General features: G+C 70.7%; 48 protein-coding genes (2 of these 48 cut by a window edge). 24 read left to right on the plus strand and 24 right to left on the minus strand.

Translation table 11 applies throughout. From position 1 onward, the window contains the following. Positions 1 to 308, minus strand: the 5' portion of a protein-coding gene (locus tag QMG73_RS12275) for a hypothetical protein (protein WP_281894781.1). The gene continues 148 nt to the left of window position 1, outside the view; only the first 308 of its 456 coding nucleotides appear in the window; the start codon lies at positions 306 to 308; its stop codon lies beyond the left edge, outside the window. Between the two features lie 119 nt (positions 309 to 427). Here QMG73_RS12275 and QMG73_RS12280 point away from each other — a divergent pair, with 119 nt between their 5' ends. Next, complete coding sequence (locus tag QMG73_RS12280) at positions 428 to 1,558, plus strand: SigB/SigF/SigG family RNA polymerase sigma factor (protein ID WP_281894784.1); 1,131 nt, start codon at positions 428 to 430, stop codon at positions 1,556 to 1,558. 18 nt (positions 1,559 to 1,576) lie between these two features. Here QMG73_RS12280 and QMG73_RS12285 read toward each other — a convergent pair whose 3' ends face one another. Further along, a complete protein-coding gene (locus QMG73_RS12285; RefSeq protein WP_281894787.1) occupies positions 1,577 to 2,353 on the minus strand; it encodes an ATP-binding protein in 777 nt (258 codons plus the stop codon). Between the two features lie 39 nt (positions 2,354 to 2,392). Next, on the minus strand, positions 2,393 to 3,376 hold the full coding sequence (locus tag QMG73_RS12290) for an SDR family oxidoreductase (RefSeq protein ID WP_281894789.1): 984 nt from the start codon (positions 3,374 to 3,376) through the stop codon (positions 2,393 to 2,395). Between the two features lie 88 nt (positions 3,377 to 3,464). Here QMG73_RS12290 and QMG73_RS12295 point away from each other — a divergent pair, with 88 nt between their 5' ends. After that, positions 3,465 to 4,643, plus strand: coding sequence for a glycosyltransferase (locus QMG73_RS12295; protein ID WP_281894792.1), 1,179 nt, complete (start codon positions 3,465 to 3,467; stop codon positions 4,641 to 4,643). A gap of 59 nt (positions 4,644 to 4,702) precedes the next feature. On the opposite strand, the gene QMG73_RS12300 is transcribed toward QMG73_RS12295, so the two are convergent. The 4 genes from QMG73_RS12300 to aroA are packed head-to-tail and all read right to left on the minus strand — an operon-like array spanning position 4,703 to position 8,784. Then, complete coding sequence (locus tag QMG73_RS12300) at positions 4,703 to 5,566, minus strand: hypothetical protein (RefSeq protein ID WP_281895052.1); 864 nt, start codon at positions 5,564 to 5,566, stop codon at positions 4,703 to 4,705. 60 nt (positions 5,567 to 5,626) lie between these two features. Then, entirely contained in the window at positions 5,627 to 6,439 is an 813-nt protein-coding gene (gene hisN / locus QMG73_RS12305; protein WP_281894794.1) for a histidinol-phosphatase, read from the minus strand. A 22-nt stretch (positions 6,440 to 6,461) separates the two neighbouring features. After that, positions 6,462 to 7,469 carry a ribosome small subunit-dependent GTPase A gene (rsgA, locus tag QMG73_RS12310; RefSeq protein WP_281895054.1) on the minus strand — a complete coding sequence of 336 codons (1,008 nt, stop codon included), beginning with the start codon at positions 7,467 to 7,469 and terminating at the stop codon, positions 6,462 to 6,464. Positions 7,470 to 7,485: 16 nt separating this feature from the next. Next, positions 7,486 to 8,784 (minus strand): 3-phosphoshikimate 1-carboxyvinyltransferase, encoded by a 1,299-nt coding sequence (gene aroA, locus QMG73_RS12315; protein WP_281894796.1) that lies wholly within the window; start codon positions 8,782 to 8,784, stop codon positions 7,486 to 7,488. An 89-nt stretch (positions 8,785 to 8,873) separates the two neighbouring features. On the opposite strand from aroA, the gene QMG73_RS12320 reads away from it, so the two are divergent. From QMG73_RS12320 to rsrA, 5 genes are all read left to right on the plus strand, one after another. Continuing rightward, a complete protein-coding gene (locus QMG73_RS12320) occupies positions 8,874 to 9,590 on the plus strand; it encodes an SOS response-associated peptidase (protein ID WP_281894798.1) in 717 nt (238 codons plus the stop codon). Positions 9,591 to 9,801: 211 nt separating this feature from the next. Beyond that, on the plus strand, positions 9,802 to 10,200 hold the full coding sequence (locus QMG73_RS12325; RefSeq protein WP_281894801.1) for a WhiB family transcriptional regulator: 399 nt from the start codon (positions 9,802 to 9,804) through the stop codon (positions 10,198 to 10,200). Positions 10,201 to 10,227: 27 nt separating this feature from the next. Further along, positions 10,228 to 10,842, plus strand: a complete 615-nt coding sequence (locus QMG73_RS12330; protein WP_407676783.1) for an alpha/beta hydrolase family protein — start codon at positions 10,228 to 10,230, stop codon at positions 10,840 to 10,842. A gap of 49 nt (positions 10,843 to 10,891) precedes the next feature. Continuing rightward, positions 10,892 to 11,665, plus strand: a complete 774-nt coding sequence (locus QMG73_RS12335) for a sigma-70 family RNA polymerase sigma factor (RefSeq protein WP_281894805.1) — start codon at positions 10,892 to 10,894, stop codon at positions 11,663 to 11,665. A 6-nt stretch (positions 11,666 to 11,671) separates the two neighbouring features. Beyond that, positions 11,672 to 11,956: a mycothiol system anti-sigma-R factor gene (gene rsrA, locus QMG73_RS12340; RefSeq protein WP_281894810.1), complete on the plus strand. Its 285-nt coding sequence runs from the start codon at positions 11,672 to 11,674 to the stop codon at positions 11,954 to 11,956. A gap of 1,400 nt (positions 11,957 to 13,356) precedes the next feature. Here the strand turns inward: rsrA and QMG73_RS46370 are convergent. After that, positions 13,357 to 13,431 carry a 50S ribosomal protein bL37 gene (locus QMG73_RS46370; protein ID WP_369814844.1) on the minus strand — a complete coding sequence of 25 codons (75 nt, stop codon included), beginning with the start codon at positions 13,429 to 13,431 and terminating at the stop codon, positions 13,357 to 13,359. A 103-nt stretch (positions 13,432 to 13,534) separates the two neighbouring features. Between QMG73_RS46370 and QMG73_RS12350 the strand changes: the two genes are divergently transcribed. Together QMG73_RS12350 and QMG73_RS12355 are read left to right on the plus strand one after the other, a co-directional pair. Continuing rightward, on the plus strand, positions 13,535 to 13,750 hold the full coding sequence (locus tag QMG73_RS12350) for a biotin/lipoyl-binding carrier protein (protein WP_281894813.1): 216 nt from the start codon (positions 13,535 to 13,537) through the stop codon (positions 13,748 to 13,750). Further along, positions 13,747 to 14,256 (plus strand): GNAT family N-acetyltransferase, encoded by a 510-nt coding sequence (locus tag QMG73_RS12355; RefSeq protein WP_281894816.1) that lies wholly within the window; start codon positions 13,747 to 13,749, stop codon positions 14,254 to 14,256. Before QMG73_RS12350 ends, QMG73_RS12355 begins: the two co-directional genes overlap by 4 nt. Here the strand turns inward: QMG73_RS12355 and QMG73_RS12360 are convergent. Then, on the minus strand, positions 14,194 to 14,793 hold the full coding sequence (locus tag QMG73_RS12360) for a TetR/AcrR family transcriptional regulator (RefSeq protein WP_407676784.1): 600 nt from the start codon (positions 14,791 to 14,793) through the stop codon (positions 14,194 to 14,196). The two genes, QMG73_RS12355 and QMG73_RS12360, sit on opposite strands and share 63 nt — an antisense overlap. 70 nt (positions 14,794 to 14,863) lie before the next feature. On the opposite strand from QMG73_RS12360, the gene QMG73_RS12365 reads away from it, so the two are divergent. Beyond that, positions 14,864 to 16,450: an MDR family MFS transporter gene (locus QMG73_RS12365; protein WP_281894819.1), complete on the plus strand. Its 1,587-nt coding sequence runs from the start codon at positions 14,864 to 14,866 to the stop codon at positions 16,448 to 16,450. Between the two features lie 46 nt (positions 16,451 to 16,496). Here the strand turns inward: QMG73_RS12365 and QMG73_RS12370 are convergent, their stop codons facing one another. Further along, positions 16,497 to 18,317 (minus strand): tetratricopeptide repeat protein, encoded by a 1,821-nt coding sequence (locus QMG73_RS12370; RefSeq protein WP_281895056.1) that lies wholly within the window; start codon positions 18,315 to 18,317, stop codon positions 16,497 to 16,499. A 132-nt stretch (positions 18,318 to 18,449) separates the two neighbouring features. On the opposite strand from QMG73_RS12370, the gene QMG73_RS12375 reads away from it, so the two are divergent. Further along, a complete protein-coding gene (locus QMG73_RS12375) occupies positions 18,450 to 19,451 on the plus strand; it encodes an SIS domain-containing protein (RefSeq protein ID WP_281895058.1) in 1,002 nt (333 codons plus the stop codon). Positions 19,452 to 19,512: 61 nt separating this feature from the next. Continuing rightward, positions 19,513 to 21,018 (plus strand): PAS domain-containing sensor histidine kinase, encoded by a 1,506-nt coding sequence (locus tag QMG73_RS12380; protein ID WP_281894822.1) that lies wholly within the window; start codon positions 19,513 to 19,515, stop codon positions 21,016 to 21,018. Here QMG73_RS12380 and QMG73_RS12385 read toward each other — a convergent pair. Beyond that, positions 21,005 to 22,414, minus strand: a complete 1,410-nt coding sequence (locus QMG73_RS12385) for a glycosyltransferase family 39 protein (RefSeq protein WP_281894825.1) — start codon at positions 22,412 to 22,414, stop codon at positions 21,005 to 21,007. The two genes, QMG73_RS12380 and QMG73_RS12385, sit on opposite strands and share 14 nt — an antisense overlap. A 313-nt stretch (positions 22,415 to 22,727) precedes the next feature. Here QMG73_RS12385 and QMG73_RS12390 point away from each other — a divergent pair, with 313 nt between their 5' ends. The 3 genes from QMG73_RS12390 (at position 22,728) to QMG73_RS12400 (ending at position 26,057) form a co-directional block, all read left to right on the plus strand. Next, complete coding sequence (locus QMG73_RS12390; RefSeq protein ID WP_281894828.1) at positions 22,728 to 24,419, plus strand: nitrite/sulfite reductase; 1,692 nt, start codon at positions 22,728 to 22,730, stop codon at positions 24,417 to 24,419. Positions 24,420 to 24,567: 148 nt separating this feature from the next. After that, positions 24,568 to 25,311: a phosphoadenylyl-sulfate reductase gene (locus tag QMG73_RS12395; protein WP_281894831.1), complete on the plus strand. Its 744-nt coding sequence runs from the start codon at positions 24,568 to 24,570 to the stop codon at positions 25,309 to 25,311. Continuing rightward, the gene (locus QMG73_RS12400) at positions 25,293 to 26,057 is read left to right on the plus strand and encodes a sirohydrochlorin chelatase (RefSeq protein ID WP_407676785.1); all 765 of its coding nucleotides are present in this window, start codon (positions 25,293 to 25,295) and stop codon (positions 26,055 to 26,057) included. Before QMG73_RS12395 ends, QMG73_RS12400 begins: the two co-directional genes overlap by 19 nt. Positions 26,058 to 26,127: 70 nt before the next feature. On the opposite strand, the gene QMG73_RS12405 is transcribed toward QMG73_RS12400, so the two are convergent. Both QMG73_RS12405 and QMG73_RS12410 read right to left on the minus strand, forming a co-directional pair. Further along, positions 26,128 to 26,382, minus strand: a complete 255-nt coding sequence (locus QMG73_RS12405) for a WhiB family transcriptional regulator (protein WP_265250665.1) — start codon at positions 26,380 to 26,382, stop codon at positions 26,128 to 26,130. A 418-nt stretch (positions 26,383 to 26,800) separates the two neighbouring features. Continuing rightward, positions 26,801 to 27,724, minus strand: coding sequence for a diacylglycerol/lipid kinase family protein (locus QMG73_RS12410; RefSeq protein ID WP_281894834.1), 924 nt, complete (start codon positions 27,722 to 27,724; stop codon positions 26,801 to 26,803). Between the two features lie 53 nt (positions 27,725 to 27,777). On the opposite strand from QMG73_RS12410, the gene QMG73_RS12415 reads away from it, so the two are divergent. Together QMG73_RS12415 and QMG73_RS12420 are read left to right on the plus strand one after the other, a co-directional pair. Next, positions 27,778 to 28,164 (plus strand): hypothetical protein, encoded by a 387-nt coding sequence (locus QMG73_RS12415; protein ID WP_407676786.1) that lies wholly within the window; start codon positions 27,778 to 27,780, stop codon positions 28,162 to 28,164. Positions 28,165 to 28,224: 60 nt separating this feature from the next. Next, a complete protein-coding gene (locus QMG73_RS12420) occupies positions 28,225 to 28,923 on the plus strand; it encodes a FadR/GntR family transcriptional regulator (RefSeq protein WP_281894838.1) in 699 nt (232 codons plus the stop codon). 10 nt (positions 28,924 to 28,933) lie between these two features. Here the strand turns inward: QMG73_RS12420 and QMG73_RS12425 are convergent, their stop codons facing one another. From QMG73_RS12425 to sodN, 3 genes are read right to left on the minus strand one after another with little or no spacing between them, the layout of a single operon-like run. Further along, on the minus strand, positions 28,934 to 29,344 hold the full coding sequence (locus tag QMG73_RS12425) for an ATP-binding protein (protein ID WP_281894840.1): 411 nt from the start codon (positions 29,342 to 29,344) through the stop codon (positions 28,934 to 28,936). A gap of 34 nt (positions 29,345 to 29,378) precedes the next feature. Continuing rightward, positions 29,379 to 29,867, minus strand: coding sequence for a GNAT family N-acetyltransferase (locus QMG73_RS12430; RefSeq protein WP_281895063.1), 489 nt, complete (start codon positions 29,865 to 29,867; stop codon positions 29,379 to 29,381). A 5-nt stretch (positions 29,868 to 29,872) separates the two neighbouring features. After that, positions 29,873 to 30,277 carry a superoxide dismutase, Ni gene (gene sodN / locus QMG73_RS12435; RefSeq protein ID WP_281894843.1) on the minus strand — a complete coding sequence of 135 codons (405 nt, stop codon included), beginning with the start codon at positions 30,275 to 30,277 and terminating at the stop codon, positions 29,873 to 29,875. A gap of 75 nt (positions 30,278 to 30,352) precedes the next feature. Here sodN and QMG73_RS12440 point away from each other — a divergent pair, with 75 nt between their 5' ends. The 3 genes from QMG73_RS12440 to QMG73_RS12450 all read left to right on the plus strand — a co-directional run bounded on the left by QMG73_RS12440 (position 30,353) and on the right by QMG73_RS12450 (position 32,927). Then, positions 30,353 to 30,673 carry a S26 family signal peptidase gene (locus QMG73_RS12440; protein WP_281894846.1) on the plus strand — a complete coding sequence of 107 codons (321 nt, stop codon included), beginning with the start codon at positions 30,353 to 30,355 and terminating at the stop codon, positions 30,671 to 30,673. A gap of 109 nt (positions 30,674 to 30,782) precedes the next feature. Next, positions 30,783 to 31,946: an NAD(P)-dependent malic enzyme gene (locus tag QMG73_RS12445; RefSeq protein WP_281894848.1), complete on the plus strand. Its 1,164-nt coding sequence runs from the start codon at positions 30,783 to 30,785 to the stop codon at positions 31,944 to 31,946. 27 nt (positions 31,947 to 31,973) lie between these two features. Then, entirely contained in the window at positions 31,974 to 32,927 is a 954-nt protein-coding gene (locus QMG73_RS12450; protein ID WP_281894850.1) for a zinc-binding dehydrogenase, read from the plus strand. Positions 32,928 to 32,970: 43 nt separating this feature from the next. Here QMG73_RS12450 and QMG73_RS12455 read toward each other — a convergent pair whose 3' ends face one another. After that, entirely contained in the window at positions 32,971 to 35,133 is a 2,163-nt protein-coding gene (locus tag QMG73_RS12455; RefSeq protein WP_281894852.1) for a choice-of-anchor J domain-containing protein, read from the minus strand. Between the two features lie 173 nt (positions 35,134 to 35,306). Next, positions 35,307 to 35,576 carry a LuxR C-terminal-related transcriptional regulator gene (locus QMG73_RS12460; RefSeq protein WP_281894854.1) on the minus strand — a complete coding sequence of 90 codons (270 nt, stop codon included), beginning with the start codon at positions 35,574 to 35,576 and terminating at the stop codon, positions 35,307 to 35,309. Between the two features lie 239 nt (positions 35,577 to 35,815). Between QMG73_RS12460 and QMG73_RS12465 the strand changes: the two genes are divergently transcribed. The 3 genes from QMG73_RS12465 to QMG73_RS12475 are packed head-to-tail and all read left to right on the plus strand — an operon-like array spanning position 35,816 to position 49,282. Further along, positions 35,816 to 42,217 (plus strand): carboxypeptidase regulatory-like domain-containing protein, encoded by a 6,402-nt coding sequence (locus QMG73_RS12465; protein WP_281894856.1) that lies wholly within the window; start codon positions 35,816 to 35,818, stop codon positions 42,215 to 42,217. A gap of 31 nt (positions 42,218 to 42,248) precedes the next feature. Continuing rightward, a complete protein-coding gene (locus tag QMG73_RS12470) occupies positions 42,249 to 48,719 on the plus strand; it encodes an RHS repeat-associated core domain-containing protein (RefSeq protein ID WP_281894860.1) in 6,471 nt (2,156 codons plus the stop codon). A 29-nt stretch (positions 48,720 to 48,748) separates the two neighbouring features. Next, on the plus strand, positions 48,749 to 49,282 hold the full coding sequence (locus tag QMG73_RS12475; RefSeq protein WP_281894862.1) for a DUF3592 domain-containing protein: 534 nt from the start codon (positions 48,749 to 48,751) through the stop codon (positions 49,280 to 49,282). A gap of 36 nt (positions 49,283 to 49,318) precedes the next feature. Here the strand turns inward: QMG73_RS12475 and QMG73_RS12480 are convergent, their stop codons facing one another. After that, the gene (locus tag QMG73_RS12480; protein WP_281894864.1) at positions 49,319 to 51,517 is read right to left on the minus strand and encodes an MMPL family transporter; all 2,199 of its coding nucleotides are present in this window, start codon (positions 51,515 to 51,517) and stop codon (positions 49,319 to 49,321) included. Between the two features lie 116 nt (positions 51,518 to 51,633). On the opposite strand from QMG73_RS12480, the gene QMG73_RS12485 reads away from it, so the two are divergent. Beyond that, positions 51,634 to 51,801: a hypothetical protein gene (locus tag QMG73_RS12485; RefSeq protein ID WP_281894866.1), complete on the plus strand. Its 168-nt coding sequence runs from the start codon at positions 51,634 to 51,636 to the stop codon at positions 51,799 to 51,801. Here the strand turns inward: QMG73_RS12485 and QMG73_RS12490 are convergent. The 5 genes in view from QMG73_RS12490 to QMG73_RS12510 are tightly spaced (at most 30 nt apart) and all read right to left on the minus strand, a layout consistent with a single transcriptional unit that may run on beyond the window. Beyond that, entirely contained in the window at positions 51,787 to 52,887 is a 1,101-nt protein-coding gene (locus QMG73_RS12490) for an acetate/propionate family kinase (protein ID WP_281894868.1), read from the minus strand. The two genes, QMG73_RS12485 and QMG73_RS12490, sit on opposite strands and share 15 nt — an antisense overlap. After that, positions 52,884 to 54,932, minus strand: coding sequence for a phosphate acetyltransferase (pta, locus tag QMG73_RS12495; RefSeq protein ID WP_281894871.1), 2,049 nt, complete (start codon positions 54,930 to 54,932; stop codon positions 52,884 to 52,886). Before pta ends, QMG73_RS12490 begins: the two co-directional genes overlap by 4 nt. Positions 54,933 to 54,941: 9 nt before the next feature. Next, positions 54,942 to 57,170 carry a fibronectin type III domain-containing protein gene (locus QMG73_RS12500; protein WP_281894874.1) on the minus strand — a complete coding sequence of 743 codons (2,229 nt, stop codon included), beginning with the start codon at positions 57,168 to 57,170 and terminating at the stop codon, positions 54,942 to 54,944. Positions 57,171 to 57,200: 30 nt separating this feature from the next. Further along, positions 57,201 to 57,377 carry a DUF6104 family protein gene (locus QMG73_RS12505; protein ID WP_265254307.1) on the minus strand — a complete coding sequence of 59 codons (177 nt, stop codon included), beginning with the start codon at positions 57,375 to 57,377 and terminating at the stop codon, positions 57,201 to 57,203. 10 nt (positions 57,378 to 57,387) lie between these two features. Next, a protein-coding gene (locus QMG73_RS12510) for a multifunctional oxoglutarate decarboxylase/oxoglutarate dehydrogenase thiamine pyrophosphate-binding subunit/dihydrolipoyllysine-residue succinyltransferase subunit (RefSeq protein WP_281894877.1) crosses the window boundary here: on the minus strand, positions 57,388 to 57,671 show its end. Its footprint extends 3,391 nt past the window's final position; only the last 284 of its 3,675 coding nucleotides appear in the window; the start codon falls outside the window, past its right edge; its stop codon occupies positions 57,388 to 57,390.

A 57,671-nucleotide genomic window follows, 5' to 3' on the forward strand; every position in this document is an offset into this window, starting at 1 on the left:
GTGGGTTCGATCGGCGCCTCGGCGAAGACGTCGGCGTCCCGCGTGGCCTGCGGCTCGTCGATCGCCGGCTCCAGCGACTCGCGCGCGATCTTGGCATCGAGTGACTCGCCCTGCCGCTGCTCCTCCGCCGTCGTGCCGAAACGCTCGATCGCCTGCGGTTCGTCGCCGGGCAGGGCTGCCGGGTCGGGGCCATCCGCCACGCGTACCGACTCCAGGTCGTCGCGCGCCGAGGAGTCGTCGTCAGCCGTCTCCGGGAGCCCATCGCTCTCCGGATCGGACACCGGGGTCGGGAAGTCGTCGTCGCGCATGCCCCGCGATGTACCCCGCGCGCGGAGCACCAATCCGGTTTCCACGAATCAAGTACCGCACGGCGGGCGCCGACGTATGGTCGCCGGAAGGGGACCGTCAGCGAGCGCCGAGGAGCGCGATGACGCGGGCATCAACGCGGCCGAGCGAAGACCTAGCCCAGATCGACACCGTTGCGGTGACGTATGCGGACCGGGTCGCCGGCCTGGAAAAGACCGACGCCGTCCGGCGTACCGAACGCGATCGTCTGGTCGCGGCGGCCATGCCGTTCGCGGGGCGGCTCGCGCGCCGGTACCGGGGGCGTGGCGAGCCGCTCGAAGACCTGGAACAGGTGGCGCGGCTCGGTCTGCTGAAGGCGGTCAACGGATACGACCCGGCGCGCGGCTCCTTCACGGGGTACGCGGCGATCACGATCACGGGCGAGTTGCGCCGGCACTTCCGCGACCGCACGTGGGGCGTACACGTGCCGCGGCGGATGCAGGAGATGAGCCTGGAGGTCAGCCGGGCGGTCGGCGAGCTGACCAGGGAGCTGTCCCGGTCGCCGACGATCGCCGAGGTGGCGCACCGCACCGGCGTCGGTGAAGACGACGTGCTGGTGGCGCTGGAGACCGCGACCGCGTACGCGCCGGTGTCGCTGCAGGCGCCGACGCCGGGCGATTCGGGTACGCCGCTGGCCGACCTGATCGGTGGGCTCGACGTCGACCTCAGCGCGGTCGACGACCGGGTGACCGTCAGCTCCCTGCTGTGCCGGCTGCCCGTACGGGAGCGCCGGATCCTGGCCATGCGCTTCTACGGCAACCACACGCAGAGCGACATCGCGGCGGAACTGGGCATCTCCCAGATGCACGTCTCCCGGCTGCTGTCCCGCGCGCTCACCTGGCTTCGTGAGGCGATGCTGAGCGACGCGCCGCACGAGTGGGAAGCCGGAGCCGCCCCGCCCGACCGGCACGAACTGGCGATCCGGACGCTGCCGCGAGGGGCGGCCGTGCACGTGGAGGTGGGCGGCGAGATCGACCGCGACACGGCACCACGTCTGCGCGAGGCACTGCTCAGCGCGCTGCGCGGCCGGCCGGACGAGGTACGCGTGGACTTCGGCGGGGTGTCCTTCGTCGACGCGGCGGGCATCGGCGCGCTGCTCTGCGCGTTGGAGGCGGCCCGTGGCACCGGCGCCCGGCTGACTGTCGCGCGCACCCGGCAGTACGTCCGGCAGGCTCTGCGGGTCGCCGGACTCGGCCCGTTCCTAACGCCGTGAACCTAGCGCCGTGACAACCTAGCGCCGTGACAGGGTGCCAGGCGGCCCCGGGGCCTCGGACTCGAGTGGCTCCTCCTCGGGGGTGAGCACCGCCCAGACGGCCTTGCCATCGGCCAGCGCGGTACTGCCCCAGCGGCTCGCCACCGTGTCGATGAGCAGCAGGCCACGCCCGCCGTACGAGGTTGGCGGCACCACCCCCACGAACCGGGGCTCGGCCCGGGAGTAGTCGCGCACCGCGATCAGCATGTCGGCGCCGCGCAGCGCCACGCTGACCGTCATGGGCGTCAGGGCGTGCGCCACCACGTTGTTGACCAGCTCGGTGACCACGATGCACGCCGAGCCGGCCAGCTCCGGCCGCTCCCATCGGGCGCACGCCTCGGTGACCAGCTCGCGAGCCCGTCGCGCCGCGCCCACCGCGGGCTCCATGTCGGCCGCCAGCCGGTTGTCGGGAGCCGGTGGGCCGAGGCGGGCCACCGCGTCCTGGCGGGTGGGCGTGACCGCCACACCCGAACCGCGCCACGCCGCCACGTCGCGCGGCGGCGGCTCGCAGAAGATCAGCCGGGCTCCCGGCCACGTGGTGGCCTCTTCGGCCACCACGGTGAAGACCGACAGCGCCTCGGGATCGGCGACCGTGAGCCGGGAGACATCGACGACGAGTGCCTCCGGCTGATCCGCGAGGCACCCGAGAAGCGCGTCGCGGGCCACCTGCATCGAGTGGCCGTCGAGCGTTCCGACCAGGGTCGCCACCGGGTAGGGGTCCCGGCTCACCACCTGGCAATGCACGTCCGTCGGCATGATCGCTCCATTGTGCATGTCTGCCCCCGCCCGCGCACGCTACCGGCGTACGCGCCGAGCCACCGCGGCTACCGTGCCGGCCGCCGTGCCTGCGGCCAAGCCCAGTGCCGCGGTGGCCCGCACGGCGCGGCGCCGGCGGCCGTGCCATCCGCCGTCCTGCCGCGCGTCCGCCACTCCCTCGGCGAAGAGAGCGCCGGTCGTGGGAGCGGCGGGAGAAGGGCCAAATTGGAAACGGGCGGCGTACATGCCCAGGAGTCGCTCGGTCAGTGCGGGCGCCATCCGCCACTGGAACTCCAGGGCGCGCGCGGCGGCACCCGCGTACGCCTCGCGGGTGGGCCGCTGGATCGCCCGGACGATCGTGCGGGCGGCCACCTCGGGCGGGTACACCGGTGGAGGCGGCCGCAGTTCCCGGCCGGTGTGGTTGGCGGCGTGCCGGAAGAACGGGGTGTCGATGGACGCGGGCAGCACCGTGCAGACCGAGATCGTGTGGTCACCCGCGGCCCGAAGCTCCTGCCGAACGGTGTTCGAAAGCCCGCGTACCCCGTGCTTCGCCGTGTCGTAGGCGGTGATGTACGGCATCGTCACGCCCGCCAGCACCGACGCGTTGTTGACCAGTACGCCGCCACCTGCCGCGCGCAGGTAGGGGAGCGCGGCTCGCACGCCGTAGGCGCTGCCCATCAGGATCACGTCGATGACCCGGCGCCACTGGTCGACCGGTACCTCGTCGATCCGCCCATACACGGACACCGCGGCGTTGTTGACCCAGGCGTCGACACGACCGAACACGGCCGCCGCCCGGGTCGCCAGCCTTTCGACCGCGGCCAGGTCCGTGACGTCTGTGGGTACTGGGACCGCCCGACCGCCCAGCGAGTGGCACTCGTCGGCCACCGTTTCCAGGGCGTCCACGCTGCGCGCGGCGAGCACCACGGCGGCGCCCCGGCGCGCCAGTTCGTGCGCCGTGGCGGCGCCGATACCGCTGGAAGCCCCGGTGACCACCACGACCGACTCGTCAAGACTGCGCATGAGTGGCATAGACAGCCGATACCCACTTCACTCCGGCTCATACCCGTCGCATGTTTCGCCTTGCCGTATCGCGGAAACCTGACTTCTCATGCGCGTCGGTCTTGTCAGCTCCGAAGGGCCCGCGGGTCCAACCCGACAGTTAGCCCGGATCGCTGCCGAGCTGAGCGCCCGGGGGCACGACGTACGGGTCTACGAGCGGCGGGACGGCACCGGCCCGCCCGCGGTGGCGAACGTGCCCGCCGGGTACCGCGTCGAGCGGCTCGCCGCGGCTCCATCGGCGCGGGCGCCCGCATACGTGCCCGAGTTCAGCCGGCGGCTCGTCGAGAGCTGGGCACACGGGTGGACCCCGGATGTGGTGCACGGACACTTCTGGATCGGCGGTCTCGCGGCGGCGAGCGCGGCCGGCTCCAACGGCATCCCCGTCGCGCAGACGTTCTACTCGCTCGGCGCGGCCGAACTGCGCCAGATCGGTCAGGGCGCGGACGGGGTCGGCCAACGGATCGCGCTCGAACGGGCGCTCGGCAGGGCCATCGACCTCGCGGTCGCGCAGTCCGAGGAGGAGGTCGGCGAGCTGACCCGGATGGGCATACCCCGTGCCGATGTCGCCGTCGTACCCACTGGCGTGGACACCGAGCGGTTCACGCCGCACGGGGAGTCGGAACAGCGCGAGGGGCGCCGGCCCCGGATTCTCTCGGTCGGCGGGCTGGCGCCGTGGCACGGGCAGGACGACATGATCCGAGCGCTGCGGCTGGTCGGCGACGCCGAACTGGTGATCGTGGGCGGCCCGCCGCGTGCCGGGCTGGCCGCCCACGCCGAGGCGCGCCGGCTGCGCGACCTCGCACGGCGCACGGGCGTCGACGGTCAGGTGCGCATGGTCGGCGCCGTACCGAACGACCGCATGCCCGGCTGGTACCGCTCGGCGGACGTGGTGGCGTGCGTGCCCCGGTACTCACCGGTGGGCCAGGTGCCGCTGGAGGCGATGGCGTGCGGCGTGCCGGTGATCGGGTACGCGGTCGGTGGGATCGCCGACACGGTGGTCGACGAGGTGACGGGACGACTCGTGCCGCCGGGTGACGTGCAGGGGCTGGGCACCGCGCTGCGACGGCTGCTGCGCGACGACACGGGACGGTTCGCGTTCCGCCACGCGGCGGTGGACCGGGTCCGCTGCCGGTACACGTGGGACCGCACGGCCGCCGCGCTGGAGCGCCTGTACGAACGCCTCCTGGTCCGCCGCCGTCGCCCCAGCCCCGCTCCCGCTTCCGCGTGATCAGGGCGTCCCCCAAGTCGCTCTAACGACTTCAGGGACGCCCTGATCACTAAGAACGGTTAGCGGCGGGTGGCGGTCGCTGGGTGGCGGAGCGGCAGGCGCTGGCGGGCTGGCGCGATCTCGTGGTGATGCTGCGGCTCCGCGTATCTCGTGAGGCCGATCACCGCGCCCAGCGTGACCAGGAACCCGAGCGCGGCCAGCCACTCGCGCCCGGGCCAGATGCGGTCGCCGAGCAGGAGCAGACCGATGATCGCCGCGGGCACCGCACCGGCCGCGTCCATGGCGGCGACGGCCGCGGTCGTGGAGCCACGCTGCATCGCGAGCCCGAGCAGCAGCTGGCCGACCAGCGAGTGGGCGATGAGCAGGTACAGCAGCGGGTCGCGCACGAACTGGTCGAAGGAGTGCGCGGCGGCGAGTGGGCGGGCGGCCACCGCTGCGGCCGAGAACGCCAGGCCGGCGAGCGCGCCGAGCGCCACCGATCCGGGTGCGCCGTGCAGCCGTACCGTGAACACGCCCAGGCCGCCGATCACGGCGAGTGCGACGGCGAGCGCGACGAGGCCAGCGGGCCCGATCTGGCGGGACGGCGCGGGCTGCGCCGACAGGACCAGGGCGCTGATGCCGCCGAAGAGCAGCACGATCAGCGCGACCTCCGCCGCGGGCAGCCGCCACTTGAGGACGACCACGCCCAGGACGGCGGTGACGCCGAGGCCGGCCGCCACGCTGGCCTGTACCAGGAAGAGGGGGAGATCACGGCGGGCCAGGAACGCGAGCACGAAGCCGAGCGTCTGGCAGCCCAGGCCGACCAGGTACGTGCGGTGGCTGGCGAGGCGCAGGAGTAGGCCCGGGTCGAAGGTGTGGTGCACGGTGGTGCGGGTGGCGGCTACGGACTGTAGGAGGTTGGCTACGCCGTACGCGGCGATCATTGCCGCGAGAAAACACCAACCACCAGTGGACGCCACTCGGCGAGAATAGTCGGAGCAGACCTAAATTGGTCCAATCCCGGGCGACGAAAGCCGTTCGAGCAGGTCATCGTGGAGTTTCCCGTTGGTGGCCACCGCGCTTCCGCCACCCGGACCCGCCTGTCCGGACAGGTCCGTAAACGTGCCACCTGCTTCCGTCACGATGGGTATCAGGGCGGCTACGTCCCATAGTGAAAGTTCGGGCTCGACCATGGCGTCCACGGCACCCTCAGCCAAGAGCATGTATCCGTAAAAGTCCCCGTATGCCCTGTTACGCCAGGTGCTGCGAATGATGTTCAGCATCGCGCCGAGCCGGCCGTTCTCCTCCCAGCCGCCCAGATCGGAGTAGCAGAAGCTCGCGTCGGCCATCCGGGAGACTCCCGAGACCTTGATGGGGCTCGCCGCAGCGGTGTGGCGACCCGCGTAGGCGCCGTGCCCGAGAGCGGCCCACCAGCGCCGGCCGAGCGCGGGCGCGGAGACGAGCCCCACGACCGGCTGGTCACCCTCCATGAGCGCGATCAACGTGGCCCAGATCGGCACGCCACGGATGTAGTTCTTGGTGCCGTCGATCGGGTCGATCACCCACTGCCGGTTACCCGGGCCGGCGGCCGCCTCGGTGACCCCGTACTCCTCGCCGAGCACCCCGTCGCGCGGCCGGGTGCGGCCGAGCGTGGCCCGCAGCGCGCGCTCGACGGCCGTATCGGCGTCGGAGACGGGCGTCAGGTCGGGCTTGGACGTGACGTGTAGGTCGAGTGCTCGGAACCGGGCCATCGAGATCGAGTCGGCGGTGTCCGCGAGGACGTGAGCGAGCGACAGGTCGTCGGCATACCGGGCCATGGCCGGAAAGGTATCAACCTCGTCACTCGACCTCTCCAGCGCGGGACGCCAGGAGCCGCCGGTACGAGGCCAGTCGCCGCTGGTCAGCATGGCCGGCGGCCACCCAGGCGTCGAGCGCGCACTCCTGCTCGCCGGCCGTGTGTTCGCAGTTGGGAGGGCACTCGAGCGTGCCCTCGACCAGATCGGAGAAGCCGTGCAGCAGGCTCACGGCGGAGACGTGTGCCAGCCCGAAGCTGCGTATCCCGGGCGTGTCGATGATCCAGCTCGGCCGCTTGTCGGCGAGCCGCAGGGCGACAGCGCTGGTCGAGGTGTGCCGGCCCTTGCCGATCGCGCTGACCGCGCCCACGGCCCGGTCGGCGTCCGGCACCAGGCGGTTGACCAGCGTGGACTTGCCCACGCCGGAGTGGCCGACGAGCACGGACACCCGGCCGCTGAGCGCCTCACCCAACTCGTCGAGTGGGCCGTCGGGCCGGCACAGCACGTACGGCAGGTCGAGCTCTGCATAGTAGTCGAGCACCTGGTCGGGCAGGGCGAGGTCGGCCTTGGTGAGGCAGAGCAGCGGCTCGATGTCGGCGTCGTACGCGGCCACCAGGCACCGGTCGATGAACCCGGTGCGCGGCGGCGGGTCAGACAGTGAACTGACGATCACGAGCTGATCGGCGTTGGCGACGACCACGCGTTCGAGGCGGCCTTCGGGGGTGGTCTCGTCGTCGTCGGCGGTGCGCCGGAGCACCGAGGCGCGCTCGGCGATCCGGACGATCCGGGCGAGCGCGCCGGACGTGCCGGACACGTCGCCGACCAGCGATACGCGGTCGCCGACGACCACCGACTTGCGGCCCAGCTCGCGGGCCCGCATGGCGGTGACGGCGACGTCGTCGACCATCGCGGTGTACCGGCCACGGTCGACGGCGACCACGAACCCGTCGACCGCGTCGTCGTGCTTGGGACGGGTGCGGGTACGCGGGCGCGAGAAACGGGACGGGCGGACCCGTACGTCGTCCTCGTCGTACTCCCGCCGCTTTCCCGTCAGCGCCTTCTCCTCGCGTCTACTGCCCGGCCACCATTGCCGACCATAGTGCCGGGAACTCGGGCATTGTCTTGGACGTACACGCCACATCATTGAGCTCGATGCCCGGAACAGCCAGGCCGATCACCGCCGCGGCGTGCGCGAGCCGGTGGTCGTCGTACGTCTTGAACACCGCACCACGCAACCGGCGCGGCCGGATCTCCAGCCCATCGTGGCTCTCGGTGACGTCGGCGCCGATGCCGGTGAGCTCCTGGGAGAGGGCCGACAGCCGGTCGGTCTCGTGACCGCGGATGTGTGCCACCCCGTGCAGCCGCGAGGGAGAGTCGGCGAGCGCGGCGAGCGCGGCGATCACCGGGGTCAGCTCGCTCACGTCGGACAGGTCGGCGTCGAGCCCGTGCACCGAGCCGGTGCCGCGGACGGTCAGCCCGTCGGTGCCGAGCGTCACCTCGCCGCCCATCTGGTGCAGGAGCTGCCGGAGCCGGTCGACCGGCTGGGTGCTGCTGCGCGGCCAGCCCAGCAGCGTGACCTGGCCGCCGGTGACCAGCGCCGCCGCGAAGAACGGCACGGCTCCCGACAGGTCGGGCTCGATGCCCCACTCCCGGCCGGAGAGCCGACCCGGCTGAACAGCCCAGACGTCTGGCGTGCCGTCGTCGACCGCGCCGCCGGCCGCCCGCAGCATCTGGGTGGTCATCCGCAGGTGCGGCGCGGACGGCACCGGCGGGCCGACATGCCGGACGACGATCCCCTTCTCGAACGCGGCGGCGGCGAGCAGCAGGCCGGAGACGAGCTGGCTGGAGGCGGACGCGTCGATGACCACCTCACCGCCGGTGACCTCGCCCGTGCCGTGGACGGTGAGCGGCAGGCCGCCGGCGTCGGACGCGTCGATGCGGACGCCGATGGAGCGAAGCGCCCGCACCAGCGGACCGAGCGGGCGCAGCCGGGCCTGCGGGTCACCGTCGAACGTGACCGGACCGCTGGCGAGGCCGGCGACCGGCGGCACGAACCGCATCACCGTGCCGGCGAGGCCGACGTCGACATGCGCGGGGCCGCGCAGGGGGCGTGGCCGCACAACCCACCGGTTGTCGTCCACAGTGGAGACGTGGGCGCCCATGCCGCGCAGCCCGGCCGCCATCAGCTCGGTGTCGCGGGCGCGCAGCGGGCCGCGCAGCGTGGAGGGGCCGTCGGCGATCGCGCTCAGCACCAGGGCGCGGGCGGTCATCGACTTGGAGCCGGGCAGTCGCACGGTCGTGGCGACCGGATCGGTCGCGGTCGGGGCGGTCCAGGGCACAGGCTGTCGCGTCGCGGTCATGTTGGCCACGGGTACAGTCTGCCGTCCGCCCTCGACGGTACGTAGTCGCCGATCAGGCTCTCCCGAGTGCCGGGATAGATCCCGTAGCGTGGAGCACCATGTGCGGCCGGTATGCGACCACGCGCAGCGCGGCGGACCTCAACGCGCTCTTCGAGTCGTACGACGACTCGGACGGTGCCCTGGTGCCCGACTACAACGTGGCGCCCACCGATCCGGTGCCGATCGTGCGCATGTCGCAGCGGCTCGCCGGCCGGGCGCTCTCCGCGGCTCGCTGGGGGCTCGTGCCGCCGTGGTCGAAGGACGCCAAGGGCGCCGCCAGGATGATCAACGCGCGGGCCGAGACGGTGGCGGGCTCCAAGGCGTACGCCCCGTCGTTCGCGCGCCGTCGCTGCCTTGTACCGGCGGACGGCTGGTACGAGTGGCTGCGCCTTCCCGATGGCCGGAAGCAGGCGTACTTCATGACGCCCGCGCACGGTGGGGTCCTGGCGCTGGCGGGGCTGTGGGCGCCGTGGGGCGACATGCTGACGTTCTCGATCGTCACGACCGCCGCGATCGGCGACCTGGCGCTGGTGCACGACCGGATGCCGCTACTGCTGCCGTGGCAGCGCTGGGCCGGCTGGTTGGCCGGCGGTGGCGAGCCCGACGAGCTGCTCGCGGCGCCGAGCGACGAGTTCCTGGCCGAGTTGGAGATCCGCCCGGTCGGGCCGGCGGTGGGTGACGTCCGCAACGACGGACCGGAGCTCGTGGCCCGCGTGCCGGGCGGGCTCCCGCCGGGCGCGCCACCCGAAGAACCGATCGAATTGACCCTCTTCTGACGCTGAACGCTTTGGAGCGCTCCCATCACGGTCGGTGGTGTTTGCCGGTCTCGTGGTGAATCGTCTCTTGGCCTTTCGGCCAGGATCGATGCAACCTCTTGTATTTGGTACTCCATGTGCGATAGAACACAGCGCCGGCAGTGGTTTCGATTCGCATCAGGGCAATCGACAGACGCCAATGTTTCGCCGGTCCCACGGGGGAGGTGGGTAAATGACTCGGGCGCGGATGCCACGCCCGCATGAGGTCGCTGCCGCACGTCGAGACCCGCGCTTGCTGCGGGCTCTGACCGAGCGGCAGTTCGACGACGCCTGGCGCACCCGGGGCGTGTGTCAAAGCGTCGACCCGGAGACGTTCTTTCCGGCGCCCAGCGAGCCGGCAGACAGCGCGGTGGCCTTGTGTCGCACGTGTGACGTCCAAGGGCCGTGCCTGGCATGGGCGCTGGAGGTCGGTGACTGCCATGGGGTGTGGGGTGCCACGACACCGCGCGAGCGCCGCGCGATGCTGGTGGCCTGGCGGGCTCAGGTGCAGCGCGACGAAGACGCCGTCGACGGAGCCGGGCCGCCGGTGCGCGACCAACTACTGACTTTGGAGTCAGTAAACACGCGATAAGCGCGTTGCCTGGGCGACTATGAGTTGGTGCCAGACAAGCGTCGTGAGATCGCAACTCCACGCGGGCCGGCGTGGGTGGACGTAAACGCCGTGCCGGGTCGCGCGGCGAGCCTGCTTGTGCTCGGTCACGGTGCCGGCGGTGGTGTCGACGCGCCCGACCTCGTCGCGCTGCGTGATGCGGCGTACGCGGCGGGCGTCACCGTGGCGAGGGTCACCCAGCCATACCGGGTGGCCGGCCGACGCGCGCCCGCGCCCGCCGGTCAGCTCGACGAGGCCTGGATAGCGGTGATCAAGGCCCTGCGGAGCCGGGTACCCGTGATCGTGGGCGGGCGGTCGAGCGGTGCCCGGGTGGCGTGCCGCACCGCCACCGCTGTCGGTGCCGTCGGGATCCTGGCGCTCGCGTTTCCGCTGCACCCGCCCGGCAGGCCCGAGCGTTCCCGGCAGGACGAACTCGATACCGGACTGCCCACGCTGGTGCTCAACGGTGACCGTGACCCGTTCGGGGTGCCGGCCGCCAGGCGGGGCGTAGAGGTGCGGGAGCTCCCCGGCGAACGCCACGATCTCCGCAAGGACCCCGCCGGCACCGCCCGGATCGCGATCGAGTGGCTACGCGCACACGGCTGGGCCAGGAATTCCGCCTGACACGCCGCTGTTGCACCAGCCGGAGGCGTGATCAGAAGGAGTTGATCCAGTGCATTCGGGCACGCACGGTCTGGTACGCGACGACCGCGAGGCGGAGCGGGTACGGCAGTTGCTCGACGGACCCGAGTGGTCGGTCGACGCGGCACCTTCCCCCGTCGCCGCTCCGGGGTTCCGCGTATCCTCGGCGGGACAGCCAAGGGGGGTTCGGTTGACCCGACCGGAGAGGACCGACGAGCGGCGGGCTCGCTTCGAACGCGACGCGCTGCCCTTCGTCGACCAGTTGTACGCCGCAGGTCTGCGAATGACCCGGAATCCGGCCGACGCGGAAGACCTCGTCCAAGAGACGTTTCTCAAGGCGTTCTCGGCCTTCCACCAGTTCGAAGAGGGCACCAACCTCAAGGCCTGGCTGTACCGGATCCTGACGAACACCTACATCAACTCGTACCGGCGCCGCCAGCGCCAGCCGGTCCAGGCTCCCACCGAGGAGATCACCGACTGGCAGCTCGCCGAGGCCGAGTCGCACACCTCCAGTGGATTGAAGTCGGCCGAGACCGAGGCGCTGGAACGGCTGCCTGACAGCGACATCAAAGAGGCGCTGCAGCAGCTGCCGGAGGAGTTCCGGCTGGCTGTCTACCTGGCCGACGTCGAGGGGTTCTCCTACAAGGAGATCGCCGACATCATGGGCACGCCGATTGGCACCGTGATGTCCCGTTTGCACCGTGGCCGGCGCAACCTGCGCAAGCTTCTTGAGCGGTACGCTGCCGATCGAGGCTTCAACCGCAGTCCGTCGACCGACACCGCAACAGCTCGTCAGGAGGTGTGACAGACCGTGAGTTGCGGTGAACCACACGAGACCGACTGTCGCGACGTGCTCGCCGAGGTCTACCTGTACCTCGACCTGGAGTGTGCCGACGACCGTCGCGACCTGATCCGCCAGCACCTCGACGAGTGCTCGCCCTGCCTGCGCGAGTACGGCATCGAGCAGGAGGTCAAGGCGCTGGTGGCACGCTGCTGCGGCGACGAGCGAGCGCCGAGCGAGCTGCGTGACCGGCTCCGGTCGCGACTGAGCGAGCTGGTCTTCGAGGCCGACTCGCGCGAGTATCTGCCCGACTGACGGGGGTACCTTCCCCGACTGACGGGTCGCCGTCACCTCGGCGTCATCCCGAGTTCGCCCGGGAGACCTAGCGTGCCAGCGTGAAACGTCCCGGGGCGCTGTTGGGCTCCCTGCTGCTCGCCTTTCTCGCCGCCCGGCTCGTCATCTGCGTCCGGGGCACGGTCTTCACCTCGTTCGACACCGTCTCGTACGGGCCGGTGTCGCTGACCGGCCACGCGCCCCGCCTCTGGGGCGTACCGGCCTTCTACGCGCTCTTTCCGGGTGACCACAGCCGGGCGGTCGCCCAATGGGTCGCCGGCACGATCGCGTGGGCACTCCTGGCATGGGCGCTGTGGTCGTGGCTTCACAGCCTTGCCGCCAAGGTGCTCGGCGCGGGCGGGGTACTGCTGCTCGCCGTGCTCCCGCCGGTGGCGAACTGGGACTTCGCGATCCTGTCCGAGTCGCTGTCGATCTCGCTGGGCGTCGCCACCCTCGCGCTGGCGCTGCTCTGGGGGCGTACCGGATCGACGTGGAGCCTGGCCGCGATGGTGGCCGCCGCCTCCTGGTGGATCTTCACCCGCCCAGACATCCGGGTGTTCACGGTCTTTCTCGTCGTGGCCCTCGCCGTGGTGGCGTGGCGCCGCCCCGCATTGCGTCGCGGCGCGCTGACCGGCGCGGGCGTGCTTGCCGCGATGGTCGTCTGGTGCACCGCGCTCACGCCGGTCGTCGACCGCACCTACTCCGGTTACAGCGCCACGCCCGAGGTGCGGTACGAGGAGGGGCTGCTCGTCTTCCGGCTCCGCCAGCACGTGCTGCCGGATCCGGAGGTGCGCGCGCTCTTCGTGACCGAGTTCGGGATGCCGTCCTGCCCGGCCATGGAGGAGATCGCCGCCGGCGGGCCGTGGCAGACCGCGCGGTTCGCGCAGGCGTACGTGAGATGTCCCGAGATGAGGGCATGGGGCCAGCGGAACGCGGCAGGCGTCTGGAGGCGGTACGCGACCACGGCGCCCGGCCTCTTCGCGCGCCGGAACGCCGAGGTGCTGAAGCTGTCGCTGGCCGGTGCCGACTACGCCAAGACGGCGCGGGTCGCCCCGCAAGCGGTACAGGATGCGCTCTTTCCGCCGCGGAGGTGGGTGCTGCCGGCGCTGGCCGCGGGGCTGCTCGTCGCGGGCGCCGCACTTGTCGCGAGCGGTGCGTGGCGGTCGCGCGCCGGCCTGTCGTCGGCGTCTGGTGTGGTCGTGGCCGCCTCGGCGGCGAGCGTGGCGGCCGGCATCTGGTTCGGCGCGGGGGAGTACTGGCGCTTCGGCATCCAGGAAGCGATCGGCCTGCGCCTCGCGGTGCTTGTGATGACGGTCACCGCGATCGACGTGGTCGTGACCCGGAAGAGCGCGCCCTTCCGGATCACCACGCCTGACCAAGGGTCAGGAGTTGGGGCGCTTGCCGTGGTTGGCGGCGCTCTTCTTACGGGCCTTCTTCTTGCGGGACTTCTTGGCCATGATGCCCTCCCAGTGACGGACGGTTGACCGGGACGATCCTAGTGGCCGGGCCATGATTGGATACGTGCGCAGGCACACGCCGTTCTCAAGGGAGGGCCGCAGGATGGCTGAGGAGATTCGCGCCGAGATGGTGGCGAACGTCTGGAAGGTCGTTGCGTCCGCTGGTGACACCGTCTCTGAGGGCGACACTCTCGTCATCCTGGAGTCCATGAAGATGGAGATCCCGGTGCTCGCCGAGTCTGACGGCACGCTGCGTGAGCTCGCCGTCAACGAGGGCGACGTCGTCCAAGAGGGCGACCTGATCGCGGTGATCGAGTGAGCGTGCGGGTCAGGGCCGCTGGGCCCGCCGACTTCGAGGCGGTCGGCCGGGTCAGCGTGGCGGCCTACGAGGCGGACGGCCAGCTCAAGGGCGAGCACGGATACGCGGAAATGCTCGCCGACGTGGCGAAGCGCTCGGGTGCCGGCGAGATCCTCGTGGCCGTCGACGAGGCAGACAGGGTGCTGGGCTCGGTCCTTTTCGTGCTGCCCGGCACGGCGTACGCGGAGCTGTCGGGCCCGGGGGAGGCCGAGTTCCGGATGCTCGCGGTCGACCCGGCGGGCCAAGGCCGAGGCGTCGGCGAGGCGCTGGTGCGCGCGTGCGTCGGTCGCGCCCGCGAGCTGGGCTGTCGAGCCATCGTCATCTGCGTGCGGAGCGGGTTCGCGGCATCCGCGCACCGGCTCTACGCCCGCATCGGCTTCGTGCGCGTCCCCGAGCTCGACTGGTCACCGGTGGCCGGCGTCGACCTTTTCGCCCTCCGCCTCGACCTCGGCGATCCGGTCCAGTAGCTCGAAGGCCACCTTCAGCGCCACGTCGTGCCGATCCTGCGCGGTTATCTCCGGCCGCATCGTGAAGAAGCTGCTGTGCACCGCGAAGATCGCCAGCGCGGCGCGCACCTCGTTTTCGGCTGACTGGTCGGGCCCGGCCAGGAGGCGAGCGACCCGCAGCATGCGGTCGCGCATCTGCAGCCCCGCCGACAGGTTCTTGAGCACGGTCTGGTTCTGCTCGAAGAACCGCATGACCGCGAACCTGTTTCGGCCGAAGAGGTCGTCGGCGTACCGGGTGAGCACCGCACGGCGCAGCTCCACGCCCGGTGGCTGCGACTCGGCCCAGCGAATCAGCTCGTCCATGACCAGGATGCGGTCTTCGACGAAGCTGTTGACGATTTCTTCCTTGCTCTTGAAGTGGTAGTAGAGGGCGGCCTTGGTCACGCCGAGGCGCTCGGCGACTTCCCGGAGCGAGGTCTTCTCGTACCCGTGCTCGGTGAACAGCTCGAGCGCAACCTCCTGGATGCGCGTTCGGGTGTCCATGGTCACACTCCACATGCTTACTTGACGACCGGTCAGTGGCCGACTTACCGTACGGCAAGTAAGTACTCTACCAGGGGGCGCCCTCATGACCGAGACGGCCCAGACCGAAGCGAAGCCGAAGATCCACGTCGTGCTCGCCGGTCTGATGATCGCCATGATGCTCGCGATGCTCGACAACATGATCGTGAGCACGTCGCTGCCGCTCATCGTCCGCGAGTTCAACGGGCTCGACCACTTCACGTGGGTCGTGACCGCGTACGTCCTCGGCACCACCGTCTCCACGCCCATCTGGGGCAAGCTCGGTGACCTGTACGGGCGCAAGACGGTCTTCCTCACCTCGATCGGGATCTTCCTGCTCGGCTCCGCGCTCTCCGGCATGGCGGGTTCCTCCATGCTCGGCGGGCCGGAAGACGGCATGATGCAGCTCATCGCGTTCCGGGCGCTGCAGGGCCTGGGTGCGGGCGGTCTGATGGTCGGCGTCATGGCGATCATCGGTGACCTCGTGCCGCCCCGCGAGCGCGGCCGGTACCAGGGCATGATGGCCGGGATCATGGCGATCGCGATGGTCGCCGGCCCGCTGGTCGGCGGGTTCATCGCCGACAACCTGTCGTGGCGCTGGGCGTTCTACATCAACCTGCCGCTCGGCGGGGTCGCGCTGCTCGTCCTGATCACCCAGATGCACCTGCCCAAGTACCGCACCGAGCACCGCATCGACTGGCTCGGCGCCGCGCTGCTGTCAGTGGGCATCACCGGGCTCGTCCTGATCACCACGTGGGGCGGCAACGAGTACGACTGGGTGTCGCCGCAGATCCTCGGCCTCGCGGCGCTGGCCGTGGTCAGCCTGGTGGCGTTCGGCTTCGTGGAGCGCGGGGCGCCCGAGCCGATCCTGCCGCTCGACCTGTTCAAGATCCGCAATTTCGCGCTCATCTCGGGGGTCGGCTTCCTGCTGGGCTTCGCGATGTTCGGGGCGATGAACTTCCTGCCGATGTTCCAGCAGTACGTGCAGGGCGCCTCCGCCACCGGCAGCGGCCTGCTGCTCCTGCCGCTGATGTTCGGGATGCTGATCGTGTCGATCGGCGTTGGGCGGGCGATCACCAAGACCGGCCGGTACCGGATCTTCCCGATCGTCGGCGGCGTGGTCATGACGATCGGAATGCTGCTGCTCACCCGGCTCGACGTGCACACGTCCCGCGTCGAGATGGGCGCCTACCTGGTCGTCCTCGGCGTCGGCATGGGCTTCCTCATGCAGACCTCGATGCTGATCGCGCAGAACAGCGTCGAGCAGCGCGACCTCGGCGCGGCCAGCGGCGCGGCGACGTTCTTCCGGTCCATCGGTGGCTCGTTCGGTGTCTCCCTCTTCGGGGCGATCTTCGCGGCCCGGCTGCACGACCAGATCGCCGAGCGGATGGGCGCGCAGGCGGCCGACCAGTTCGGCAGCGGCAGCGGTGCCGCGGGCGGCTTCGACCCGGCGGTACTCGCGACGCTGCCGGCGGCGGCTCGCGACGGGCTGCTGACCAGCCTGGCGAACTCGATCTCCGGCATCTTCTGGTGGGCGGTCGTGTTCGCGGCGGTGGTGCCGATCCTGGCGTGGTTCATCAAGGAGATCCCTTTGCGCGGCGCCCCTTCGGAGCCCGCTCCCGCCGAGGCGGAGGCCGCAGCGGTAGCCCCGTGATCATTGCGTCATTCAAGTCGTCATAGCCACTTGAATGACGCAATGATCAAGCGCCGCGGCGGCGGAGGAAGCGGCGCCACCAGCGCTGCCGCTTCGCCGGTGGCTTGGCGTCGGTCTCCTCGGACGCGACGATCTCCCGCGCCAGCTCCACCGCGTCGGGATCGAGGTCCGGGGTGGCCAGCGCCAGCTTCGCCACCGACCACGCGATCGAGACCGGCCGGTCGTGCGACACCGCCGCCACGTCCGCCAGCCGCTCGGCGACCACGCTCGCCACGTCGGTACGCGCCGACGGGTCCACCCACGCGGCGGTCACGAGCGCGAACAGGGCCGCCTCGGTGGTCCAGTCTTCGACACCCCAGACCAGGTCGAGCAGTACCCGCCGCCGGGCCGAGTCGGCCCACGGCTCCTCGGTGCGGTGGTGCAGCATGCCCAGGCACGCCCAGACCTGCACGCACCGCACCCACAGCGCGGGATCGTGCTCGATGATCGTCCGGCCCAGCTCGGTCTCCGGCGCGGCCGGCGGGTGCACCAGCAGGCTCAACAGGTCTTCGGGCTCGACGGTGGCGAACCCCACAGCGGCGTCGTACGCGGCCGGCGGGTGCGCCCAGGCGGGGTACCCGAGCTGCCGGACCCGCTCGGCCGCCATCGGCGACGGCGGCGGCAGGGCGGGCAGGGCGAGCGTCTCGTCGTACCGCCACAGCGTCCGCCCACCGGCACGGCGTGGTTCCCGGATGTCGGGCGTGAGGATGCGCTCCACGGTCACCGCCAGCCCGGGAATCGCCTCGCTGACCGCGCGCATGGCGCTGGGCGGTTCGAGGCCGCTGAGCCAGATCCGGCCACCCTCCGGTGACGAGTCGTTGGCGAGCATCTGTCGGAGCACGTTGACGACGGCCTCGCCCGCTGAGGGCAGCCGCCCCAACCAGGGCTGGTCGTGGCAGCACTCGGCGAGGTCGGTGTGCTCGTGCGAGTTGTCCGGGTGGTCGCGCTGGAAGTCGGCGAGCGCCACGAGGTGCCGCAGCTGCCCGTCCCGCCGGTACCGCAGCCGGTGACCGGTATGCACCGCACAGTCGTAGGTCGGATCCTTGGCGAGCGCCCGGTCGATCCACGCGAGGGCGTCGTCGAGGCGGCCGTGATCCGCCAAGGTGCCCGCGATGTCCGCGTACACGGAAAGGTCTTCAGGGTCGTGCGCGGCCGCGCGGCGCAGCGCGGCGACGGCCTCCGCGGGGCGGCCGGCGCTGCGGTAGGCGTAGCCCAGCCACACCTCGGTGAGCTTCGTCGGATGGGCCTCGACGCCGCGAGCGGCCCACTCGACCGCGCGCGTCGCCTCGCCGATCCGGCGGGCGAGCGCTGACGCCGCGCCGAGCAACATGCCGTGGCGCGGGTGCGCGGTCACGGCGTTGTCGGCCAGCTTCAGGTACGGCCGGAGCGGCTCCCGGTCGGCCTCCGGCACCGGGTCGGGCACCGCCGCGCACACCTGCATGAGTACGCGGGCGAGGTGATCGGGCTCGACGCGGCCGGCCAGCTGGGGCTCAGTCACCCAGGGCACGCCCGCCCAGTCGGCGGTGGGCACGTGGCCGGTCGCGGCGGCGAGTAGGTCCAGCCCCTCGGCGTGCCGCCCGGCCGCGGCGAGCAGGTGCGCGCGTGCCACCACGGTGCCGATGAAGACGTTGTCGCCCAGGGCGAAGAGGGCGACCGCGTCAGCGGTGCGGGTGGCGAGCTGTGCCAGTACCTCGTGGACCTCCGGCATGGTCGGTGCGTGTGCGATGGCACCGGCGACATGCTCGGCCGCGTGCTGCAGGTCGCCCTCGTCGAGTGCCATCCGAGCCAGCGCCAGTTCCCCCTCGGCGGACAGGCGTGGATCGTCCATTCCCTCAGGCACTCGCCCCCCTTGATCGTTCCCCCGTGCGGCAGCGTAGAGCATCGTGGGGGCGTGCTCGTTTGGTTGCGTTTCTCGGCTGTACCGTGCAAAATTGAGCACGTGATGAAACCTGGTGCGGGCATGGCGGCCGACATCGCCGAGCAGCCCGAGGTGTATGCGCGGCTGCTCGAGCCGGCCCACGCCACGGCGATCGCAGAGGTGGCCGCCGTCATTGCCGAGCGCCGGCCGCGGCACGTGGTCTTCACCGCCCGCGGCACCTCCGACCACGCCGCCCTCTACGCGGCATACCTCGCCGAGATCCGCCTCGGCCTGCCGGCTGGGCTGGCGTCGCCCAGCGCCGTCACCGTCTACGGGGCCCGGCCCGACCTCTCCCACGCCCTCGTCGTCGGCGTCAGCCAGAGCGGCGGCTCGCCCGACCTCGCCGAGGTGCTGCGCGTCGCCCGCGAGTCCGGCGCGCTCACGCTCGCGGTCACCAACAACCCTTCGTCGCCGCTCGCCGAGGTCGCGGAGCTGTCCGTCGACGTCGCCGCGGGGCATGAGCGCGCCGTGGCCGCCACGAAGACGTACACGGCGGAGCTGCTCGCCCTGCTCATGCTCGTCGAGGCGGTGCGCGCGGGCGGGGCGGTCCCCGACGAGCTGGCGGAGCTGCCCGACCTCGCCGCACGGGTACTGGAAAACGACGCGCTGACCGGCATCGCCGCCCGGTACCGGTTCGCCGCGCGGATGGTCACCACCGGTCGGGGATACGCCTACGCCACCGCGCGCGAGGCCGCCCTGAAGCTGATGGAGACGTCGTACCTGCCGGCGCTGGCCTTCTCCGGCGCCGACCTGCTGCACGGCCCGCTCGCGATGACCGACCCGGACGTGCCCGTGCTCGCCGTGGTCGGATCCGGCCCGGGCGGCGCGGCGATGCGCGACGTGCTCGCGCGCCTCCGCGAGCGCCGCGCCGACGTGCTGACGATCGGCGCGACCGGCGAGATCGCCGTCCCCGACGTCGACGAGCGCTTGGCGCCGCTGCTCGACATCCTGCCGCTCCAGCGCCTGGCGCTCGCGCTGGCTCTGGCGCGCGGCGAAGACCCGGACGCCCCCCGCGGCCTGAACAAGGTGACCGCAACCCTCTGAGCGACGAGAGCTGGGCTACGGGCACTGCCGCAGGGGGACCGGGGCGCTCTAGAGTGGCCGTGTGTCAACGCTGCGCGACCTGGTCGAGGAGCACACCAGCCTCCAGCCGGCCGATATCGACCATCTGCACAGGCTCGCGGGCGACTGGCAGTTGCTCTCCGATCTTTCCTTCGCCGACCTCCTCCTGTGGGTGCCCACGGGTGGACACGACACGTTCCTGTGCGTCGCGCAGGTGCGGCCGACGACCGCGCCCACGGCGTACCAGGACGACCAGGTCGGGCGCACCGTCGGCGGGCCGGAGGTCGCGCACCTCACCATCGCGTACCAGCAGGGGCGCATCTGGCGCGAAGGCGACCCGGTCTGGTACGGAGACGTGCCGGCCCGGCATGAGGCGATCCCGGTGCGGCTGCGCGACGAGGAGGGCGAGCCCGGCGAGGTGATCGGCGTGATCGGGCGCGACACCAACCTCTCCACGGCCCGCACGCCCAGCCAGCTGGAGCTGAACTACCTTACGACCGCCGACGATCTCGCGCAGATGATGGCTGACGGCACGTTTCCGCCGGCGCGGCACCGCGGCGAGACCACCTCGGCGCCCCGGGTCGGCGACGGGCTGATCAGGCTCGACGCGAGCGGCAAGGTCACGTACGCGAGTCCCAACGCGCAGTCGGCGTTCCGGAGGCTGGGCTTCGCCTCCCACCTGGTGGGCGAGGACCTGGCCGCGCTCGCCGCCCGCCTGGCCGACGACCCGCTGGAGGGCACCGACGCGTCGGCCCGGATCCTCGCCTCGCTCGGCGGGGAGGCACCGTCCCGCAAGGAGATCGAGGCGCGCGGCGCGACCGTGCTGACCCGGGCACTGCCGTTGATGCCGGCCGGCGTGCCGATCGGTGCCCTCGTGCTCGTCCGCGACGTCACCGAGGTGCGGTTGCGAGACCGCGCTCTGGTCACCAAGGACGCCACGATCCGCGAGATCCACCACCGGGTGAAGAACAACCTCCAGACGGTCGCGGCGCTGCTGCGCCTCCAGGCCCGCCGCGTCGAGGTGCCGGCTGCGAAGACCGCGCTCGAGGAGTCGGTACGCCGCGTCGCGTCGATCGCGCTCGTGCACGAGACCCTGTCGATGTCGAACGATGAGGCGGTCGAGTTCGACGGCATCGTCGACCGGGTGGCGTCGGCCGCCGCCGAGGTGGGCACGACCGCGTCGAGCGTGGCGATGCGCCGCGTCGGCACGTTCGGGGTGCTGCCCGCCGAGATCGCCACGTCTCTCGTGATGGTCCTCAACGAGCTGCTCATCAACGCCGTCGAGCACGGCTTCCCAGAGATCGACGGCGTGGGCGGAGTCGGCGAGGTCGTGGTCTCGGCACGGCGGCATCGCAAGGAGCTGCACGTCACGGTCGTCGACGACGGCAAGGGGCTGCCCGCCGAGTTCGACCCTGAGAAGGGCGGCAAGCTCGGATTGCAGATCGTGCGGGCCCTGGTCACCGGCGAGTTGCGCGGCACCATCGACCTGCGGGCGGGCGAGGAGCGCGGCACTCACGCCGAGATCGTCGTGCCGCTCACGAAGCGCTGAAGAGGGCGACGGTTAGGCCGGGGACGGTCCAGGTTTTGGTTAGGGCGTAGTCCGTGCGTATCGCTTCGGCCTTGGCGCGTTCCATCGGGCGTAGCGGGTCGGTCTGCTGGTCGACCGCGAGCACCCAGACGCGGTCCACCCCGTTCAGGCACTCGGCTGGGCGGTCGCATTCGCTGGCCCGGAGACCGCCGAGCGCGGCCCGGCTCTGCTCGAGCAGTACGTCGTCGGGGCGTTCGCCGCGCAGGTGGTAGTCCATCGCCGTGTCGATTCGCCAGCCGCCCCGGGGGGCGTACACGATGCCGTCACCGGGCCTCTGATGCTTGCGGATGATCGCGGCGGCCGCCTGGTAGTCGCGCGGCTGCGGGTCGTGCCAGCGCCGGATGGCGCGCTGGTCGGGCGCGCTGATCAGCAGGAACGCGGCCACCACCGCCAGCGCGCCGCGCAGCCGCACCTCGGCCAGTGCCGCCCCGGCGAGCAGGCAGAGGAACGGGACGGTGAAGGTCAGGTACCGCGGCACCCACACCTGGGTCACCTGGCCGGCCGTCCACAGGAGCACCGCCGGTCCGACGGCGCAGAGGGCCAGCGGGGCGCCCCACCGCGGGTGCTTCGCCCAGCCGAGCGCGGCCAGCCCAACGGTGATGCCGGCGAGCATGTCGGACCGGAAGACCTCCCCCGACAAGGTAAGCAGGTCAGCGGCGCTGGGTGTCGGTACCCAGCCGAGTTGGGTGCTCTGCTGACCCCTGCCGAGGAGGATGAGCGGTAGCAGGGCCAAACTGCCGGCGCCGACGGCCGCGGCCCAGCGGATCACAAAATCGCGTCCCGCGAGCATCACGGCCACCGCGTGCCCGACGATGACGGTCACGGCGACCAGGTGGCTCAGGCCCGTCGCGGTGACGGCAGCGCCGTACGCCGCCCAGCGTCCCCACGAGGGCAGCTCCAGCGCGCGGATGAGCAGCAGTGTGGCGATCAACGCGAAAAGGGTGACCAACGCGTACGAGCGCGCCTCGTGGGCGTACCGGGACGTGCTGGGGATGACGGCGAAGATCAGCCCGGCGAGTAGTCCGGCGCGGGTGCCGAACAGGCGCTCGCCGATGACCGTGGCGAGCGCGGCGACTGCCGTCATGCACAGGATGCTCGGCGCGCGCAGTGCCAGTACCGAGTCGCCGAAGATCGTGATCCAGTAGTGCATGAAGAGGTAGTACAGCCCGGAGACGGCATCGACATTGTTCACCATGTGCACGAGCTCGCCCGGAGACCGGGTGGCCGCGGTCCAGGTGGCCATCTCGTCCCGCCACAGTTGCGGCGCGGTGGCGCCATACCCGGTCAGGAGCAGTGTGACCAGCGTTGGCCACACGGCTACGGGTACGGTGCGGCGGTGGGTCGCGGTGAGAAGCACGGCATATACACCCTGGGGGTGTGACCCGGGTTGCACTTGCCCGTCATATGGGATGTCACCTGGTCGGACCCTGGGTGATGTGGCAGCATGAATGCCGTGACCGTTGCCGAACGCCGTTCCGTGCCGCTGGGGCTTACCTCCCGGCGCCACGTTGACTACGGTCGCGTTCGCAGCGCCATGTGTCCGGCCCACTGAGCTAGCCGCCCTCATTCTCTCTCGGGTAGCGCATCGCGCCGGATCAATGTGACGACGCCGTCCTCCGCGCGTGTGCCCACTCTCAACGCACACCCAGCACAGACGGAGGAAGCGCCCGATGGCGTTGACAAGCTCGTCAGGCCGACCGGCTGCCCGCCCGCGCAAGGCGCGTGGCGAGGGGCAGTGGGCGCTTGGCCACCGGGAGCCGCTCAACCCGAACGAGCGCACGAAGAAGGACGACAACCCGCTCAACGTCCGCGCCCGGATCGAAAACATCTACGCGCACCGCGGCTTCGACTCGATCGACCCGCAGGACCTGCGCGGCCGGTTCCGCTGGTGGGGGCTCTACACCCAGCGCAAGCCCGGCATCGACGGCGGCCGCACCGCCGTGCTCGAGCCGCACGAGCTCGACGACAAGTACTTCATGCTGCGCATCCGGGTCGACGGTGGCCAGCTCGACCTCGACCAGCTGCGCACGATCGCCGACATCTCCCGGCGGTACGCGCGGGACACCGCTGACATCACCGACCGGCAGAACATCCAGCTCCACTGGATCCGCGTCGAGGACATGCCCGCGATCTGGCGGCAGCTCGAAGCGGTCGGGCTCTCCACCACCGAGGCGTGCGGCGACTGCCCGCGCGTCGTGCTGGGCAGCCCGGTAGCGGGCATCGCCGCCGACGAGAAGATCGACGCCACGCCCGCGATCCGCGCGATCGTCGACAAGTACGTGGGTGCGCCCGAGTTCTCCAACCTGCCGCGCAAGTTCAAGTCGTCCATCTCGTGGCTGGCCGACATGCCGTACGAGGTCAACGACATCTCGTTCCTCGGCGTCGACCACCCGGAGTACGGTCCGGGCTTCGACCTGTGGGTCGGCGGGGGCCTGTCGACCAACCCGATGCTCGCCCAGCGCCTCGGCGTCTGGGTGCCGCTCGGCGAAGTGCCCGAGGTGTGGGCCGGCGTGGTCAGCATCTTCCGCGACTACGGATACCGCCGGCTGCGCCACCGGGCGCGGTTGAAGTTCCTGGTCGCCGACTGGGGCGTGGAGAAGTTCCGCGAGGTGCTGGAGAAGGAATACCTGGGTCGCGGCCTCGTCGACGGCCCGCCGCCGGTACTGCCGGACAAGCCCCTCGACCACATCGGCGTGCACGCGCAGCGCGACGGGCGGTTCTACATCGGAGCCGCTCCCGTGGTGGGCCGGGTCTCCGGCGGCCAGCTGCTGCAGCTCGCCGAGGTCGTGGCCGCGCACGGCAGCAACAGGGTGAGCCTCACGGCGTACCAGAAGCTGCTGGTGCTCGACGTGCCGCAAGAGTCGGTCGACTCGCTGGTGGTGGCGCTGCGCGGGATCGGTCTCGAAGCCCAGCCGTCGACGTGGCGGCGCGGCACGATGGCCTGCACCGGCATCGAGTTCTGCAAGCTGGCGATCGTCGAGACCAAGAAGCGTGGCGAGGAGCTGGTCGCCCGGCTCGAAGAAAGCCTGCGCGACATGGACGCCGACATCACCATTCACATCAACGGCTGCCCCAACGCCTGCGCCCGCACCCAGACCGCTGACATCGGCCTCAAGGGCCAGATCGTCATGGGTCCGGACGGCCAGCAGGTGGAGGGCTTCCAGGTGCACCTCGGCGGCGGGCTGGGCATGGCCCAGGGCCAGACCGCCGGGTTCGGGCGCAAGCTTCGCGGTCTCAAGACGACCGCGGACGAGCTTCCGGAGTACGTCGAGCGCCTGGCCCGCCGGTACCTGGACAGTCGCACCCAGGGCGAGCAGTTCGCCCAGTGGGTCATGAGGGTCGAGGAGGAGGCACTCCGATGAGCGAACGCGCCGCACCTCTGTACTGCCCCTACTGCGGTGAAGAGGACCTACGCCCTTCCGAGGAGGGGCACGGGGCCTGGGAGTGTCACTCCTGTGCGCGCGTCTTCTCGGTCAAGTTCATCGGATTGGTGCGAAAGGCGGTGGCGCGATGAGCGCCGTGAGCGCGGTGGGCCTGGGCCTCGTTGGTGGCCCCGCCCTGAGCCCGCGTGCCAAGGAGCTGCGTGTCCTGGCCGAGGACGCCGCGGTCGCCCTGGAGGGCGCACCCGCGGAAGAGATCGCCCGCTGGGCGGCCGAGACGTTCGGCGACCGGTTCTGCGTGACCAGCTCGATGGCTGACGCGGTGCTCGCGCATGTGGTTTCGCGGGTCGCACCGGGCGTCGACGTGATCTTCCTGGACACCGGGCTGCACTTCCCGGAGACGTTGAAGGTGCGCGACACCGTGGCGCGCACGCTGCCGGTCAACGTGCGCTCGATCCGGCCGCGGCTGACCGTGGGCCAGCAGGACGGGCAGTACGGGCCCCGGTTGTTCAGCAAGAACCCCGACGAGTGCTGCTTCCTGCGCAAGGTCGAACCGCTGGAGCGGGCGCTCGCCGACTACGACGCGTGGGCCGCTGGGCTGCGCCGCGACGAGTCGCCGACGCGGGCCAACACGCCGGTGGTGGCGTTCGACGCCAAGCGCGGCAAGATCAAGGTCAACCCGATCGCGGCGTGGTCCCAGGCCGACGTCGACGCGTACATCTCCCGGTGGAACGTGCCGGTCAACGAGCTCTTCAAGCGCGGATACGGCTCGATCGGGTGCTGGCCGTGCACCGGGCGCACCAAGGCTGGCGAAGACCCGCGTGCCGGCCGGTGGGCGATGTTCGAAAAGACCGAGTGCGGCCTGCACACGTGATGCCCGTGGTGATGCTCGTCGCCCACGGCAGCCGCGACCCGCGTGCTGCCCGGGCGACGCGGGCGCTGGTCCGGGCGGTCGCGGCCGCGCGACCCGGTGTCGACGTGCGCGCCTCGTATCTCGATCACACGCTGCCCCGCCCCGGTCAGGTGCTCAGCACGCTGGAAGCCGCCGGCCACGAGCGGGTGACGCTGGTGCCGCTGCTGCTGACGGCGGCGTACCACGGGCGGGTCGACGTGCCCGACGTGGTGCGGGCCGCGCGGGCGTCCGGCCTGCGGGTGCCGGTGGCGGTGACCGAGGTACTGGGTCCGACCGGCGACGACGTTCCGGAGTGGCTGCTCGCGGGGCTGGCTCGGCGGCTGGCCGAGGCGGGTTCCGGGTTCGACGCGGTGGTGGTGGCCGCCGCGGGCACCCGCGACGCGGTCGCGCGCGAGACGGTCGTGCGGGCCGCTGACGCGCTGGGCGCGAGGTTGGGTGTGCCGGCGACCGTGGCGTACGCCTCAGCGGCGGCGCCGACGGGAGCCGAGGCGGTGGCTCAATTGCGCGCTCGGGGCGCCCGGCGGATCGGCGTGGCGGGGTACTTTTTGGCGCCCGGCCTGCTCTACGACACCGTGACGGGCTCGGCCCTGTCAGCGGGTGCGGTGGCGGCGGCGCAGCCGCTCGAAGACGCCTGGGAGCTGGCCCGCCTGGTCCTGTCTCGCGTAGACGCGGCTGTGCCCGCGGCCGGCCTGCCGCGCGCGGCCTGAACTGATCACAGACAGCAAGACGCCCCGGCAGATCTGGCCGGGGCGCGGATGCTGTGGGGTTTGTGCTGTGTCAGGCCGAGTGAGCGCGGACCCGCAGGCCACCGCGACGCTTGACGGCGCGCCGCTCCTCTTCGCTCATCCCGCCCCAGACGCCGGCGTCCTGACCGGAGTCGAGCGCCCACTGCAGGCACTCGTCGGTCGCGGAGCAGCGCCGGCAGACGGCCTTGGCCTGCTCGACCTGCAGGAGTGCGGGGCCGGACGTCCCGATCGGGAAGAACAGCTCCGGGTCCTCGTCGCGGCAGGCAGCATGGTGGCGCCAGTCCATGGCGGCAACACTCCTTGTTCTCGATCGATGACAGTAAATGCGATTGATCTTTCCTATATGCGTACGCGAGAGCCGATCGTGACGATGCGCATCCATCCGATCAGCGACGCGTTAGCAGGCGACGAAGCTGTGGGACCTGCTCAAACTCGCCTGCGCAAAAGGCGCGTCCAGGCAATGTCCCGGTAACTCAGTTCGCTTGTGAATACTTTCACGAACTACCGCGATGTCAAGGGGAACGCTCGGAAAAAATCCGAGCAGGTGAGCAAGCCCACAACCCCTTTGTCCGGGTTTCGGCGCCTGCGCCGAGCCCCCACATGCGACAGCCCCTATCAATGTAGTACAGTCCAAGCCCCAATGCCGACATTTCCGGCGTGTTTCGCCAGTACGATCCGTCACGTAGGCAGGACGTACCCGTTCGTCAGCAGATTACGCGCAACGCCCCGGGAACGCTGGTGAACCGAACTTTCTCCCTCTCGCCGAGGTAGTCGCCGTCCAGCTGGAAGGGCTGCGGACGAGTCGCCAGCAACGTGAACTCGTCGACGTCGTGCAGCCGCACCACCTGCCGGCCGCGCGGGTCAGGGCGCCGCGAGAAGATCTGCGAAACCGTCCGGGCGGTACTGGGCAGGTGCAGCTCGCGCAGCGCCATCACGTCGAGGCCCAGGTCGAACGAGGCTTCCGGGTTCGGATTGATCGCCCGGTCGCCCAGGTACGTCCACGGCGCGGTGTTCTGGATGATGACCGTCGCGAGCGAAGCCTCGGCCGGCTCGCCGGGACGCTCCAGCGTGATCGCGGGATGCCGCCGGTCGACACCGAGGAAGTACTGGTTGACGGCCGAGCGCAGGTACAGGCCGGGTGTCGACGTACGGCCGCGCAACCGGGCCTGCTCCACCCGGCGTACCACCGACGCGTCCAGCCCGAGGCCGGCGCAGAAGGTGAAGTACCGGTCGTCGGCCCGGCCCAGCCCGATCGTGCGGTGCCGCCCGGCGTGCAGCGCCTCCAGGATCACGCTCGTGCCCTCGGCCCAGCCCTTCGGCAGCCCCAGCGCGCGGGCGAAGACATTCGTCGAGCCGCCCGGCACCACGGCCAGCGCGGGCCGCTCCTCCAGCGACGGTCCCGCCATCAGACCGTTGACCACCTCGTTGACGGTGCCGTCACCGCCCAGCGTCACCACGACGTCGACGGACGTCTCCGCGGCCTCTCGTGCCAGGGCGGTGCCGTGCCCCCGGCGCTTGGTGTGCTGCACCGTCAGGTCGAACTCGGTGCGCAGCGCCCGGACCAGGACATCCCGGCCGCGCTCGCTGGTCGTGGTGGCTTTGGGATTGACGACCAGTAACGCCCGCATGGCCGGCACTGTACTCGCCAGTCGCTTCCAATCGGGCAGGTATGGTTTCCCGCGTGACGACGGACTCCCCATCGCTGCCCCGAGCGCTGCGGTGGGCGGTGTGGCTGTTGCTCGGCGAAGCCGCGGTACTTGCCCTGATCACGGCCTTTCTCGTGTACGAGGACGTGACCGCCACGGCCACCAGCCTCGCGAGCGCGCTGATCGTCACCGGGTTCGCGGCTGTTGGCGCGCTCCTGGTCTTCCTTCTCGCCCGGGCGCTCGCCGCTCGCAGGTCGGGCGCGCGCGGTCCGGCCATCGTGGTGCAGCTCATGTTCCTGCCCGTGGGCTACTTCATGATCCAAGGTGGCCTCGCGTGGGTGGGCGTACCCGTGCTGGCGCTCGCCCTTCTGGTGGGCGCCCTACTCGTCAGTCCGTCCACCACAAAAGCGCTGGGTCTTTAGATAAGTAAGACCGACTGGTTGTCCGCTACCCCCGCTGAGCTGCGCCTAGAGTGTGAGGCCGTGACTGTTGAGGGTGCGGTGCGGCCACCGGCGTACCAGACGCTGGCGGAGCAACTGCGTGCTGAAATCACTTCGGGACGGCTCCGGCCGGGGGAGCGCCTGCCCACCGAGCCGCAGCTGTGCCTCCGGTCCGGGGTCAGCCGCAGCACGGTGCGGGAGGCCCTGCGCCTGCTGGCGAGCCAGCACCTGATCGTGACCACGCGAGGGGTCACCGGCGGCTCCTTCGTGGCCCATCCGAGCCCGGAGCAGCTCTCCGACAGCCTGTCGACCGGGGTCAGCCTGCTGTTGACCACCGCGACGGCTGACATGGCAGACCTGCTGGAGGCGCGCGAGACGCTGGAGGTGCCGGCGGCGGCGCAGGCGGCCGGACGGCGTACCGACGAGCACCTCACCAACCTGCGGGCGGCGCTCTTCGACCCCGCCGTCGACGGCCTGCCGACGATGCTGGCCGCGCACCGGGCGTTCCACACGGCTCTGGTGGCCGCCACCGGCAACCCGCTGCTGGTGCTGCTCAGCCGCCCGCTGTACCAGATCGCGAACGAGCGCGAGCTGGCCGAGGCGGCGCCGAAGGGCTTCTGGGAGCGGATCGACACCGAGCACCGCGAGATCCTGCGCTTCGTGACGGCCCGTGACGCCGCGGGGGCCGCCCGCGCGGCGCGCGCCCACCTTGGCTTCTTGCGCGGCTGCTACGTGCGCTAGGGCTTGGGCCTTAACCGCTGACGCGGCGGGTGAGCAGCGTGATGGTCGCGCGGCCGCCGGTGGCCGTTGCGGCCGCCGAGGTGGTCAGCGCGGTGAGCACCTTCCACGCGAAGGACGACTCGGAGGGCAGGCGCGCGCCCGGCACCGTGCTGACGGTGACCTCGACGGTGAGCGCGTCGTCGGTGACCGAGAACCGGCACTCCAGCTCCGCGCCGCGAGTGGCGATCGCGAGAAGCATCGCGCACGCCTCGTCGACCGCGATGCGGAGGTCTTCGATCTCGTCGAGCGCGAAGTGCAGGCGTGCCGCGAGACCGGCCGTCGCGGTGCGCAGGACGCCGAGATAGCCGACGTCGGCTGGCACGGTGAGCAGCACGACGTCGTCTTCGATCACCGGCTCCACATGCGCTGTCAGTTGACTCACTCCGCCCGAGACGCAAGACCCCCGAAGCAGCACCCTACCGGGCGAGGCGGGCTAACGGGATGCCGGTAAGGCGGTACGGCAGCCACTCGTCCTGCACGGTGAAGCCGAGCCCGGCGTAGACGTCGCGGGCGGGGTTCCAGTGCAGTACCTGGAGGTCGAGACGGGCGTAGCCGCGATCGACGCAGATGCGGGCGAGTTCGGCGAGGAGCCGCCGGCCGACACCGGTGCCGCGGGCCTCCGGGCGCACATAGATGTCTTCGAGGTAGACGCCGTGCACACCTTCCCAGGTGGAGAAGTTCAGGAACCACAGCGCGTAACCGGCGAGCCGCCCGTCCAACTCGGCGACGTGGCCGAAGAGCGCGGGCGCCGGGTCGAACAGAGCGGTGTGTAGCTGGGGTTCGGTGAGGTGGCACTGATCGGGTGCCTTCTCGAAGGTGGCGAGTTCGTGCACCATCGCGACGATGGCCGGCACGTCCTCGGGACGCGCCGGCCGGATCGTGGCTGTGCCAGGCTCGCTGGGCACAGTTGTCACGCTTGCTTGGTCTCCCAGAAGATCTTGGCGATTTCTTCGATCTTGCCGAGCAGCTCGTCGGCCTTGGCGGGGTCGGTCGTCCCCTTGGCGCCCGCGGCGCCAGCCAGCTTGGTGGCCTCGTTGAAGAGCTGGTGGAGCTGGGGGTACTTCTCGAAGTGAGGCGCCTTGAAGTAGTCGGTCCACAGCACCCAGAGGTGGTGCTTGACCAGCTCGGCGCGCTGCTCCTTGATGATCAAGGCCCGAGTGCGGAACTCCGGGTCGGTGTTCGCCTGGTACTTCTCGGCGATCGCCTTGACCGACTCGGCCTCGATCCGCGCCTGTGCCGGGTCATAGACGCCACACGGCAAATCGCAGTGCGCGCTCACGACTGTGCGCGGAGAAAGAATGCGTGGAAGTCGCATAAGGACCCCTCCATGGACGTTTGCGATGATCCAAGAAAGACCCTACTCCTGCGGGAGTTGGGCTACCTGAGAGAGGTGAAACACACCATCGTGTACGCGGTACTCGTGCGAGGTCCGTCGATGGCTCCGACGCTGCGCAATGGCGACGCGTTGCTGGTGCGCCGGGGTGGCCGGGTCCGGCCCGGCGACGTGGTGGTCGCGCGGTTCCGTTCCAGGCCAGACCTGCTCGTGGTCAAGCGCGCGGTCCGCGAGGAGGACGGCGGTTGGTGGGTACGCGGGGACAACGACCTGGTAACCGACGATTCCCGTGCGTACGGGGTCGCGGACGTCGTCGGGCGGGTATTGCTTCGCTACTGGCCCCGCCCTGGGTTTATGCTCAGAAATCGGACCGGGTGACCCCCGCACCGCACCGCCGCTCTTCGCTCACCGACGCGCGCCGAGCCGGCGGGACTGCACCGTTCGCCGCCGGGCGCGAGCGAGTAAGCCGCACGCTGGGAGTCACCGCATGTCATCGTCCTCACCGTCCTCATTGGATCCCGTCTTCGAACTACACCGCGGCGGCAAGATGGCCGTCGCCTCGACCGTGCCGCTGACCAGCCGGGAAGACCTTTCTCTCGCGTACACGCCGGGTGTGGCCCGGGTGTGCGAGGCCATCGCCGCCGAGCCGGCGCTGGTCGCCGACTACACCTGGGTCGGGCACACCGTCGCGGTGGTCACCGACGGGTCGGCGGTGCTGGGCCTTGGCAACATCGGCGCCCGCGCCGCGATGCCCGTCATGGAGGGCAAAGCGGTGCTCTTCAAACAGTTCGGCGGCGTCGACGCGGTGCCGATCTGCCTCGACACGCAAGACGTCGACGAGATCGTGTCGGTGGTGACCGCGCTGGCTCCGTCGTTCGGCGGGATCAACCTGGAAGACATCTCCGCGCCGCGCTGCTTCGAGATCGAACGCCGGCTCGACGAGGCGCTGCCGATCCCGGTCTTCCACGACGACCAGCACGGCACGGCGATCGTGGTACTGGCCGCGCTGCGCAACGCCGCCGCCCTGCTCGACCGCAAGCTGGCCGACCTGCGTGTGGTCGTGAGCGGTGCGGGTGCCGCTGGCGTGGCCGTCACGAAGATGCTGATCGCGGGCGGTGTCGACGGCGCCGAGGTGGTGGTGGTCGACTCGCGCGGCATCATTCACGAAGGGCGTGACGACCTCACCGCGGTCAAGGCCGAGCTCGCCGCCACGACCAACGCCGCGGGCCGCAGCGGTGGCATCGCCGAGGCGCTGGCTGGTGCCGATGTGCTGGTCGGGGTGTCCGGCGGGCAGATCTCCGAAGAGGCCGTGGCCGGCATGGCGCCCGGCGGGATCGTCTTCGCCCTCGCCAACCCCACGCCCGAGGTGCACCCCGACGTGGCGGCCCGGCACGCCGCCCTGGTCGCCACCGGGCGCAGTGACTTCCCGAACCAGATCAACAACGTGCTCGCGTTTCCGGGCATCTTCCGGGGCGCCCTGGAAGCCCGCGCCTCCCGCATCACCGACGCGATGAAGGTCGCGGCGGCCGACGCGATCGCCGGCGTGGTGGCCGACGCCCTGCACCCCGACGCGTTCGTGCCGTCGGCGCTCGACCCGCGCGTGGCGCCCGCTGTGGCCGCCGCGGTCGCCGCCGCAGCCGCTTCAGCCTGATCAGGGGTGGTGTTAGCGTGCATTTCCATGCGCGCTGCCTACGCCTCCTCGTTCGACGACGGGAACCCGCTCGCCGCCCTCACGGTCGGCGAGCGGCCGGCACCTGAGATGCCGGACGAGAGCTGGACGGTCGTCGACGTCCGCGCCAGCTCGCTCAACCACCACGACCTGTGGTCGCTGCGCGGCGTCGGGCTCACCGAGCAGCAGCTCCCAATGATCCTGGGCTGCGACGCGGCGGGCGTCGACTCCGCCGGCACCGAGGTCGTCGTGTACCCGGTGATTCCCGACCCGGGCGACCCGCGCGGCTACTCGCTGCTCTCCGAGAATCACCCCGGCACGCTCGCCGACCAGGTGGCCGTGCCGCGCGCCAACCTCGTGCCGAAGCCCGCCGCGCTCAGCTTCGTCGACGCGGCGTGCCTGCCCACGGCCTGGCTGACCGCGTACCGGATGCTCACCACACGCGGCAGGGTCAGCGAGGGGGAGGCCGTGCTGGTGCAGGGCGCCGGTGGTGGCGTCGCCACCGCCGCGGTGGTGCTCGCCGTCGCGCTCGGCAAGAGGGTGTACGCCACCAGCCGTGACGCCGGGAAGCGGGAGCGCATCGCGGATCTGGGTGCCACGGCGGTCGAGCCGGGCGCGCGGCTCGCGGAACGCGTCGACGTGGTGATCGAGACGGTGGGCGCGGCGACATTCGAGCACTCGCTGAAGTGCGCGGCGCCCGGCGCGCGCATCGTCGTGTCGGGCGCGACCGCCGGATACGAGGCGAAGGTCAACCTGCGCCGGCTGTTCGCCATGCAGCTCGACATCCTCGGCTCCTCGATGGGTACCCCGCAGGAGCTCGCCGGCCTGCTCGCGCTCTGCGAAGAGCAGGGGATCCGGCCGGTCGTCGACAGCGTGCACGGGTTCACCGAGGCCGCCGGAGCGTTCGAGCGGCTCGACTCCGGCGACGTCTTCGGCAAGGTCGTGCTGGACCACACACGGTAAGGCGCCGCCACCGATCGCGGTGGCGGCGCCTCACATCAAGGGGTCAGGCGGCTGGCGCCCCACCCGGCTGCACGACACCGTTCACCGTCAGGGTGTACGGCGCGTTCTGGTTGACCTGCTCGGTCGGCTCGTCGTAGGCGACGATGGCGACCACCGTCGGGAACCCTGCGAACTGCGCGAGCTCGGCCTTGGTGAGCTGCACCTTGCGCTTGTGGTTGTACTGCGCCTGCAGCGCGACCTGGTTCTTGGCGTCGATGCCGACCAGGCGGACGCTCCAGTCGGCAACCTCGACCGGGTTGATCTCGGTCGGGGAGTCGAACGCCGACAGGCTGGAGCCGTCGCTGATCGTCGTGCCGCCCAGGGTCACGTCGTCGATCAGCAGACCGCCCTCGTTGACCCCACCGTCGCTGACGTACCGGAAGCCCAGCAGGACCGTCTGGCCGGCGTACGCGGTGAGGTCGAACGTGTGCTGCTCGAACCCGTCGGTGGTGCCGTTGAGCGACGGCCCGAACGGACCCGCGACCGTCTTGTCACCAGCGATGGCGGTGTACGTGTCGCCGCCGTCGGTGGAGACCACGACGTACCCGTAGTCGTACCCGGCCTCGGCGCCGTACTTCGCGAGGAAGCTCAGCGTCGCATTGCTGGCGGGCACGGCGACCGAGGCGATCGCGGCGTTGTCGAGGTTGTTGCCGTTGCCGGAGAACAGCACCGGGTTGCCCGGCCGGTCAGGGTCGTTGTTCACGACCGTCCAGGCGAGCGGCAGGGACGGCAATGTGGCCGCGCCCTGGAACGACAGCGACTTCAGCTCACGGCCCTTGAGGAAGGTGCCGTCGGCCTTGCGCAGCGCCACGTAGTCAGCGCCGTTGGGTGCCGCGCCCGGCTCGTCGTACGCGTCCGGGTTGGCCAGGTTGACCGTGGAGCGGACGCTGGCCGAGGTGACCTTCTTCTTCGGTACGCCGAGCATGACGCCCCGGCGGGACTCGCCGACGATCTTGTCGACGAGAACCGAGGTCTGGTACTCGTGGATCACCTTGTACGGGTCGCTCTGGCCTTCGGCTTCCAGTGCCGCGTCGAGGCTGGCCAGCCCCTGGAACTCGCCGTCCCGGTGCAGCTTGGAGAGGATCTCCGGCCCGAACTGGTCGTGCAGGTACAGCATGAACTGGTAGGCGTTGCCGTAGTCGGCGAGCACCTCGTTCGGCTGGCCCTCACCCCAGAGCGTCAGTGAGTTCTCCGGACCGCCACAGTCTCGAGGATTCGGGTTGTACGGCGTCTGCACCGGCCCGAAACCCTGGAAGCAGTACAGGTGGCTGTCGGCGCCACGGTCGAACACCGTCGCCGTGGTGTTGGAGTACCCGGTCAGCATCTGGGCGTAGTCCGAGAGGCCCTCGTTGATCCAGTTCCCCTCGAACGGGTCGGTGTAGTAGTGCAGCAGGTGCTGCCACTCGTGCGCGAACGTGCTCTCGTACGCGGTCGGGCGAGCCGGCCGGCTGGTGCACAGGTCGCTGGTGGGCTCGTCCGGCGGGTTGGCTCCGGTGCGGTGCGCCCAGTCGAACGCGTCGACCGTCATCACGTTGCGGTCGAGCAGCTCGTTGATCTGCGCCGAGAAGAAGCCCGCGATGTAGGTCGGAGCCGCCGGGAACGTGTAGAAGTTGTCGTCCCGGACGTTGTCGATGAGGGCGACCGTGCGGTTGCCCGCTCCGGTGTAGTTGCCGCCGTTTCCGTTGGCGTCCGGCGGCACCGTCGCGTTGGTGCCGTCGCGGTCCGGCGGCGTGCTGAAGGCCGCCGTCTCCTTCGGGTACATGTTGTTGTCGAACTCATCGACGAAGTACGCCACCTGCTCGTCGGTGACCTGCGTCGAGTTCGGGATCTGCGCGCGGCAGTCCCCGGCCGGGAACGCGGTGTCGTTGGCGACCCAGACCTCGATGTTGTCGCCGACGCCGCGCAGCGTGTAGTCCTTGCGGTACAGGCTGCCCTGGACGTCGTCGAGCCCCAGCCACTGCCGAACCGTGCCAACCGGCGGCGTGTCGGCCTGAGCCTGGATCCGCTGGCGAGCCGATGCCTTCGGCTGGTACCGCTCCGGTACGTCGACCTTCTTGCCATCGAGCTTGAAATCAGTCCGGGTCAATTCCCGGAAATCGCTCGGCTGGTTCGCATTGCGTACCGGCGCGGGGGCGGCTGCCGCCGACGACGCCGGAACGATGGTCACCAGGGGAAGGACGAGAGCGGTGGCTGCGGCCCCAACAATGCGGCTGCGTGCCATATATCCCCCTTGTGAATGGACGCTAGTACATACCGATGCCTACCGGTACGCAGGTACGAGCGCAAGAGACCTTCCCGGATTATCCGATGTGGACGTCCGTAATGTCGGTAACGACGCCTTCAAGCGGCACGTGAGTCTGGACGGTGCCGGCCGATCCGGACGAGCCCGAGTTGGCCGAGCATCACGCCCAGGGTGAACCGGTTGGGCGCGCCGAAGCGGCGCATGAGGTCGCTGACCCGGCGCCGCACCGTGCGGTCGCTCGTGTCGAGGTGGAAAGCGACGCGCTGGTCGCTACGGCCAGTGAGCAACTCGGCGAGCAGCCGGTGCTCCTCTTCTGAGAGGACGAAGGCAAACGGCACATCGTCCGCCTCGTCGGTATTCAACTTCATGAAAGCCCTCCCCGTGTGGGCATGCCCGCACGGCTGGCGGACCTCCTGATTGTGGACAGTGCGTGTGCCGTTGGCAACGGTGCGCTAATGGCGGATATGTGGCCCAACCCGGCCACTGGGGCGTCAGCGCGAGCGATCCGCCGTGGCCGGAAGCGGTCAGGTCCATTGTGGCCTCTCAAGACATCGAATACGTTCCACGCGCCGATCGACTTCGACGGCCTCGCCTACGGGGGTGCCTGATGCGGCTTCGTCGTGCGGTTGTACTGGTTGCGGTTGCGGCGGCGGCCGCCACGCAGCTCACCGTTCCAGCGGCGTATGCCGTGCCCCCGCCAGCGGTGCCCAAGGAGTGCGCCGCCACGCGCCCGGACGGCAGGTCCGCCACCGCGGCGGCGGCCGACTGCGGCGGCCAGGTGGAGATCCTCGCCGAGCGCACCGAGACGTCCCAGACGTTCGCCAACCCCGACGGGTCGCGCACGCTGGAGCAGTCCATGCGACCGGAGTGGGTGCGCCGCGGCGCCGGCTGGGTGCCGGTCGACACCACGCTCCGTAAGGGCGCGGGTGGTGTCGTCGTGCCCGGTGCGACGGTGCTGCCGATGACGTTCTCGCCCGGCGGCACCCGACCGCTCGCCGAGTTGCGCGACGGCAAGCAGAAGCTCGCGATGACGTGGCCGGGCAAACTGCCCAACCCCAGGCTCGCCGGCGACACGGCGGTGTACGCGGAGGTACTGCCGGGCGTCGACCTGCGCGTCACCGCCACCGCTCTCGGCTTCTCCGAGGTCCTGGTGGTGAAGTCCGCCAAGGCGGCACGGCAGCCGGCACTCGCGGCCATCCGGTTCGGACTGAAGGCCACCGGGGTGACCGTCACCGCGAAGCCCGGCGGCGGGCTGGAAGCGCGCGACAAGGCCGGGCGGCCCGTGTTCGTCGCGCCGACGCCGCTGATGTGGGACTCCTCCGGCGAGGGCGAAGGCGCCGTGGGAGACGACCCCGACGTCGCCACGCCGGGTCGGCGAGCGGTCATGCCGGCCACGGTGAGCGGCGACCAGCTCACCCTCAAGCCCGACCGCAAGCTGCTCACCGACCCAGGCACGAAGTACCCCGTCTACATCGATCCATCGTGGACCGGCGGCATCGCCAGCAACGCCTGGACGACGGTCTGGAGCAAGTACCCGACGAGCAAGTTCTGGCAGAACTCGACCGCGCTGCAGAACGGGGCCGACAAGGGTTCGGCCGGCGCCGGGCTCACCCGCGACTGCGACGGCTGCGCCACCCACAAGGTCCGCACCTTCTTCCGGATGAACACATCCGCCGTCAAGGGCAAGGTCATCCTCGGCGCGAAGTTCCGGATCGAGCAGCGCTGGTCGTGGACGTGCAGCCCGAAGTCGAACGCGAAGGTGTGGCTGACCGGCGCCATCTCGTCCAGTACGACGTGGAACAACCAGCCTTCCTGGGACAACAACTACACGTCCCAGACCGCGGCGAGCCGGAAGGTCGGCGCGGTACACGGGTGCGCGGGGCCGGGCACCATCGAGTTCGACGTGAAGTCGATCGTCACGCGGGCCGCTGGCGGTGGCTGGAACGACGTCACGCTGGGCCTGCGCGCGATCGACGAGGGTACGACCAACCACTGGAAGCGGTACAACCACGCGTCGCCGAAGCTGGCCATCGACTACAACACGATCCCGAACGCGCCGGGTGAGCGGTGGACCGACGGCAAGGCGTGCGCCACCGGTGCCGCGCGGCCGTACGTGCTCACCGCCACGCCGATCCTCGCCGCGAAGCACTCCGACGCCGATACCGGCCAGCAGTCGCTCACCACGTACTTCTACTGGTGGGCGCAGGGCGGTGCGCGCAACGAGACCGACAAGATGTCGCTGGCCACGGGCAACCCGGCCACCGCGTCGAAGGCGGTTCCGGCGGGCAAGCTCGTCGACGGGACGACGTACATCTGGCAGGCCCGCACCTATGACGGCACGCATTACGGTGGCTGGTCGGGCACCTGCGAGTTCACCGTCGACACCACGCCGCCGAACACGCCCGGTGCGGTCACGTCGACCGAGTACCCGCCCGACTCCACCACCACCCCCGCTCACGGCGGCGTCGGGCTCCCCGGCACCTTCCAGCTGAGCCCGCCGGCGGTCAAGCCGCAGGAGGCGGTCGGCTACGCGTACACGCTGGACTCGGGTACGCAGCCGTCGGCGGCGACGCAGGTGGCCGCCAACCCGACCTCGTACGCCGCCTCGGTGGCCGTCACGCCACTGCGCGACGGCGTCAACACCTTGCGGGTGTGGACCAAGGACATCGCCGGCCGGTACTCGGCTGTGCCGAAGGAGTACAAGTTCAAGGTCCGCTCCGGCGCCGGCCCGGCCGCCGAGTGGAAGTTCGACGAGGCCAGCGGTGCCGTGGCCGACTCGACCGGCCACGGCAACACGGTGACACCGCAGACCACCGTGGCGCGGCCGGCCAGTCGCGGAAACGTCGGGCGGGCGCTGGAGCTGAGCGGCAGCAACCAGGCCACCACCAGCGGGCCGGTGATGACGCCCCACCCCGACACCGACGTGCCCACCAAGGTCCGCACCGACTCGAGCCTGACCGTCACGGCCTGGGTGCGGGTGCCGAGCACCACCGGCGTCACCGGGTTCCGCACGGCGGTCGCCGCTGACGCGACGCGCCGGTCGCCATTCATGCTCGGCTATCACGCCGACGTCAACAAGTGGCGCTTCAGCGTGACGAACGTCGACAACGACACCAGCGGGCTCTACCACGCGTACTCCGACGCCACCGTCACGGCCGGCAAGTGGTACCACATCGCCGGCGTCTTCGACGCCGCGACCAAGCAGGTCAGGATGTACGTCAACGGCACGCTCCAGGGCACGACGGCGACGACTCCAGCGGCGTTCGACACGTCAGGGCCGATCACGATCGGCCGGCGCATGTGGAACGGCGCCCCGGACTCGTTCTTCACCGGCGTGATCGACGACGTGCGGATCTACAACTACCCGGTGACCGCCGCGAACCTCGCGCTGCTGGCGGTACCGCTCGCGCCCGCGATCACGTTCCCCAACGGCGACTCGGTCACCGCCGGCCAGCCGATCAACGTGCGCCTCGACGCCGGCGGCGACAACAACGTGACCTCGTACCGGTACAGCGTCGGCTCGGCGATCCTCGACAAGACCGCGACGCCGGCCACCGCTGGGGCGGCCGCCACCGTCTCGGTGCCCACGACCGCGAGCATGGCGGGCGAGCAGCGGGTCTTCGCGATCACCGTCGACGCGGCGGGCCGGCAGAGCATCGCGGCGGCCGGCACGTTCACCGTGATCGGCGCCGCGAAGATCTCCGGCAGCGTCATCGACATCGACACCTCCGAGCTGGTGGCCGGCGCGCTCGTCACCCTCAGCCCGGGCAACTACTCCATGACCACCGCCGCGGACGGCTGGTACTCGTTCGAGGGCCTCACACCCGACACGTACACGATCAAGGCGTCGGTGGGTGGCCGGTGCGGCAAGTCCTTCGAGGCCCAACTGGCCATCGCGGGCGACATGACCGTCGACCTGCCGCTGATGCAGCTGACCGACGACCTCGGGTACACGTGCCAGGTCGCCGCTGCCGCGTTCGTCGCCGCCGACCAGACGACGGTGGCGCTGACCGGTGACGACGCGGTCGCCCAGGTCGAGATCCCGTTCGCGTTCCCCTTCTACGGGCACACCTTCCGCGACGCGTGGGTCGACACCAACGGCCTGGTCTCCTTCACCGATCCGGGCGGCTCGCACCGGTACCCGGGCGGCAACCTGCCGGCACCGGCCCAGCCCAACGCGGCGGTGGCGGCCTTCTGGGACGACCTCGTGGTCGACGCGTCGGCCAGCGTCCGCACGGCCACCGTCGGCACGGGTACCGACCAGCGTTTCGTGATCGAGTGGCGCAACGTCCACCGCAAGGAGTCGACGTCGCAGCGGCTTACCGCCGAGGCGATCCTCGCGCCGGACGGCACGATCGCGCTCAACTACGCCGGCCTCGACAACGACGCCGAGAAGGGCGCCGGAGCCGCGGTCGGCATCGAGGGGCCGGAGGGCGAAGACGGCCTGCTGTACTCGGCCGCGCAGCCGGTACTGGCATCTGGCCAGGAGGTCGTCTTCGACCACCCGGGCGAGGCGCCGATCGACAGGTTCACGCTGTCCGGCACCGTGCGTGACGCCGCCGGGGTCGGAGTGTCCGGTGCGAGCGTGACGCTCGACCCGGCCGGCCTGACCGTCACCACCGGGGCGGGCGGCGCCTGGGAGTTCACCGGGCTCGTGGCCGACAGCTACACGGTGACCGCCGCGACCGCCGGCCGGTGCGCCCGCGCCGGCAGCGCTCAGGTGGAGCTGACCGGTGGCGATGTCGCGCGCGACCTGGTGTTGCGGCCGGTGGGCGACGGATTCGGGTACGGCTGCGCGGCCGGGCCGCGTCCGTTCGTACCGGCGGCCAACGTGATCGGGGAGCTGACCGGCGACTACGACGCGCAGCACGTGACGCTGCCGTTCCCGTTCCGGCTCTACGGTCGCGACTACACGACCACCACGGTGATCACCGACGGCACGATCGTCTTCACGGGCGACGTGGGCGAGGTGTGGGACAACAAGCCGTTGCCCACCACCACGGCTCCCAACGCGGCCCTGTACGCGTTCCAGGACGACCTGGTGATCGACCAGGACGCCAGTGTCCGCACCGAGCTGTTCGGCACCGCGCCGAACAGGTACTTCGTGGTGGAGTGGCGCAACGCCCTCATCTGGAACACCACCGACCGGCTTACCGTCGAGATGGTGCTGTACGAGAACGGCGACGTCGCGTTCAACTACGCCGGGCTCGACACGCCGCTGGAGCGGGGTGGCTCCGCCACGATCGGCATCGAGAGCCACGCCGGCACCACCGCACTCCAATACTCAGCCAACGAGGACGCGCTGGTGAGCGGCACCGGCATCCTCATCACGCCGCCGCCGGCCGGCACCATCCAGGGCACCGTTACCGCGGTCGGCGCGGGCACCGCGGTGGCGGGTGCGACCGTGACGCTCAGCCCTGGCAACGCCACGGCGACCACCGGTGCCGACGGCGGTTACCAGTTCACGGGCGTCAAGGCCGGTGACTACACGGTCTCCGTGGCCAGGGGCGACGGCAAGTGCGCCGGGCCGGAGGCCGCCGCGCTCGCTCAGCCCCGCGGCGGGATCGACAAGATCGACCTGTCGGTCGGCACGGGCTCGGACGGGTACGGCAACTCGTGCACCGTCGGCCCGCGCACCCTGCTGCCGACCGACACCGTGCTCGCTCTGACCGGTGACGACGTGTTCTCGCAGGTCACGCTCCCGTTCCCGGTCAAGCTCTACGGCACGACGTACAACACCGCCTGGGTCGACACCAACGGTGTGGTGACGTTCGAGCTGCCCGAGGGTTCGTCGTGGAACGTCAGCGAGATCCCGTCCGAGGTCGAGGCGCACAAGCCCAACGCGGCCGTGTACGCCTTCTGGGAGGACTGGGTCGTCGATGAGGACGCCAGCATCCGCACGGCGGTCAGCGGCACCGCACCCAACCGGAAGTACGTCGTCGAGTGGCACGACGTACTCGCCTGGAAGGACCGCACGCAGCGGGCCACGTTCCAGGTGGTGTTCGAGGAGACCGGTGACATCGCCGTCGCGTGGGACGGCATCGGCCAGGAGCTCATCGAGCAGGGCGTGTACGGCGTGGTCGGCATCGAGAACTCCGAAGGCACCGAGGCGCTCGTCCACAGCTCGTTCGTGCCCGCACTGAGCAGCGGCACCGGCGTCGTGTTCCACCGTGGTGACGGTGTCGTGGGCACCGTCACGGGCACGGTCACCTGCGCCGGTGCCGCCGTGTCGGGCGCGACCGTGGTCGCCGGCTCGCGGACCGCGACGACGGGCGCGAATGGCCGGTACACGCTCACGAACGTGCCGGTCGGCCCCGTCGCGGTGATCGCGACGGCGACCGGCGGCGGGTGCGCGGGCTCGACCGTGGCACAGGTGACCGTGGCCGGCGAAACCACCGTCACCGGCGACATTGCCATGACCTCGGCGGCCGGCGGCGGCTACAGCCTCACGGCCGGCGCCCAGGCTTTCCAGCCCGTCAACCAGACGCTGGCGCTGACGGGTGACGACGAGTTCGTCCAGGTCACGCTGCCGTTCCCGATCACGCTCTACGGCCAGAGCTACTCGACCGCGTGGGTCGACACGAATGGCGTGGTGTCGTTCACGGCGCCGGGCGGCTCCGCGTGGAACATCAGCCCGATCCCGTCGGCGGCCGAACCGCACCGCCCGAACGCGGCGGCCTACCCGTTCTGGGACGACTGGGTGGTCGACGACGAGGCCAACGTCTTCACGGGTATGACGGGCACCGCGCCGAACCGCGCGTTCGTCGTCGAGTGGCGCAACGTCACCAACTGGGCCGATCGCACCTCCCGGGTCACGTTCCAGGTCGCCTTCGCCGAGAACGGTGAGATCTCGTTCGCCTGGGACGACGTGGCCGCCCGGTCGGTCGAGCGCGGTGGCAAGGGCACGGTCGGCGTGGAGAACGCCGACGGCAGCAAGGCGCACCAGTACCTCCACCAGCACCCGGTGATCCGCAGCGGCGAGGGCCTGCTGTTGCGGCCAGTGGCCTGATCCGATCCGACGACCCGTCCGGAGGTTCACGGTGGCACACCCTGGCAGTCGGTACCGTCTCGCCGTCCGCGCCGTCGCGGTTGGCCTCCTGCTAGCGACCGCCGCGACGGCTGGCCCGGTGCCGGCGTCCGCGAAGCCGAAGGACAGGTTCACGCCGCCGAAGGCGGAGGAGGTCAAGTCGGTCGCCGTCCAAGAGGTCAAGGCGTCGGGCTCGACCACGGCGGGAGCGACGACCAAAGCCGCCGCGGAGCGACGCCAGCCGGCACCGGTCTGGCCGACCGCGGGACAGGCGGAGGCAGCTGTACCGTCGGCGGCCGACCACCGGACCCGGGGATCGGGCGCGGTCCGGGCCGGCGCGTTGCCGGTCCTGGTCGACCGCCCGGCGCAGCCGGCGAAGGGCCAGCCCGCTGGGGCGTCCGTACCCGGCCGGGTGCGGGTACGGGTGCTCGACCGGGCCGCCACCGACCGGGCCGGCGTACGGGGTGTCCTGCTCCGCGTCGACCGGACCGACGGCCGGGCCGGTGCCGGCACGGTCGCGCTGACCGTCGACTACTGGAGCTTCGCGACCGCATACGGCGCCGACTGGTCGAGCCGCCTGCGCCTGGTCAGCCTGCCCGAGTGCGCGCTGACCACCCCCGAGCGGCCGGAGTGTGCCGGCACCGTGCTGCCGTCCCGCAACCGGGTCGGCGACCGGCTCGTGACAGCTGAGGTACCCGTCACCGGGAAGACCACCGCCCGGGCGGGATTCGGCACGACGGGGAGCGCCCTGCTCGCCCTCGCGGCGGGACCGGCCGGCAGCGCGGGCGACTACTCCGCGACCAGCCTCTCGCCGTCCGCGACCTGGTCGGCCGGCACCAGTACCGGCGACTTCACGTGGTCGTACCCGCTTCGGACGCCGCCGAGCCTGGGCGGGCCGGCGCCGGACATGAAGCTCAACTACTCGGCGCAGAGCGTCGACGGCCGGCACGCCGCGTCCAACAACCAGCCGTCGCAGGTCGGTGAGGGCTTCGAGTTCACGCCGGGCGACTTCATCGAGCGGCGGTACCGGTCCTGTGCGCAGGACATGGACGGAGCCGACCACAACAACTCCACGAAGACCGGCGACCTGTGCTGGGAGACTGACAACGCCACGATGTCCCTCAGCGGGCGGGGTGGCGAGCTGATCTACGACTCCGGTGACGGGTACTGGCACCCGCGGCGCGACGACGGCACCAAGGCCGAGAAGATCGTCGGCGGTGCCTCGTACGGCAACGGCGACAACAACGGCGAGTACTGGAAGGTCACCACCGCCGACGGCACCCTGTACTACTTCGGCAAGCACAAGCTCGACGGCTGGACCGACGGCAAGGCGGTCACCAACTCGACCTGGACCGTGCCGGTGTTCGGCAACGACCCGAACGAGCCGTGTCACGCGAGCACGTTCGGCGGGTCGGACTGCGTGCAGGCGTGGCGGTGGAACCTCGACTACGTGGTCGACCCGCACGGCAACACGATGTCGTTCTGGTACGGCAAGGAGAGCAACAAGTACGCCCGCAACAACTCCACCACCGACGTGCCCTCGTACGTGCGCGGTGGCTACCTCGACCGCGTCGAGTACGGCACCGACAAGCGCACCGACGGCACCGACTCGCTGTACCGGGGGCTCGCCGCGCCGATGCGGGTCCAGTTCGACCAGGACAACCGATGCCTGTCCGACTGCGACTCCCACACCGCGGTGCGCTGGCCCGACACGCCCTGGGACCAGGAGTGCACCGGCTCGCCGTGCCTCGTCGGCTCACCGACGTTCTGGACCACGAAGCGGATCTCGGCGGTCACCACGCAGGTGCGCGACGGGTCCGCGTACCGCAACGTCGAGAAGTGGATCTTTACGCACACCTTCCCGGACCCGGGTGACGGCACCCGCGCGGGGCTGTGGCTGGACAAGATCTCGCACCAGGGCCTGGTCGGGGGCACGGCCAGCGTCCCAGACATCGAGTTCACCGGAATCCAGCGCAACAACCGGGTCGACACCATCGACCACTCGGCGGCGATGAACTGGTGGCGCCTCGCGAAGGTACGCAGCGAGACCGGCGGCACGGTCAACATCACGTACTCGGAGCCGGACTGCGTCGCCCGCACCCGGATTCCGACCGATCCGCACAACAACACGCTGCTGTGCTACCCCGTGCGGTGGACGCCGGAGGGTTACACGGCGCCCATCGTCGACTACTTCCACAAGTACGTCGTGAAGACGATCTACGAGATCGACCACACCGGCGGCGTACCGCCCAACGGCAGCCCTCGGGTCGTCTACTCGTACAACTACATCGGCGACCCGGCGTGGCACTACGCCGACGACGACGGGCTGATCGGCAAGAAGGACAAGACCTGGTCGGTGTGGCGCGGGTACGAGAAGGTCGGCGTGACCGTCGGCGACCCGGGCGAGCAGACGTACGTCGAGACGAAGTACTTCCGGGGCATGCACGGCGACAAGCTGCCCTCCGGCACCCGCGACGTACCGGTGACCGGCGCCGGCGTGCCGACGGTCAAGGACGAGGACGCGTACGCCGGACTGGAGCGCGAGAAGGTCACCTTCAACGGTCCGGGCGGGCCCGAGGTGACCCGCGAGGTCAGCGAGCCGTGGCAGTCCGCGCCGACCGCGTCCCGCACCATCAACGGCGACCGGGTCGACGCCCGCTTCGTCGATGTGGCGGCCAAGCACCACCGGGTCACGCTCGACGCCGGCCGCGGCGTGCGGGTCACCACCCAGCGCACCACGTTCGACGGGTACGGCATGCCGGTCGAGAGCAACGACCTGGGCGACGTGGCGGTCACCGGCGACGAGGAGTGCACGAAGACCACGTACGCCCGCAACACCGGGACGTGGATGCTGTCGCTGCCGGCCACGACGTCGACGTACGCGGTGCCGTGTGCCTCCGCCACGAACCCGAGCACGCTGACCGCGGATCAGGTGATCAGCGTGAAGCGGGTCGGTTACGACGGCGGCGCTCCAGGTGCCGCACCGACTCGCGGTGAGGTCACCTCGAACGAGGAGATGGCCGACTGGAACGGCGGCGATCCTCAGTTCACGGTGATCGTCCGCGCCGGCTTCGACGAGTACGGCCGGGTCGACGAGTCGTGGGACGCGATGGACAAGCGCTCGACCACCTCGTACGAGCCGGCGAGCAACGCCCCGGTCACCCGCACCGTGACCACCAACCCGCTGAGCCACACGATCACCACCGACCTGGAGCCGGCGTGGGGGCTCGCGACGAAGGTGACCGACCCCAACGGGAAGGTCACCACGTCGAAGCACGATGGGCTCGGGCGGCTCACCGGCGTCTGGAAGCCGGGGCGGAACCCGGACACCCAGTCGGCGAACACCACCTACGCGTACCTGATCCGCACCGACGCGCCGTCGGTGGTGACCACGAAGGCGCTCAATCCGGCGGGCAACTACGTGACCTCGTATGAGCTCTACGACGGGCTGCTGCGGCCGCGGCAGACCCAGGCGGCATCGCCTTCGGGTGGGCGGCTCGTGACCGACACGTTCTACGACACCGTGGGCCGCGAGGTGAAGAAGTACCAGCCGTATCACAACACCGCGGCCCCGGGCACCACGCTGGTGACCGCCACCGACCGGACGCACGTGCCCAACCAGACCCGTACGGAGTACGACGGCACCGGCCGGCCCGTCGCGTCGATCTTCCAGCCGTACGACGCGGAACGCCACCGCACCCGCACGTACTACGCCGGTGACCGGGTCGACACGACGCCGCCCGCCGGTGGCACGCCCACGTCGAAGGTCGGCGACGCCCGGGGGCGCACCGTCGAGCTGCGGCAGTACCACGGCACGACGGCAACCGGCACCTACGACGCCACGCGGTACCGGTTCAACGCCAAGGGGCAGATGGACCGGATCACCGACCCGGCGGGCAACCAGTGGAACTTCGGGTACGACGCGCGCGGGCGTAAGACCACTGTGGACGATCCTGACAAGGGGCTGACCACCACCACCTACGACAACGCCGGCAAGGTCACCTCAACCACCGACGGAGCCGGGAGCAAGCTGCTCTACACGTACGACTCGCTCGGTCGGAAGACAGCGCTGTACGAGGGGGTCATCTCGGGCTTCGGGCGTGCTCGATGGACGTACGACTCGGTCCAGAAGGGACAGCTCACCCAGGCGACGCGGTATGTGGGCGTCAACGCGTACAGCGTGAAGATCGACGAGTACAACGACGCGTACCAGCCCCTACAGCAAACCATCACGATCCCGAGTTCGGAGACCGGCCTCAACGGCACTTACACGTACGAGAGCACGTACAACGTGGACGGTAGCGTCTACCGGTCGGCCCTGCCCGAAGCCGGTGGTCTGGCGGCCGAGACACTGACGCACCACTACGACGCGACGTCCGGGATGCCGAAGCAGCTCACCACGGTCTACGACACCACCCAGCTCAGCTACGTCGCCGACACCGACTACAACGCGCTCGGCCATGTCGACCAGTACGAGTTCTACACCGGCCTGTACTCCGAGACCGGCAAGCGGTTCTTCCAGTCGTTCACGCGCGAACTGGAGACCGGCCGGCTGACCGGTGTGCGCACCGACCGCGAGGAGATCTCGCCGTACACGATCTCGGACGTGCGGTACACCTACGATCACGTCGGCAAGATCACCAAGGTCAGCGACGTCGCCGCGACCGGGGGCGTCGACAACCAGTGCTTCAAGTACAACTACTCGGGCCGGCTGAACGAGGCGTGGACGCCGGCCAACGGCGACTGCACCGCCGCACCGACGGTCGCCGGGCTGGGCGGACCCGCGCCGTACTGGCTTGCCTGGGAGATCGACTCCGCGGGCAACCGGATCTCCGAGACGGAGAAGAGCGCTACCAGCCAGCAGCGCAAGACCGACTACACGTATCCGGCGGCGGGCGCCGACCGGCCGCACGCGGTCACCGGCACGTCGACCCAGGTCGGCACCACGACCACGACGGCCGCCTACACGTACGACGACACGGGCAACACGCTCACCCGGCCGACCGCCTCGGCTGGCACCCAGACGCTTACCTGGGACGCCGAGGGACACCTGGCGACGAGCGTCGACAACACCGGCACCACGAGTTACCTGTACGACGCCGAGGGGAACCGGCTGGTGCGCCGCGATCCGACCGGCGCGACGCTCTACCTGCCGGGCCAGGAGATCCGCTTCACCACGTCGAACGCGACCCGGGTCGGCACCCGGTACTACGCCTTCAACGGCGAGACGTTCGCGTCCCGCACGGCGGCGTCCGGGATCACCTGGTTGGCCGGCGACCACCAGGGCACCGCGCAGGTATCGGTCAAGGAGGCCGGCCAGCACTCCACGGTGCGGCGGCAGAAGCCGTATGGCACATCACGTGGCAGTGCGGTCAGCTGGCCCAACTCGAAGGGCTTCGTCGGCGGCACGGTCGACAACACCGGGCTCACCCACCTGGGCGCCCGCGAGTACGACCCGGGGATAGGACGCTTCATCAGCGTCGACCCGGTGTTCAATATGGACGCGCCGGAGCAGATGAACGGCTACGCGTACGCGGCGAACAGCCCCGTGACCGACTCCGACGCGAGCGGCCTCGAACCCGGTGGCGGTAGTTGGTACTACGCGGGCAGCGAATCCGGCTCCTGGAGCAAGGGCGGCTACCGGTACTACTACCGCGCCGAATACTTCCTCTACTGCCGGTACGGCGGCTCGCAGTGCCTGGGCGGCATCGCCGGCTACCAGGGGCTGTACTGGATCAACATGGCGTACCGGAACCACCCGGCCGTCTGGTTCATCGCGCGCGTGGTCGTGACCGTCTGGCGAGTACAGACGAACTTCATCGGCCCGGTCGCCGGCCCGCCCAGCCCGCCCAAGCCGCGCATCATCCTCCCGCCGGCACCGGCCTGCCCCACGCCGCCACCACCGGAGCCGAAGCAGCCAGGGGAGCTCGACGGGCCCAAGTGCGAGTTCTTCGACTTCGGATGCCTGTTCAGCGGCAAGGAAGGCGCGAAGGCGTGGTGGCGCGGCAACCGCGACTGGGTAACCGGCGGCGCGGCGGCGATAGGCATGGGCGTCTGCATCGTGGCCACCGCGGGCGTGTGTGCGGCCGCGGGCGCGGCTGGTCTCGGCGTGGCGCTCGGCGGACGGGTGCTCGACGTATCGGCGTCGCGCAGCGGGTGGACCAAGGAGAACGTCGGGCGGATGGCGACCGGCATGGCGTTCGACGTCGGCTCCTACTTCCTGGTACCGGGCGTACGCGGGTTCAAGATGACTCCGTCCGGAGGCGTCGTGCACAGCCAGTCGGCGCGCACCTGGTACAACCAGAGTGGCAAGGTGAGCATGACCTGGGGCCAGCAGTTCGCCCCGCGGGGCCAGATCGACGCGGCGGCACTTCGACAGGGCGGCGGGGCTCTGGCGGCGCAGGTGGGCTGGTGGAGCGTCTCCGGACCGGGCGCGGCGCCGGCCACGCTGGGCATCCCGTTCACCGATCCGTTCGGCTGGTGATCACCGTGGCGCGGAAACGAGGAGGGGCGATGGCCAGAAAGCGTGGCGGGCCGGCGACACCGCCGCAGGGCCGGCGCATCCGGTTGCAGGTCATCGCCATGGGCGTGGTGTTCCTGCTGGGCGGTCTGGGCCTCGCCGTCTTCTCGGCCACGTACATGTGGCGGCTGTCGGACAAGGCCGAGAGGTTGCGCGCCGGGGGAGTAGCGGTGACCGCCTCGGTCACCAACTTCTATGACGGCTCGGGGCGCGGGAGCAGCCCGGACGCGATCACCGTGACTTACAACTACGAGGGAAAGCAGTACCAGGCTCGCATCAAGTGTGGTGGTGGCACTGGCTGCCATCGAGAGCCAGCGCCTGAGACCACCGTGTGGGTCGACCCGGCAGAGCCGAGCGAGTTCGTGGCGGCCAACGGAAACACCAGCGGCTCCCTGTCGTTCTTCAACTCCTGGACGAGGATCGTCGCCGGCTCGCTGTTCGCGGTGGCCGGTGTCGCCCTGCTGGTCGCGATCCTGTACGGCGACCGGTTGCTCGCCTGGAACCGCATGCGTAAGACCCGGGGCTGACCGCCGGTTGGCGGTCAGCCCCGGGAACCACACGCCCTAGCGGTGTGACAGGTTCGGCAGCCAGCCCAGCCACTTGGGCAGGTACCAGTTGCGGTCGCCGAGCATCGCCATCACCGACGGGAGGAGTACGGCTCGGACGATTGTCGCGTCGATCAGGACCGCCACCGCCAAGCCGAAGCCCATCTCCTTCATCGACGTCATCGATCCGGTGGTGAACAGGCCGAACACCGCCACCATCACGACCGCCGCGCTCGTGATGACGCCTGCCGTGCCCCGGATGCCCCGTGACACCGCGAGCTTCGTCGGCCAACCCCGGTCGTAGCCCTCGCGGATGCGGCTGAGCACGAACACGTGGTAGTCCATCGACAGTCCAAAGAGGATCACGAAGAGGAACAGCGGGATCCAGCTCGTGATGGCGCCGCGGGCGTGGAAGTCCAGCAGGTTCTCGCCCATGCCCTCCTGGAAGACCAGTACCAGCGCGCCGTACGCCGCGGCGACCGACAGCAGGTTCAGCACGATCGCGGTGGCCGCCACGACGACCGACCGGAACGACACGAGCAGCAGCAGGAACGCGAGCCCGAGCACGAACGCGAAGACAAGGGGCACGCTGCCGGTCAGCGCCTTGTTGAAGTCGACCGACTGGGCGGCCTCTCCGGTGACGGCCACCTCGGCACCGTCGACGCTGAGCACGGTAGCGGGGATGACCTTGTCACGCAGTACGTGTACAGCGTCCTCCGACGCGGCGTCGGTGCCGGAACCGGACAGGCCCAGGCTGATCCGCGCGACCGTCTTGTCCGGGCTGACCTCCACCGTGACCGGCTCGTGCAGCTTGCCCGTCGCGAGCGCCGTGGTCTTGAACGCGTCGATCGCCGCGGTCATCCGTGGGCTGGTGACGTCGGTCGCCTTGACCACGACGACGCCCGGGTCGGCGCCACCGGGGAACGCCGCCGACACCTCGTCGTACGCGATCAGGGCCGGCTTGTCGTGCTTGAAGCCGTCGGCGCCGTCGGAGGCGGTGCGCATGCCGAGCGCGGGCGTCGCGAGGGCGACGAGCGCGGCCGCGGCGAAGGCCGCCGAGACGCCGGGCCGGCGCAGCACGACCTTGAGCACGAGGCGCCAGAAACGGCCGTTGGATTCGCGCCGGTACAGGCCGGGGATGCGACCGAGGTCGACCCGGTCACCGAGCTTGGACAGCAGCGCGGGCAGCACGGTCAGCGAGCCGAGCGCGGCGGTCGCGACGACCAGGATCGTGCCGGTGGCGAGGCTGATGAACGCGGTGTCGTCGGTGAGGAACATGCCGGCGACCGCGATGATGACGGTGAACGCCGAGATCAGGATCGAGCGGCCGGAGGTGGCCGCCGCGATGGCGAGAGCCGTCTCCGGGTCGGCGCCCTTGGCTCGCTCCTCGCGTTCGCGGCGGATGTAGAAGAGGCAGTAGTCGACACCGACGGCAAGGCCCATCAGCAGCATGAGGTGGGTGGTCGAGTCGGCGGTGGGGAAGAGGCGGCTCGCGGCGGCCAGCAGGCCGAGCGAGGCCATGAACGCGGTCAGGGCCAGCCCGAGTGGCAGCACGGCGGCCAGCAGCGCCCCGAACGCGACGATCAGGATGCCCAGCGTCACCGGAATCGACAGCATCGACAGCAGCGTCAGGTCCTCTTCGAGGCCCTGCATGATCGCCTTGTCGATGCTCGCGGCACCGGTCTGCCCGACATACAGATCGGGGTGCCGATCCTGTACGCCGGCAACCGCGTCGAGCACCGGCTGCACCCGGTCGGCGGCGGTGTCGGCGTCGCCGCTCATGTCGAACGTGACCAGCGCGGCGTGCCCGTCTTCGGAGACCGCGTCGGCACGCACGTTCTCCACCTGGCCGGTGCCCTCGACGGCGGTGACCGCCTCGCGCACCGCGCCCTGGAACTCCGGCGCGTCAGCGGTCAGCGTGTCACTCCGCACGATCACCATCTCGCCAGCGCGATCGGGGAAGCCGGCCGCCTCGATGAGTTTGTCAGCGCGCCGCGACTCACCGTTGCCGTAGTCGCTGTCCTTCGCCGCGATGGTCCCGATCGCGGCGGAGAGCACCGTGGCCGCCACCACGAACAGTAGCCACCCGAAGATCGCGGTAGCCCGGTGCCGCGCGCTGAAACGCGCGACCGTGGCGGCCAGGTTGCGGGTCCGCCGATGCGTCGCCGGGTGCTCGTCCGGCCCGAGTGCCGGTCGCTGCATGATGGATGTGGTCATGCCGATGACGCTATGAGCGGGGCTGATCCGCATCGATCCAGCGCGCACCCCACTTTCCGGTGGGGAACACCGCGCCGTCGTGGTAGGGGCAGCCCTACCACGCTATGGTCGTGGCCATGTCTGACGAGTACGTGGATCCGAGTGGCAACACCGAGGCGTTCCGTTCGTTCGCGACGAACGCACCGCAGGAGGAGCAGGCCCCGTCGAAGCTGCCGCTGATCATCGGCGTCGCGGTGCTGGCGGTCGTGCTGCTCGCACTGACCCTGTTCCTAGCCTTCGGCTGATCCGTTGATCACAGACCGTGTCTGTGTAGCGATCTCCAATTCTTCGTCGGTCGGCACGACACAGACGGTCACCGGAGCACCTTCGGGGGAGATGATCCCCTCTCGCACGCTGTCGTTGCGCGCCGCGTCGATCTCGATGCCGAGCCGGTCGAGGCCGGCGAGTGACTCGGCGCGCACCGCCGCCGCGTTTTCACCCACACCCGCGGTGAACGCGATCGCGTCCAGCCGGCCGAGCACCGCGTAGTACGCCCCGACGTAGGAGCGGATGCGCCGGCAGTACACGTCGATGGCCAGCGCCGCCGCCCTGTCGCCGGCGGCTCGGCGGCTCAGCACCTCGCGCATGTCGCCCGCACCGGCCAGCCCCATGAGGCCGCCACGGTGGTTGAGCAGGTCGTCGATCTCGTCGACCGGCATGCCGGCGGTGCGGTGCAGGTGGAAGACCACCGCCGGGTCGAGGTCGCCGCTGCGCGAACCCATCACGAGCCCTTCCAGCGGCGTCAAGCCCATCGAGGTCGCCACCGACCGGCCGCCCTCGACCGCGCAGGCGCTCGCGCCGTTGCCCAGGTGCAGCGTGATCGTGTTCACCCCGGCCAGCGGGCGGTCCAGCAGCGTGGCGGTGCGGCGCGAGACGTACGCGTGCGAGGTGCCGTGAAAGCCGTACCGGTGGATGCCGTACCGGTCAGCCACCTCCCGGTCGATCGCGTACGTCGCGGCCGCCTCGGGCAGCGTGCGGTGGAACGCCGTGTCGAAGACAGCCACCTGCGGCACACCGGGCAGCAGCTTGCGGGCCACCCCGATGCCGGCCAGGTTGGCCGGGTTGTGCAGCGGTGCGAGCGGCACCAACTCTTCGATGGCGGCGACCACCTCGTCGGTGATCAGGGTCGGCTCGGAGAAGCGCAGCCCACCGTGCACCACCCGGTGCCCGACCGCGCCGAGACCGGTCAGGTCGACCGAGCCGGTCACCTCGCGCAAAGCCGCCGCGTAGTCGGTGACCCGCTCGACGAGCCCTTTGCTCACGAGATCGTCGCCGTCGTACAGCCGGTACTTCACCGACGACGAGCCGTTGTTGAGCACGAGAATCCTCATGCCGCGGCCGCCTGAATCGCGGTGATCGCCACGGTGTTGACGATGTCCTTGACCGTGGCGCCGCGGCTCAGGTCGTTGACCGGGCGCCGGAGGGCCTGCATGACCGGGCCCACCGCGACCGCGCCGGCCGAGCGCTGCACCGCCTTGTACGTGTTGTTGCCGGTGTTCAGGTCGGGGAAGACGAACACCGTCGCCCGGCCCGCCACCGCCGAGCCGGGCAGCTTCGTCTGCGCCACCGTCGGGTCGACCGCGGCGTCGTACTGGATCGGGCCCTCCACGAGCAGGCCGGGCGCGCGCTCCCGCACCAGCGCCGTCGCCGCGGCGACCTTCTCCACGTCGGCGCCGGCGCCGGAGGTGCCGGTCGAGTACGACAGCATCGCCACCCGCGGCTCGATGCCGAACCGGGCGGCGGTCTCGGCCGACGAGAGCGCGATGTCGGCGAGCTGGTGCGCGTCGGGGTCGGGGTTGACCGCGCAGTCGCCGTACACGAGCACCCGGTCGGCGAGGAGCATGAAGAACACGCTGGAGGCCACGGATACGCCCGGGACGGTCTTGACGATCTCGAACGCGGGCCGGATCGTCGCCGCCGTCGTGTGGGTGGCGCCGGAGACCATGCCGTCGGCGCGCCCGGTGTGCACCATCATCGTGCCGAAGTAGTTGACGTCGCGGACCACGTCGCGCGCCAGGTCGAGCGTGACACCCTTGTGGCGGCGCAACTGCGCGTACCGCTCGGTGAACTCGTCCAGCCACGGGCTGGTCGCCGGGTCGACAGTACTCGCGTTGCCGATGTCGATACCCAGATCGCGCGCCCTGCGGCCGATCTCGTCGGCGTTACCGAGCAGGGTGAGGTCGGCGACCCCGCGACGCAGCAGGATCTCCGCGGCCCGCAGGATGCGCTCCTCGCCACCCTCGGGCAGCACCAGGTGCCGCCGGTCGGCGCGCGCCCGGTCGATCAGGTCGAACTCGAACATCAGCGGCGTCACCCGCGCCGACCGCGCCACGTCAAGCCGCGCGGCCAGCCCTTCGGTGTCCACACTGGACTCAAACGCGCCGATCGCCGCCTCCACCTTGCGCGGGCTGGCCATCGTGGGGTGGCTCTCGATCCGGCTCGACGCCTCGACCGTGGCGTAGCTGTCTTCCGGCACGGACAGCACCGCGAGGCCCGCGTGCAGCCCTTCGACGAGCCGCATCGCCCGCGGATCGGGCTGCTCGCCGAGGGTGAGCACGACGCCGGCGACCGCCGCGGTGCCGGCCACCCGCGCCGCCGCGGCCGCCACCAGCAGATCGGTGCGGTCGCCGGGCGTGATCACCAGGCAGCCGTCGGTCAGGTGGTCGGTCAGGATCGGTACGTGGGCCGCGCCCACGACGAAATCGAGCACGTCGCGGTCGAGTGCCGCGTCGTCGCCGGCCAGGCGGATCGCGCCCAGCGCCTCCGCCACCTCGGCCACCGTCGGCGCGGAGACCGCCGGGACCTCCGGGATCGCGTACGCGGGCACGGGCAGCTCGGGCAGCGAGGTGTCCGGCGGTACCCGGTTGGCGATCGCCGCCAGCACGGTCGCGCCGTGGTCGGTGAGACCGTGGTACGCGCTGGCCAGCTCGGCCGCGATCGCCGCGCTGTCCTGCCCGAAGCCGTCGACCACCGCGACCACCACGCTGCCGAACTCGGTGGCCAGGCGGGCGTTGAACGCCACGTCGGTGTCGCCGTTGTCGCCGATGTCGCTGCCCACCACGACCATCGCCGGGTGCCGCCGCTCCAGGTCGCGGTAGCGGCCGACGATCAGGGAGATCAGCTCTTCCCGTTTGCCATCGGCGATGAGCGCGGTGGCTTCGGCGTGGGTGACGCCGTACATGTCGTCGGTTGGCGCGTCGATCTGGTACCGCTCACGCAGCAACACCAGGATCGGGTCCATACCGCCGGCCGGGGCCAACGGCCGGAACGCGCCTATGCCCGCGACCTGCCGGGACAGAAGCTCGGCCAGACCGAGGGCGATCGTCGACTTCCCGCCGCCGGGGCCGAGGCCCGCGACGTACACGCTTCGCGCCACACGATCAACCTATCGGGTCACCACGACCTTCACCGGTGTCGCGGGCGGGCCTTCACCTGTGTGATTGGCCGCGCTCACCGTGACCTCGTACTCGTGGCCCAGGAGCAGGCCCGGCTGCAGGGCCGGCGGGTTGACGGTCGGAAACGCCGCCTTGGTGAACTCCGTCTCCTGCGCCGTGAGGTCGCGGTAGTGCACCCAGTAGTGCACGCCCGGACCGAGCGGCTTCCAGGTCAGCGTGAGGGTGCCCGGGGCGGTCACGGTGGCCTCCAACTCGGTGGGCGCGATGGGCAGCGGCAGCATCGGGGTGGCCCGCACGGACTGGCTCGGCGGGCCCTCGGCGCCGTGCCGCACAGCGGCCACCCGGAACTCGTACTCGTGCCCGTTGATCAGCCCAGGCACCATGCCGTTCGGCTCGCCGGCGATGAACTGGCCACGGGTGAACCCGGGCTGCCCCGCCGTGACGTCGCGGTGGTATAGGCGATAGGCGGTCACCCCCGACGGCGCGTTCCAGGTGAGGGTGGCGCGGGCGTCGCCGGGCGTGGCGCGCAGGCCCGTCGGAGCCGGCGGCGGCGCGTACCGTGCGGTCACCCGCGCCACCGCCGAAGGGGTCGACTCGCCGCTCGGCCCGATCGCCGCGATCCGGAACTCGTACGCGTGGTCGTGCATCAGCGGTACGGTCGTGAACCCGCGAGGCTGGTCGATCGGGAAGTCGTGGCGGCGCCACTGCTCGCCGGTGGTCGTGTCACGCTGATACAGCCAGTACCAGAGGTTGGCACCCGGGTTGGCCCAGGTCAGCGCGATCCGGCCGTCGGGGAGCGGCTTGGCGGTGAGGCCCTCCGGCACCGTCGGCCGGGTGCGGACGGCGGTCACCGTGGCCGAGGGCGGCGACTCGGCGGCCGGCCCGTCCGCGCTGATCGAGAACTCGTACGCGTGCCCGTCTTTGAGCAGGCCGGCGTCGGTGGCGGTGCCGGTGACCGGGTGCGGCCGGCGGGCCGGATGCGTCTGGCCGGCGGTGACGTCGCGCTCGTACACCCAGTACCGCTCGGCGCCGGGGACCGCACTCCAGCGCAGGGCCGGGTGGACGTCGTTGACGGCGGCGGTCAGGCCCGTCGGCGGCTGTGCACGCGCGGCGGGGTCGGCGGGTGGCCAGTCGATCTCGACGAACCGGGGACGGTAGACGCGCGCGTCGGTGTAGCCGGTGTCGGCGTCGAGGCTGTTGACGTTGTACGACACCAGCAGCTTGCCCGAGCGCGCGAGCTCGGGGTGCAGGCGCGCGTCGTACGACACCCGAGACGTGCCCGGTGTGGCCTCGGCGGGCGTGTGCAGCTGCTGCGGCCCCTTCCACGGCCCGGTGGGCGCCGGCGCCGTGTACGCCACGATCGCCGGGTTGAACAGCAGGTTGCCCTCGGTCGTCACCATCACGTACCGGTCGGCGACCCGCTGCACCGAATAGCCCGTGCCCACCCCGCTGAGCAGCCGCGCCGACCGCTCCACCGCCGTGGACCAGCCGTTGCCGGTCCAGAACTCCCACGCTCCGCCCAGCTTTCCGGCCGGTGCTCGGGCCACATGTGCGAACCGCAGTGCGTCGCTGGTGCGCTCGGCGCCGTACACGTACGTGTAACCACCGTCTTCCAGCACCGCGGAGCCCCACGCGATCCGGTCACCGAGCGGCAGGTCGATGACGTGCGGGGAACCGAGCCGTGGCAGGTCGAACGAGACCAGCGCCGAACCGGTCAGCGTGAAGTCCCAAAGGCCACTGCCGGTCCGGCGGTACCGGTTGTAGAACACCCGCAGGTGGTCGCCTTCGACGGTGCCGTCCTGCGCCCAGTAGTACTGGCCAGCGGCGGGCGGAGCGACCAGCGCGGCGGGCTTGTCGGCAGCGCCGCCGTGCAGGGTCCGCACCGCCTGGGCGCCTTCCTGCACGACGATCGTGTTGTTGATGAAGGCGGAATCGCGGGGACGCGTGTGATCCGCGTTGACCTTGCCGAGAAACGTGTCGGAGAAGAGCCAGGCGACCCGGCCGTCCGGCAGCGGTACCGAAGCCGTGTTGTCACCACCGGTCCACTGCCCGCCGCTGTCGCCGTATCGGCTGAACATGCTCGTCAGGTGTGTGGCCGCCAGCCGCGGCGCCTTCGGCGGCTCGGGCGACGCGTCGCCATCGTGATCGAGTAGAACGATGGCGAGCGCGCCCAGAACCACCAAGCCGGCCGCCCCCGCGAGCCAGCGCCCCGTATTCATGTTGTTCGACTCTACGTGGGCAGAGCCACCTCAGTCGTCTTCGTCGTCCAGTCGAGCCAGCCAGGTGGCGAGCCGCTCGACCGGCGTCTCGAACTCCGGGTTCAGGTCGATGAAGTCACGCAGCCGTTCCGCGACCCACTCGATGGTCACGGTCTCGCCGCCGCGCCTCTCGGCCAGCTCCTCGATGCCACGATCGGTGAAGTACACAGCACCCCGCCTACGGCTTCGGAAGGGCGGCCTCGACCAGCGCGGCCTGCTCGGCGTCGTGCAGCTTCGCCGAACCAACGGCTGGCGCGGCCGCGGCCGGCCGGGAGATCCGCCGAAGGCGTACGCCTTCGAGGTGCTCCAGCAGGTTGAGCGCCACGAACGACCACGCACCCTGGTTGGCCGGCTCCTCCTGTACCCAGGCGAAGTCTTCCGCGTTCGGGTACTGGGCGAGCGCCGCGCGCAACTCCTCCACCGGCAGCGGGTAGAGCTGCTCCATGCGCAGGATCGCGGTAT

Source organism: Phytohabitans aurantiacus, assembly GCF_027923225.1.
GTDB classification, from domain to species: domain Bacteria; phylum Actinomycetota; class Actinomycetes; order Mycobacteriales; family Micromonosporaceae; genus Phytohabitans; species Phytohabitans aurantiacus.

Excerpts from the sequence above, each read along its gene's own strand:
- QMG73_RS12370 (WP_281895056.1), bottom strand. The coding sequence starts at position 18,317 with ATGGACGATCCACGCCTGTCCGCCGAGGGGGAACTGGCGCTGGCTCGG.
- QMG73_RS12290 (WP_281894789.1), bottom strand. The coding sequence starts at position 3,376 with ATGCGCAGTCTTGACGAGTCGGTCGTGGTGGTCACCGGGGCTTCCAGC.
- hisN (WP_281894794.1), bottom strand. The coding sequence starts at position 6,439 with ATGGCCCGGTATGCCGACGACCTGTCGCTCGCTCACGTCCTCGCGGAC.
- QMG73_RS12360 (WP_407676784.1), bottom strand. The coding sequence starts at position 14,793 with ATGTGGAGTGTGACCATGGACACCCGAACGCGCATCCAGGAGGTTGCG.
- QMG73_RS12365 (WP_281894819.1), top strand. The coding sequence starts at position 14,864 with ATGACCGAGACGGCCCAGACCGAAGCGAAGCCGAAGATCCACGTCGTG.
- QMG73_RS12285 (WP_281894787.1), bottom strand. The coding sequence starts at position 2,353 with ATGCCGACGGACGTGCATTGCCAGGTGGTGAGCCGGGACCCCTACCCG.
- sodN (WP_281894843.1), bottom strand. The coding sequence starts at position 30,277 with ATGCGACTTCCACGCATTCTTTCTCCGCGCACAGTCGTGAGCGCGCAC.
- QMG73_RS12395 (WP_281894831.1), top strand. The coding sequence starts at position 24,568 with ATGAGCGCCGTGAGCGCGGTGGGCCTGGGCCTCGTTGGTGGCCCCGCC.
- QMG73_RS12350 (WP_281894813.1), top strand. The coding sequence starts at position 13,535 with ATGGCTGAGGAGATTCGCGCCGAGATGGTGGCGAACGTCTGGAAGGTC.
- QMG73_RS12325 (WP_281894801.1), top strand. The coding sequence starts at position 9,802 with ATGACTCGGGCGCGGATGCCACGCCCGCATGAGGTCGCTGCCGCACGT.
- QMG73_RS12475 (WP_281894862.1), top strand. The coding sequence starts at position 48,749 with ATGGCCAGAAAGCGTGGCGGGCCGGCGACACCGCCGCAGGGCCGGCGC.
- QMG73_RS12480 (WP_281894864.1), bottom strand. The coding sequence starts at position 51,517 with ATGACCACATCCATCATGCAGCGACCGGCACTCGGGCCGGACGAGCAC.
- QMG73_RS12500 (WP_281894874.1), bottom strand. The coding sequence starts at position 57,170 with ATGAATACGGGGCGCTGGCTCGCGGGGGCGGCCGGCTTGGTGGTTCTG.
- QMG73_RS12445 (WP_281894848.1), top strand. The coding sequence starts at position 30,783 with ATGTCATCGTCCTCACCGTCCTCATTGGATCCCGTCTTCGAACTACAC.
- QMG73_RS12460 (WP_281894854.1), bottom strand. The coding sequence starts at position 35,576 with ATGAAGTTGAATACCGACGAGGCGGACGATGTGCCGTTTGCCTTCGTC.
- QMG73_RS12465 (WP_281894856.1), top strand. The coding sequence starts at position 35,816 with ATGCGGCTTCGTCGTGCGGTTGTACTGGTTGCGGTTGCGGCGGCGGCC.
- QMG73_RS12300 (WP_281895052.1), bottom strand. The coding sequence starts at position 5,566 with ATGATCGCCGCGTACGGCGTAGCCAACCTCCTACAGTCCGTAGCCGCC.
- QMG73_RS12450 (WP_281894850.1), top strand. The coding sequence starts at position 31,974 with ATGCGCGCTGCCTACGCCTCCTCGTTCGACGACGGGAACCCGCTCGCC.
- QMG73_RS12375 (WP_281895058.1), top strand. The coding sequence starts at position 18,450 with ATGGCGGCCGACATCGCCGAGCAGCCCGAGGTGTATGCGCGGCTGCTC.
- QMG73_RS12390 (WP_281894828.1), top strand. The coding sequence starts at position 22,728 with ATGGCGTTGACAAGCTCGTCAGGCCGACCGGCTGCCCGCCCGCGCAAG.
- QMG73_RS12405 (WP_265250665.1), bottom strand. The coding sequence starts at position 26,382 with ATGGACTGGCGCCACCATGCTGCCTGCCGCGACGAGGACCCGGAGCTG.
- QMG73_RS12320 (WP_281894798.1), top strand. The coding sequence starts at position 8,874 with ATGTGCGGCCGGTATGCGACCACGCGCAGCGCGGCGGACCTCAACGCG.
- QMG73_RS12280 (WP_281894784.1), top strand. The coding sequence starts at position 428 with ATGACGCGGGCATCAACGCGGCCGAGCGAAGACCTAGCCCAGATCGAC.
- QMG73_RS12490 (WP_281894868.1), bottom strand. The coding sequence starts at position 52,887 with ATGAGGATTCTCGTGCTCAACAACGGCTCGTCGTCGGTGAAGTACCGG.
- QMG73_RS12295 (WP_281894792.1), top strand. The coding sequence starts at position 3,465 with ATGCGCGTCGGTCTTGTCAGCTCCGAAGGGCCCGCGGGTCCAACCCGA.
- QMG73_RS12410 (WP_281894834.1), bottom strand. The coding sequence starts at position 27,724 with ATGCGGGCGTTACTGGTCGTCAATCCCAAAGCCACCACGACCAGCGAG.
- QMG73_RS12485 (WP_281894866.1), top strand. The coding sequence starts at position 51,634 with ATGTCTGACGAGTACGTGGATCCGAGTGGCAACACCGAGGCGTTCCGT.